This is a genomic window from Adlercreutzia murintestinalis, from assembly GCF_943192905.1.
GTDB lineage: Bacteria > Actinomycetota > Coriobacteriia > Coriobacteriales > Eggerthellaceae > Adlercreutzia_A > Adlercreutzia_A murintestinalis.
The window spans coordinates 1-57,171 of sequence record NZ_CALPCC010000007.1 but is presented as its reverse complement, the minus strand read 5'-3'; the positions used below and the strand labels follow the sequence as shown (position 1 = coordinate 57,171).

Annotated in this window: 52 protein-coding genes and 1 tRNA gene (1 of these 53 only partly in view); 23 read left to right on the top strand and 30 right to left on the bottom strand. The window is 61.7% G+C overall.

From position 1 onward, the window contains the following. The 9 genes from dnaK to NFR19_RS03455 form a co-directional block, all read left to right on the top strand. Window positions 1-398: the 3' portion of a molecular chaperone DnaK gene (dnaK, locus tag NFR19_RS03495; protein WP_251212399.1), read on the top strand. Its footprint begins 1,510 nt before the window's first position; only the last 398 of its 1,908 coding nucleotides appear in the window; its start codon lies off the left edge, out of view; the stop codon is at window positions 396-398. A gap of 2 nt (window positions 399-400) precedes the next feature. Continuing rightward, complete coding sequence (locus tag NFR19_RS03490; RefSeq protein WP_251212398.1) at window positions 401-1,087, top strand: nucleotide exchange factor GrpE; 687 nt, start codon at window positions 401-403, stop codon at window positions 1,085-1,087. 153 nt (window positions 1,088-1,240) lie between these two features. Then, the gene (locus tag NFR19_RS03485; RefSeq protein ID WP_251212397.1) at window positions 1,241-2,221 is read left to right on the top strand and encodes a DnaJ C-terminal domain-containing protein; all 981 of its coding nucleotides are present in this window, start codon (window positions 1,241-1,243) and stop codon (window positions 2,219-2,221) included. Then, a complete protein-coding gene (locus NFR19_RS03480; protein WP_251212396.1) occupies window positions 2,215-2,661 on the top strand; it encodes a heat shock protein transcriptional repressor HspR in 447 nt (148 codons plus the stop codon). Before NFR19_RS03485 ends, NFR19_RS03480 begins: the two co-directional genes overlap by 7 nt. A gap of 50 nt (window positions 2,662-2,711) precedes the next feature. After that, window positions 2,712-5,438: an ATP-dependent Clp protease ATP-binding subunit gene (locus tag NFR19_RS03475; protein WP_251212395.1), complete on the top strand. Its 2,727-nt coding sequence runs from the start codon at window positions 2,712-2,714 to the stop codon at window positions 5,436-5,438. Between the two features lie 177 nt (window positions 5,439-5,615). Continuing rightward, window positions 5,616-7,139 (top strand): TrkH family potassium uptake protein, encoded by a 1,524-nt coding sequence (locus NFR19_RS03470; protein WP_251212394.1) that lies wholly within the window; start codon window positions 5,616-5,618, stop codon window positions 7,137-7,139. Then, window positions 7,136-7,780, top strand: a complete 645-nt coding sequence (locus tag NFR19_RS03465) for a hydrolase (RefSeq protein WP_251212393.1) — start codon at window positions 7,136-7,138, stop codon at window positions 7,778-7,780. The genes NFR19_RS03470 and NFR19_RS03465 overlap by 4 nt, the downstream gene beginning before the upstream one ends. Further along, the gene (gene rsgA, locus NFR19_RS03460) at window positions 7,781-8,755 is read left to right on the top strand and encodes a ribosome small subunit-dependent GTPase A (protein WP_251212392.1); all 975 of its coding nucleotides are present in this window, start codon (window positions 7,781-7,783) and stop codon (window positions 8,753-8,755) included. 155 nt (window positions 8,756-8,910) lie between these two features. Then, window positions 8,911-9,507 (top strand): QueT transporter family protein, encoded by a 597-nt coding sequence (locus NFR19_RS03455; RefSeq protein ID WP_251212391.1) that lies wholly within the window; start codon window positions 8,911-8,913, stop codon window positions 9,505-9,507. 154 nt (window positions 9,508-9,661) lie between these two features. On the opposite strand, the gene NFR19_RS03450 is transcribed toward NFR19_RS03455, so the two are convergent. The 5 genes from NFR19_RS03450 to NFR19_RS03430 all read right to left on the bottom strand — a co-directional run bounded on the left by NFR19_RS03450 (window position 9,662) and on the right by NFR19_RS03430 (window position 15,423). Then, window positions 9,662-10,534, bottom strand: coding sequence for a dimethyl sulfoxide reductase anchor subunit family protein (locus NFR19_RS03450; RefSeq protein WP_251212390.1), 873 nt, complete (start codon window positions 10,532-10,534; stop codon window positions 9,662-9,664). Between the two features lie 139 nt (window positions 10,535-10,673). Further along, window positions 10,674-11,366, bottom strand: coding sequence for a Tat proofreading chaperone DmsD (gene dmsD, locus NFR19_RS03445; protein WP_251212389.1), 693 nt, complete (start codon window positions 11,364-11,366; stop codon window positions 10,674-10,676). Window positions 11,367-11,496: 130 nt separating this feature from the next. Continuing rightward, window positions 11,497-12,372 carry a dimethyl sulfoxide reductase anchor subunit family protein gene (locus NFR19_RS03440; protein ID WP_251212388.1) on the bottom strand — a complete coding sequence of 292 codons (876 nt, stop codon included), beginning with the start codon at window positions 12,370-12,372 and terminating at the stop codon, window positions 11,497-11,499. A 1-nt stretch (window position 12,373) separates the two neighbouring features. Continuing rightward, on the bottom strand, window positions 12,374-12,994 hold the full coding sequence (locus tag NFR19_RS03435) for a DMSO/selenate family reductase complex B subunit (RefSeq protein ID WP_251212387.1): 621 nt from the start codon (window positions 12,992-12,994) through the stop codon (window positions 12,374-12,376). A gap of 26 nt (window positions 12,995-13,020) precedes the next feature. Further along, entirely contained in the window at window positions 13,021-15,423 is a 2,403-nt protein-coding gene (locus tag NFR19_RS03430; RefSeq protein WP_251212386.1) for a DMSO/selenate family reductase complex A subunit, read from the bottom strand. Window positions 15,424-15,784: 361 nt separating this feature from the next. On the opposite strand from NFR19_RS03430, the gene NFR19_RS03425 reads away from it, so the two are divergent. Then, window positions 15,785-17,389: a helix-turn-helix transcriptional regulator gene (locus NFR19_RS03425; protein WP_251212385.1), complete on the top strand. Its 1,605-nt coding sequence runs from the start codon at window positions 15,785-15,787 to the stop codon at window positions 17,387-17,389. A 23-nt stretch (window positions 17,390-17,412) separates the two neighbouring features. On the opposite strand, the gene bfr is transcribed toward NFR19_RS03425, so the two are convergent. Further along, entirely contained in the window at window positions 17,413-17,877 is a 465-nt protein-coding gene (gene bfr / locus NFR19_RS03420) for a bacterioferritin (protein ID WP_251212384.1), read from the bottom strand. Between the two features lie 195 nt (window positions 17,878-18,072). Between bfr and NFR19_RS03415 the strand changes: the two genes are divergently transcribed. The 3 genes from NFR19_RS03415 (at window position 18,073) to NFR19_RS03405 (ending at window position 20,559) form a co-directional block, all read left to right on the top strand. Continuing rightward, window positions 18,073-18,444: a DUF488 domain-containing protein gene (locus tag NFR19_RS03415; protein WP_251212383.1), complete on the top strand. Its 372-nt coding sequence runs from the start codon at window positions 18,073-18,075 to the stop codon at window positions 18,442-18,444. Window positions 18,445-18,547: 103 nt separating this feature from the next. Beyond that, complete coding sequence (locus tag NFR19_RS03410) at window positions 18,548-18,712, top strand: hypothetical protein (RefSeq protein WP_251212382.1); 165 nt, start codon at window positions 18,548-18,550, stop codon at window positions 18,710-18,712. Between the two features lie 209 nt (window positions 18,713-18,921). Next, on the top strand, window positions 18,922-20,559 hold the full coding sequence (locus tag NFR19_RS03405; RefSeq protein ID WP_251212381.1) for a sodium:solute symporter family protein: 1,638 nt from the start codon (window positions 18,922-18,924) through the stop codon (window positions 20,557-20,559). A gap of 189 nt (window positions 20,560-20,748) precedes the next feature. Here the strand turns inward: NFR19_RS03405 and NFR19_RS03400 are convergent, their stop codons facing one another. From NFR19_RS03400 to NFR19_RS03380, 5 genes are read right to left on the bottom strand one after another with little or no spacing between them, the layout of a single operon-like run. Then, complete coding sequence (locus tag NFR19_RS03400) at window positions 20,749-21,990, bottom strand: phenylacetate--CoA ligase family protein (RefSeq protein ID WP_251212380.1); 1,242 nt, start codon at window positions 21,988-21,990, stop codon at window positions 20,749-20,751. Beyond that, window positions 21,974-22,672: a 2-oxoacid:acceptor oxidoreductase family protein gene (locus NFR19_RS03395; protein WP_251212379.1), complete on the bottom strand. Its 699-nt coding sequence runs from the start codon at window positions 22,670-22,672 to the stop codon at window positions 21,974-21,976. The genes NFR19_RS03400 and NFR19_RS03395 overlap by 17 nt, the downstream gene beginning before the upstream one ends. Further along, the gene (locus NFR19_RS03390) at window positions 22,665-25,574 is read right to left on the bottom strand and encodes a thiamine pyrophosphate-dependent enzyme (RefSeq protein WP_251212378.1); all 2,910 of its coding nucleotides are present in this window, start codon (window positions 25,572-25,574) and stop codon (window positions 22,665-22,667) included. Before NFR19_RS03390 ends, NFR19_RS03395 begins: the two co-directional genes overlap by 8 nt. Before the next feature lie 38 nt (window positions 25,575-25,612). Beyond that, entirely contained in the window at window positions 25,613-26,083 is a 471-nt protein-coding gene (gene purE, locus NFR19_RS03385; protein WP_251212377.1) for a 5-(carboxyamino)imidazole ribonucleotide mutase, read from the bottom strand. After that, on the bottom strand, window positions 26,080-28,425 hold the full coding sequence (locus NFR19_RS03380) for a DUF6020 family protein (RefSeq protein WP_251212376.1): 2,346 nt from the start codon (window positions 28,423-28,425) through the stop codon (window positions 26,080-26,082). Before NFR19_RS03380 ends, purE begins: the two co-directional genes overlap by 4 nt. A gap of 378 nt (window positions 28,426-28,803) precedes the next feature. Here NFR19_RS03380 and NFR19_RS03375 point away from each other — a divergent pair, with 378 nt between their 5' ends. Beyond that, window positions 28,804-30,138 carry an ATP-binding protein gene (locus NFR19_RS03375; protein WP_251212375.1) on the top strand — a complete coding sequence of 445 codons (1,335 nt, stop codon included), beginning with the start codon at window positions 28,804-28,806 and terminating at the stop codon, window positions 30,136-30,138. A gap of 127 nt (window positions 30,139-30,265) precedes the next feature. Here the strand turns inward: NFR19_RS03375 and NFR19_RS03370 are convergent, their stop codons facing one another. From NFR19_RS03370 to rpsF, 12 genes are all read right to left on the bottom strand, one after another. Continuing rightward, entirely contained in the window at window positions 30,266-31,741 is a 1,476-nt protein-coding gene (locus tag NFR19_RS03370) for a hypothetical protein (RefSeq protein WP_251212374.1), read from the bottom strand. A gap of 372 nt (window positions 31,742-32,113) precedes the next feature. After that, window positions 32,114-32,189, bottom strand: a tRNA-Phe gene (locus tag NFR19_RS03365). Window positions 32,190-32,251: 62 nt separating this feature from the next. After that, window positions 32,252-32,731, bottom strand: a complete 480-nt coding sequence (locus NFR19_RS03360; protein WP_251212373.1) for a prepilin peptidase — start codon at window positions 32,729-32,731, stop codon at window positions 32,252-32,254. A 22-nt stretch (window positions 32,732-32,753) separates the two neighbouring features. Beyond that, window positions 32,754-34,106 (bottom strand): coproporphyrinogen III oxidase family protein, encoded by a 1,353-nt coding sequence (locus NFR19_RS03355; RefSeq protein WP_251212372.1) that lies wholly within the window; start codon window positions 34,104-34,106, stop codon window positions 32,754-32,756. Window positions 34,107-34,115: 9 nt separating this feature from the next. Beyond that, entirely contained in the window at window positions 34,116-35,405 is a 1,290-nt protein-coding gene (gene purD / locus NFR19_RS03350; protein WP_251212371.1) for a phosphoribosylamine--glycine ligase, read from the bottom strand. A gap of 54 nt (window positions 35,406-35,459) precedes the next feature. Next, a complete protein-coding gene (locus NFR19_RS03345) occupies window positions 35,460-36,800 on the bottom strand; it encodes an adenylosuccinate synthase (protein ID WP_251212370.1) in 1,341 nt (446 codons plus the stop codon). Between the two features lie 28 nt (window positions 36,801-36,828). Beyond that, entirely contained in the window at window positions 36,829-37,263 is a 435-nt protein-coding gene (locus tag NFR19_RS03340) for a hypothetical protein (RefSeq protein WP_251212369.1), read from the bottom strand. Next, window positions 37,260-38,630, bottom strand: coding sequence for a replicative DNA helicase (gene dnaB, locus NFR19_RS03335; protein WP_251212429.1), 1,371 nt, complete (start codon window positions 38,628-38,630; stop codon window positions 37,260-37,262). The genes NFR19_RS03340 and dnaB overlap by 4 nt, the downstream gene beginning before the upstream one ends. Before the next feature lie 42 nt (window positions 38,631-38,672). Continuing rightward, window positions 38,673-39,278, bottom strand: a complete 606-nt coding sequence (gene rplI / locus NFR19_RS03330; protein WP_251212368.1) for a 50S ribosomal protein L9 — start codon at window positions 39,276-39,278, stop codon at window positions 38,673-38,675. 11 nt (window positions 39,279-39,289) lie between these two features. Further along, a complete protein-coding gene (gene rpsR / locus NFR19_RS03325; RefSeq protein ID WP_251212367.1) occupies window positions 39,290-39,553 on the bottom strand; it encodes a 30S ribosomal protein S18 in 264 nt (87 codons plus the stop codon). Between the two features lie 17 nt (window positions 39,554-39,570). Further along, window positions 39,571-40,026, bottom strand: coding sequence for a single-stranded DNA-binding protein (locus tag NFR19_RS03320; RefSeq protein WP_251212366.1), 456 nt, complete (start codon window positions 40,024-40,026; stop codon window positions 39,571-39,573). Window positions 40,027-40,044: 18 nt separating this feature from the next. Beyond that, a complete protein-coding gene (gene rpsF / locus NFR19_RS03315) occupies window positions 40,045-40,338 on the bottom strand; it encodes a 30S ribosomal protein S6 (protein WP_251212365.1) in 294 nt (97 codons plus the stop codon). Window positions 40,339-41,239: 901 nt separating this feature from the next. On the opposite strand from rpsF, the gene relB reads away from it, so the two are divergent. Then, window positions 41,240-41,461, top strand: coding sequence for a type II toxin-antitoxin system RelB family antitoxin (gene relB / locus NFR19_RS03310; protein ID WP_251212364.1), 222 nt, complete (start codon window positions 41,240-41,242; stop codon window positions 41,459-41,461). Further along, entirely contained in the window at window positions 41,451-41,720 is a 270-nt protein-coding gene (locus tag NFR19_RS03305; protein ID WP_251212363.1) for a type II toxin-antitoxin system RelE family toxin, read from the top strand. The genes relB and NFR19_RS03305 overlap by 11 nt, the downstream gene beginning before the upstream one ends. Window positions 41,721-41,849: 129 nt before the next feature. Here the strand turns inward: NFR19_RS03305 and NFR19_RS03300 are convergent, their stop codons facing one another. From NFR19_RS03300 to NFR19_RS03270, 7 genes are all read right to left on the bottom strand, one after another. Beyond that, window positions 41,850-43,547, bottom strand: a complete 1,698-nt coding sequence (locus tag NFR19_RS03300; protein ID WP_251212362.1) for an amidohydrolase — start codon at window positions 43,545-43,547, stop codon at window positions 41,850-41,852. Between the two features lie 270 nt (window positions 43,548-43,817). Continuing rightward, window positions 43,818-44,993 carry an FprA family A-type flavoprotein gene (locus tag NFR19_RS03295; RefSeq protein ID WP_251212361.1) on the bottom strand — a complete coding sequence of 392 codons (1,176 nt, stop codon included), beginning with the start codon at window positions 44,991-44,993 and terminating at the stop codon, window positions 43,818-43,820. Between the two features lie 112 nt (window positions 44,994-45,105). Continuing rightward, entirely contained in the window at window positions 45,106-46,419 is a 1,314-nt protein-coding gene (locus tag NFR19_RS03290) for a serine/threonine protein kinase (protein ID WP_251212360.1), read from the bottom strand. Between the two features lie 74 nt (window positions 46,420-46,493). Continuing rightward, complete coding sequence (locus tag NFR19_RS03285) at window positions 46,494-46,913, bottom strand: XRE family transcriptional regulator (RefSeq protein WP_251212359.1); 420 nt, start codon at window positions 46,911-46,913, stop codon at window positions 46,494-46,496. A gap of 89 nt (window positions 46,914-47,002) precedes the next feature. Next, window positions 47,003-47,845, bottom strand: a complete 843-nt coding sequence (locus tag NFR19_RS03280) for a DUF4352 domain-containing protein (RefSeq protein WP_251212358.1) — start codon at window positions 47,843-47,845, stop codon at window positions 47,003-47,005. 290 nt (window positions 47,846-48,135) lie between these two features. After that, window positions 48,136-49,044 (bottom strand): helix-turn-helix domain-containing protein, encoded by a 909-nt coding sequence (locus NFR19_RS03275; protein ID WP_251212357.1) that lies wholly within the window; start codon window positions 49,042-49,044, stop codon window positions 48,136-48,138. 146 nt (window positions 49,045-49,190) lie between these two features. Continuing rightward, complete coding sequence (locus NFR19_RS03270; RefSeq protein ID WP_251212356.1) at window positions 49,191-50,465, bottom strand: ArsB/NhaD family transporter; 1,275 nt, start codon at window positions 50,463-50,465, stop codon at window positions 49,191-49,193. A gap of 75 nt (window positions 50,466-50,540) precedes the next feature. Between NFR19_RS03270 and NFR19_RS03265 the strand changes: the two genes are divergently transcribed. The 7 genes from NFR19_RS03265 (at window position 50,541) to NFR19_RS03235 (ending at window position 56,980) form a co-directional block, all read left to right on the top strand. Next, a complete protein-coding gene (locus tag NFR19_RS03265) occupies window positions 50,541-53,393 on the top strand; it encodes a MurT ligase domain-containing protein (RefSeq protein WP_251212355.1) in 2,853 nt (950 codons plus the stop codon). Next, the gene (rlmH, locus tag NFR19_RS03260) at window positions 53,393-53,860 is read left to right on the top strand and encodes a 23S rRNA (pseudouridine(1915)-N(3))-methyltransferase RlmH (protein ID WP_251212428.1); all 468 of its coding nucleotides are present in this window, start codon (window positions 53,393-53,395) and stop codon (window positions 53,858-53,860) included. The genes NFR19_RS03265 and rlmH overlap by 1 nt, the downstream gene beginning before the upstream one ends. Before the next feature lie 305 nt (window positions 53,861-54,165). Next, window positions 54,166-54,951: an exodeoxyribonuclease III gene (locus tag NFR19_RS03255; RefSeq protein ID WP_251212354.1), complete on the top strand. Its 786-nt coding sequence runs from the start codon at window positions 54,166-54,168 to the stop codon at window positions 54,949-54,951. A gap of 74 nt (window positions 54,952-55,025) precedes the next feature. Further along, on the top strand, window positions 55,026-55,586 hold the full coding sequence (folE, locus tag NFR19_RS03250; protein WP_251212353.1) for a GTP cyclohydrolase I FolE: 561 nt from the start codon (window positions 55,026-55,028) through the stop codon (window positions 55,584-55,586). A 105-nt stretch (window positions 55,587-55,691) separates the two neighbouring features. Continuing rightward, window positions 55,692-55,967, top strand: a complete 276-nt coding sequence (locus tag NFR19_RS03245; protein ID WP_251212352.1) for an ACT domain-containing protein — start codon at window positions 55,692-55,694, stop codon at window positions 55,965-55,967. Window positions 55,968-56,229: 262 nt separating this feature from the next. Beyond that, window positions 56,230-56,550, top strand: a complete 321-nt coding sequence (locus tag NFR19_RS03240; protein ID WP_251212351.1) for a hypothetical protein — start codon at window positions 56,230-56,232, stop codon at window positions 56,548-56,550. Continuing rightward, a complete protein-coding gene (locus tag NFR19_RS03235) occupies window positions 56,534-56,980 on the top strand; it encodes a PIN domain-containing protein (RefSeq protein ID WP_251212350.1) in 447 nt (148 codons plus the stop codon). The genes NFR19_RS03240 and NFR19_RS03235 overlap by 17 nt, the downstream gene beginning before the upstream one ends. Window positions 56,981-57,171: the final 191 nt, after the last annotated feature.

The following is a 57,171-nucleotide window of genomic DNA, read 5'->3' as shown; positions in this document are numbered from 1 at the left end:
ACGAAGTGGATCGCATGGTGAAAGATGCCGAGCAGCATGCCGAGGAAGACGCCAAGCGCAAGGAAGAGGTCGAGGTGCGCAACAACGCCGAAGCCTTGGTGACCGCTACCCAGCAGACGCTGGACGAGTTGGGCGACAAGGTACCGGCTGACGCGAAGAGCGAGGCCGAGAGCGCCATCGCCGAGACTCAGAGCGCACTGGAAGGCCAGGACATAGATGCCATCCGCGCTGCAACCGAGAAGATGCAGCAGGCGGGCTACAAGCTGGCTGAGGTGGTCTACACCACCGAGGGTGCTGGTGCGGGCGCTGAGGCGGCGGCTGCCGAAACGGCTCCGGTTGACGACACGCTCGAGGCCGACTACGAGGTGGTCGACGACGACGATGCGAAGAAGGAATAGGCATGGTCGAGCAGAACGAAACGAAAGCGGCCCAGGCCGCTGAGGATATGACAGAGGGTGCGCCAACGGGCGCACCCGATGCCGAAACGCCGGAAAGCGCAACGGCAACGGCGGCAGACGCGAACAGCGCCGATGATCTCACCGATGCGGTGCTGGAAGCCGAAGCAGCTGCCATCGTGGACAACGCGATGGACCAAGTGGAAGCCGAAGCAGCCGCAGCGGCGCAGGTGGCCGAATGGAAAGACAAGTACATGCGCCTTCATGCGGAGTGGGACACGTACCGCCGCCGCACGAAGGAGCAGCGCGAAGAAGAGAAGGCTCGCGCAGCTGAGAAGCTCGTGGTAAGCCTGCTTCCCGTGATCGACGACCTTGAGCGCACCATCGACTACGCAGAGAAGAACTCGGACGCTGATGCAAGCAGCGGACTTCTCGACGGCGTCAAAGCAGTGCTCACGAAGTTCGTCGACACCTTGAAGAAGGACGGCGTGGAAGTGCTCGACCCGGTAGGCCAGGCCTTCGACGCGCTGGAAGCGCAGGCGGTCGGTACGGTAGACGACCCGAGCCAGCCCGACGAGACCGTCAACGAGGTGTACCAGAAGGGCTACAAGATGGGCGTGAAGGTGCTTCGCCCCGCCATGGTGACGGTGACGACCGGCGGCCCGAAGCGCGAGAAGCCGGAAGAAGAGTAACCAAGGAACGCTGACAGCACAGTCCACCGCAAGGAGTTCGCATAAGGTGTTCGGGGCATCTTCTCAAAGCGAGTTCCGCAGCGAAGCGAGGATTGTCTGAGCGAGCGAAGGCGCCCCAAACACCTTCGCAGAATAAAGTAAGGAGGTGGAACGTTGGCAGCAACAACCACACCGGATTATTACAAGACGCTGGGCGTTCCACGCACCGCGTCGGCAGACGAGATAAAGAAGGCATTCCGCAAGCTCGCACGCACCCATCACCCCGATGCGGGCGGTGATGAGGCGAAGTTCAAGGAGATCAACGAAGCATACGAGGTGCTCTCGGACGAGAAGAGGCGCGACCTGTACGACCAGTACGGCACGGCCAACGAGAATCAAATACCGTGGGGCGGTCAGGGTGGCGCCGGTTTCAACTACGAGGACATCTTCGGCGGCAATGGAGGCACCTACACCTATACGACCAACGGTGGTGGCGGGTTCGGCGGCAGTTGGGCCGATATCCTGGAGAGCATCCGCTCGGGTGAAGGCGCTTTCGGTACCGACTGGGACTTCGGCGATTTGGGCGGCGGCCGTGCGCGCGCCACGAAGGGTCAGGACATGAACGTGACGCTGGACGTCACCTTCGACGAGGCCTTCAACGGCACCACCAAGCGCGTGACCGTGCGCATCCCGGGCAAATCCGAGGCGGATACGCTTGACGTGAAGGTGCCAGCGGGCGCGCAAGAAGGCGGTCGGCTGCGCTTCAAGAAGAAGGGCGGCCTTAGCCAGAACGGCGGCGAGCCAGGCGATCTACTGATCACCACGCATATCACCGAGCATCCGTATTACCGCCGCGACAAAGCGGACGTGGTCGTTGATATGCCGGTGACCATTGCTGAGGCGGCGTTGGGCGCGAAAGTGGTGGTTCCCACGCCTGATGGCAAGAAGGTGCGCGTGACCGTGCCCGCGGGCACCCAAGACGGCACAGTGCTGACCATCAAGGGCAAGGGCGCCCCCGACATCAAGAAGAAGGGTACGAACGGCAACTTGAAGATCCAAGTGCAGGTGAAGGTGCCCACCGAACTGAACGAAGACCAGAAGAAAGCGCTGGAGGCATTCCAGGCTGCCACCGAAGAAGAGGTGCGGCCATGGTAGGACACGAGGATCGCGACCGGCCGCTCTACATGATAGGCGTGGCGGCCGAGCTTGCTGGCGTGCACCCACAAACGCTGCGCGCCTACGAGCAGAAGGGTCTGTTGAACCCGCAGCGCACATCCGGCGGCACTCGCATGTATTCGCAGGCCGACATCGAGCGGCTCGAGCTCATCAACGAATTGACCGCCGAAGGCATCAATCTTGCGGGCGTGATGCGCATCCTTGATCTGCAGGTGCGCCTTGAGGCGCGCGAGGACGAACTGGTCAACCTGCATAAACGAGTGCAGCGCTTGGCACGGCGCGTCAGCGAGCTTTCGCCCGGAGCGCCGGTGAACGCGCTCATGAGCATCCGCGACCTGCCCCCCGCGTGGCACTGGTTGAACAACCCTTCGGCAACCGTGCATTTCTATTCCAAGGAAGTGCACGGCGGCATCCGGTAAGAGCCGGATGCGCGTTGCAGGGTATCCCTGGTAGAAGATAGGAAGAGATTATGAGACTGGACAAATTGGCTGTGACCGCGCAGGAAGCGGTGCAGGCTGCGCTGGGCGTGGCTGGTGATGCCGATTCCGCCATGGTCGAGCCCATACATCTTTTGAAGGCGCTGATCGATGCCGATGAGAACAACATCGCGGCTATCATCAAGCGCATCGGCGCCGACCCGGTATGGTTGGCGCAAAACATCGAGGACGCCATTGCGAAAATGCCCAAGCAAAGCGGCAGCGCTCTGCCCATGGCTGCTCCGTCGCAGGCGTTCATCAAGACCATCGACAGCGCAGTGAAGATCGCCGAGAAGCTGGGCGATAGTTACGCTACCAGCGAACACATGCTGATCGCGCTATCCGAGGACAAAGGCGAAGCGGGCAAGCTGCTCACCGCTGCGGGCATCACGCGCAAGAACATCGAAGCGGCCTACGAGGCGCTGCGCGGCGACACGCGCGTGACCAGCCAGACCGACAAGACGCAGTTCGAGGCGCTGGAGCAATACGGGCAGAACCTGACCCAGCAGGCGCGCGAGGGCAAGCTCGATCCGGTGATCGGCCGCTCGGAGGAGATCCGCCGCACCATTCAGGTGCTCAGCCGCCGCACCAAGAACAACCCCGTGCTCATCGGCGAGCCGGGCACCGGCAAGACCGCCATCGTAGAGGGCCTGGCCCAGCGCATCGTGGCGGGCGATGTGCCGTCCAGCTTGAAGGACCGCGAGATCATCAGCCTTGATCTGGGCGCCATGATGGCCGGTGCGAAGTATCGCGGCGAGTTCGAGGACCGCTTGAAGGCGGTGCTACGCGAGGTGAAGGAGGCTGGCGGCAACATCATCCTGTTCATCGACGAGCTGCACACCATCGTGGGCGCGGGCGCGGGCGGCGATAGTTCGCTCGATGCGGGCAACATGTTGAAACCGGCACTGGCACGCGGCGAGCTGCACGCCATCGGCGCCACCACGCTGGAGGAATATCGCAAGTATGTAGAGAAGGATGCAGCGCTCGAGCGGCGCTTCCAGCCCGTGATGGTGAACGAACCCACGGTGGAGGACACCATCGCCATCTTGCGCGGCTTGAAGGAGAAGTACGAGATCCACCATGGCGTACGTATCACCGATGGCGCTATCGTGTCGTCGGCCGAGCTTTCCGACCGCTACATCACCGACCGGTTCCTGCCTGACAAGGCCATCGACCTGATGGACGAGGCGGCAAGCCGTCTGCGCATCGAGATCGACTCCATGCCCGAAGAGGTGGATGCGGCCGAGCGGCACTTGACGCAGATGCAGATCGAAGAGCAGGCGCTCATGAAGGAGAGCGACGATGCTTCGGCCGAGCGCTTGGAGAAGCTGCGCCGCGACATCGCGGATGCGCGCGATGCGCTGGATAAGCAGAAGGCCGCCTGGCAAAACGAGAAGGACGTCATCGTCGGTGTGCAGAATTTGAAGGCCGAGCTTGATTCCGCTCAGCTTGAGGAAGAGCGCGCCACTCGTTCGGGTGATCTGGCCCTGGCTTCCGAAATTCGCTATTCGCGCATCCCGCAGCTGCAACAGCAGTTGCATCAGGCTGAGGAATCGCTCAAAGCCAGCCAAGAGGCGGGCGCCATCCTGAAAGAAGAGGTCACCGAGGAAGAGATCGCGCAGGTAGTATCCACCTGGACTGGCATTCCTGTCACCAAGATGATGCAAGGTGAGATGGAGAAGCTGGTTGATCTGGAAGAGGAACTGAAGAAGCGCGTCATCGGCCAGGACGAGGCGGTGAGCGTGGTGGCTGGCGCTATCCGGCGTAACCGCGCGGGCCTCTCTGACCCCGAACAGCCCATCGGCAGCTTCATGTTCTTGGGCCCCACCGGCGTGGGCAAGACCGAGTTGGCGAAGGCGCTGGCCGAGTACTTGTTCGATACCGACAAGGCCATGATCCGCATCGATATGTCGGAATACATGGAGAAGTTCAGCGTGCAACGCCTGATCGGCGCGCCTCCGGGGTATGTGGGTTATGACGAAGGCGGCCAGCTGACCGAGGCCGTGCGGCGTCATCCGTATTCGGTGGTGCTGCTCGACGAGGTGGAAAAGGCGCATCCAGACGTGTTCAACGTGCTGCTGCAGGTGCTCGACGACGGGCGCCTGACCGATGGCCAGGGTCGCGTGGTTAACTTCAAGAACACCATCATCATCATGACGAGCAACATCGGCAGCCAGATCATCCGCGATCATGCGGTCGAGAGCGGCCAATTCGACAAGAACGAGGCGACCGGCGGCGAGACCATGGGCGAGATGCTGGAAGATGTGGTGAACATGACGCCTGAGCAGGCGGCCAAGCGCATGAGCGATTTCGCGAACAAGATCCAGGATGCGCTGCGTGCCACGTTCCGCCCGGAGTTCCTGAACCGCATCGACGACATCGTGACGTTCAACGAGCTGTCCATCTCCACCATCGAGCCGATCGTGGACCTGCAGCTAGAGGATGTGCGCGACCGCCTGGCGAACCGCCGCATCACGCTGGACGTGACGCCAGCCGCTATGGAGCACTTGGCCATCGATGGCTACGACCCGGTATTCGGCGCGCGTCCGCTCAAGCGGCTGATCCAGCGCGAGGTGGTGGACCGCATCGCCCAGAAGGTGATCACCGGCGAGCTGCACGATGGCGCCCATGTGCTGGTGGATATCGACGCCGAGGGCGACTACACCTGCCGCATCGAAGGCCCCCTGAGCTTCGATGTTGCCGACCTGAGCGACCTGTAACGTTTCAAGCGGTACAATACCCGCATGCGAACTTCGCTTGCGGACATACGGTCAAAGGCTATGCCTGCCTTGCGCGGCATGGCCTTGCTCATCCTTGCGCTCGTTACGTTCATCGTGGGACTCTGGGTGCTCATGACCCTGGTGCGCGTGATCCTGCCGGTGGGGTAGTCGCTCGCAATGTGGCAGCGCTTCACATTTTACGACCTTCAAGTCATCGGCCATTATCTGGGCATGTTGGTGCTGTTCTCTGCCGCGCTCATGGTGGTGCCGCTGGTGACCGCCATCGCATTCCAAGAATGGGACCCAGCCTCACGCTACTTGTTCGCCATTGGCATCACGCTGGTCGTTGGTTCGGCGCTGCGGTTTTGCCGCATCACGCCGGGCAAGCTGAACCATCAGCAGGCGCTGGCTGTCGTCGGGCTGGCGTGGGTGGTGCTGGGCTTGTTCGCCTCGCTGCCGCTGTACCTGAGCGGGCACTACACCACCTATCTTGATGCGGTGTTCGACGGCGTATCGGGCCTGACCACCACCGGCGCTGCGCTGATCGTGGATCTCGACCACCTGAGCAACGCCGACAATATGTTCCGCTTCACGTTGCATCTGTTGGGGGGCTTGGGGCTCATCGTGGTGGCGCTCAGCCTGGGCATCTTCGGCAAGCGCACCGGCAGCACGCTTTACACCAGCGAAGGCCGCAACGAGCACGTAGTTCCCAACGTGGTGCAAACCACCCAGTTCATCGCACGCATCACCGCCATCGTGGTGGTGGTGGCGACCGGCATCATCACGGTGCTCATGCTGCTTGACGGCATGGAACCCGCGCGCGCCATCCTGCACGCGCTCTGGACATCGGTCTCCGGCTTCGTCACGGGCGGCTTCACGCCCATGCAGCAATCCATCATGTACTACCATTCGGCGCCCATCGAATTCATCTTGATGGTGCTCATGCTGATGGGCTCGGTCAGCTTCGTCATCTACGCCGACGTGGTGAAAGGCGAGACGAAGAGCTTCTTCCGCGACATCGAGACGCGCACCGCGCTCATCTGGATGGCGGTCATGCTGTGCGTGTTCACGGCGGCGCTGGCGGCCAGCACGTTGTTCAGCAATGTGGCGGCCATGCTGCATCGCGGCACGTTCATGCTGGTGTCGGCCATGACCACCACCGGGTTTTCCATCGTCACGGTGAACCAGCTGCTCTCTGTGTTCACCTCCGGCGCATTCTTGACGCTGGCGCTGGTGATGGCGGTGGGCGCGGGCGCCGGGAGCACCGCGGGCGGCATCAAGTTGTATCGTGTGGGCATCATCGCGAAGTCCATTTTGCAGACCATCAAAGAGACGCTTGCGCCCGACAGCGCGCGCGTGGTGGTGGCGTACAATCATCTGGGGCGGCGCATTTTGACGTCGGATCGGGTGAAGGAAGCCATGACGGTCTTCATTCTGTACGTGATCACATACGTGCTCGGGTCGCTGGTGGGCATCGCGCATGGCTACGATGCGGTGCAGAGCGTGTTCGAGAGCGTTGCCATGACGTCGAATGGCGGCATCATCACCGGCATCGCGTCGCCGGGCATGCCCTGGACGCTCGAGCTCTTCTACATCTTCCAGATGTGGGTGGGCCGTCTTGAGTTCATCGCGCTTCTGGCGCTGCTGGTCCAGGTGGCTATCAGCGTGGTGCCGCGTCACCGACCGAAGGTTGCCGAATGAGGGCGCTTCGTGTCATAGCGCGCGTGCTGCTGCCGGGCGTGCTGATGGGTGCGTTGGCACTGGGATGCGCGGGTGCGCTCGCTGGATGCGCGGGACCGGCGCCAACGGGTGCGGGGGCCAGTGGCACGGCAGGCAATGCAACGCCGGATGCGTCGCCGAATCTGATCGATCCGTCGCAGCTGCCGGACAGTTCGTTCATCTACGATGCCAGCATCATGGACCTGCAAACGGCCGATTCGTACATGGAAGGCCAGACCGTGCAGGTGACCGGCGAGGTCATCGGCGATCTGATCCTCTCCGACTACAGCCCCGACGAATGCTGGATCACCCTGCAAGCCAACGACGGCACCGACGCGGAGATCACGGTGAGCATGCCGCTGTCGCAGTCGAAGCTGATCGACACGTACGGCGCGTATGGCAAGCGCGGCACCACGTTGCAGGTGCGGGGCACCTTCACGCTGGCCTGTGTTGATCATGATGGCTTGACCGACATTCATGCGAACCATGTGGCCATCGTCAGCCGCGGATCGCTGATCGAGACCCCGTTCGACATCATGCGCTTCATTCCGGGCGTGTTGCTCGTGTGCGTGGGGGTGGTGCTGACGCTCGTGTATCGACACCTCAGTGAGCGCAGGCGATAGATGGCCGACGTGCGCGCAGAGGCTCGTATGACGGGCAGGGTGGTGAAGCTCGATCGCGGACTGCCAGAGCTTGCGCTGGAAGATGGCTCCCACTTGCGCTGCGAGCATGCCACCGAGCTGGTGAAGACAGGTGAGCATCGCGCGGTCATTGGTGATATGGCCTGCGTGCGCATACCTGCGTCGCACGAGGTGGGTGTCATCGAGAGGATCTTGCCGCGTCGCACGCAGCTGGTGCGCAAAGACCCCACCGATCGCACCATGGCTCAGGTGCTGGCCGCGAATTTCGACACGGTGATAGTGGCTCAGCCGGTGAGCGAGGTGAACCTGCGTCGCCTGCAGCGCGAGCTGGTGCTGGCCTTCGAGACGGGCGCGCAGGTAGCCGTGGTGTTGACGAAGGGCGACCTGGCAGCCGACGATGCGGTGGCCGAGCGGATGCGCCAGCGCGTGCAGGAGATGGCGGGCGCGCAGGTGGCGGTGGTGGTCATGGCAGCCGACGATGCGGCGTCGGTGGAGGCGGTGCGCCATCTGGTGCCAGCGGGCACCACCGCGGTGCTGATCGGGCGCTCGGGCGTGGGGAAGTCAACGCTGATCAACGTTTTGGTGGGCACCGAGGCGCGGCGTACCGCTCACGTGCGGCAGACGGATGGCAAGGGGCGTCACACCACGGTGAACCGCGCGATCATCTCCATCCCTGGCGGCGGCGATATCGTGGATATGCCGGGCGTGCGGGGCTTGGGGCTGTGGGACGCCGATGCGGGGATCGATGCGGCTTTCGCCGATATCGAGCGCATGGCCGAGCAGTGCCGATTCCGCGACTGCAAGCATCAGCGTGAGCCGGGATGCGCCGTGCGTGCGGCGGTGGAGAGCGGCGAACTTTCCGCCGAGCGTCTTGAAGCGTACCAGCAGCTTCGCCAGGAGACGGCAGCTACCCGTCAGCGCCGCGAACAGGCAGCGTGGAAGAGGCGCCGCCGGTAGTTTCGCAAACTGTTTCACGTGAAATAATTCAGCATCGACGTTGAGGTGCAGGAGGTTTATAATCACCAGCGCGCGTGCACCGATGGGCCCTGTCCGCGCATCTCTATTAGTTGCCCATGACCCTCGGCATCGTGCCGTGTGGAAAGGAAGTCATCATGAATGATTCTGCCACTCTGTCCAAAACACGATCGACCATTGCGGATATGCCGCGCTCGCGCTATGTGGCGCAGGCGGGCATGATCGCTGCGCTCTATGCGGCAGCCACACTGATCTGCATGCTGCTCTTGCAAGGCCTTGCATGGGGTCCGGTGCAGTTCCGCATCTCAGAGGCCATCTGCGTGGTGGCGGTGCTAACACCGGCGGCCATTCCCGGGCTTACCATCGGCTGCATCATCGCTAACCTGGTGAACCTGGTCATCAGCGGCACCGGCGCCTTGGGGCTGCTCGATGTGGTGTTCGGTAGCGCAGCTACCCTGATCGGTTCGCTCTTGTGCTGGCGCCTGCGCGAGCGTCCGGCGCTCGCCATCGGCAGCTTCGTGCTGACCAATGCGCTCATCGTGCCAGCGTATCTGCCGCTGCTGTTGCAAGGGCTCGGATTCTACACTATTCCCTTCACCGACATCGCACTCGATGGCGCGTATCTGCCCATGTATCTGTTCGGTGTCGTCGCTACCGGCATTGGCGAGGCGCTTGTCATCTATGTGCTGGGGCTGCCGCTCTTGAAGGCCATCCAGAAGTTCAACGCACGCTAGGCGCCGCAGCCGAAACTGCTCTTGTCGCGCGATGATGTGCCGGTGTGGGCTTGGGCAGTCGCGCGATGATATGCCGACATGAACTTGGGCGGTCGCGCGATTGACCGCAGCCGCGCCGCCCGACCTTGCCCTCGTCGATCGAAGACGCTCTGCTCTACACGCCCAGGCCCACGGTCATATGCGTCATGTAGAACATGAAGCGCATCAAGAAAATGCCAGCCAGCATGATGCCAGCGGCAGTGATGGGGAGCCACAGCGGTGCCGGGCCATCCCAGGCGGCGCTCTTGGCTCCCAGGATCACGCTCGTTGCGCTGAGCATGGCGAACAGAGCGGTTGTCGGTCCGAACGCCGGAGCCAGATCGGCCGCTGAGGTGAGCGCGTTCTGCAGGGTGGGCAACAGCGCGCCCCACATCGCATACACGATCGCATCTGCGATGACCGCGCAGGCCGCAAGTGCCACCAGGATGCGCCCCCACGTGTGCCCTGGCGTAGAGAAGCGCGCCATGCGAAAGCCCAGAATGGCTAGCAGCGGCCCGCTCGCCAGCGCGTTCAGCCATAGCGATATCGGTGCGACGGGCACGTTCCAAGCAATGATCGTGCTGGCGTTGTACGCAAGCGAGATGGTGCCGATGAACACCAGTCCAAGCAGGGATATGATGGCGGCCATCACGCGCCGGAGCGTCAGATGACGCGCTTCTTCGGCGAACGAGGTGAGCCAGAAAACGCCCGCGCATCCCAGAAACGCCACCCCGCAGACCACTTCATTTGAAAGCGGGCTGCGGCCAAAGCCGGACACCACATACAGCGCATTCGCGGGATTCCCCAGATGCGTGGCCGAGGCCACCAGGCCGACCATCGCCACCACCACCGGCAAGCTCAGGAAGTTGTCGAGCCGACGACGCGCCGCCGCATCCATCGAGGCGCCGCGCATGATGAAGGGCAGTGCCATGAGCACGTAGGCCATCGCACCGGCCGGTGCCAGCGTGGTGAACAGGACGAGCGTGATCTCATTCAGTGCGGTTTCCATAGCAAGGTATTATCTCAAATGACTGTTGTGCCAATGACGGGCGCGCATACCGTCTGAGCGCTCCAAGCTGTCAGATGCGCTTGGCATCTCAGAGGCATCTGACACGTCGTCATCGGTGCATATGCGCAACTCAACTCCTTTAGCGATAAAAATGGGGCACGGCCACTTCCAATCCGCGCGCATCTTGCACTCCCAGCGCAGACGCCCGGGTGAGCAGCGCCAAACCCTCGAAGAACGGATGGGTGGTTTCGCGCTGGACGATCTCCAGGAAATGCGGCGCCCAGGTCAGAAAGTGCTCGGCCAGGTACTCATCGAGCAGTTCCGGACGATTGCGCGCGATCCATGCCATCAGCAGCAGCATGAGCCCGATGTGGTCCTCAGGGCCCCCATCGTGATCGGGGCGAGAGATGCCCTTGCTGCGCATCCACTGGCGCAGTTCAAGGGTGGTCACGCCGAAGACCACGCATTCGCGGTCGGTGTACACCGAGCCCCACGGCGGCGCTGCCTTCTTCGCGGGCCCTACGAACAGCCGCCGGTATTCCCAGAGCAGCGCATCATCGGGATCGTCTACGCCATCAGCGGTGGGCGCCAGCCCCTGCGCGATCAGCTCAAGAGCACGCTGCGCTTCGGTGGCGTCGGCGAAGGGCCATTCGGAAGCGGCCGTGTTCTCAAGGTTGCGCAGCGCGCCATAGATCGGCAGCACTGCGGCCTCGGTCGGTTCGTACAGGAACAGCGGTCCCAGCGTTTCGCCTAGGAACGCCACTGCATCCACCGTTGCATCCAGGGTAGGTTCGCTCGTGCGTTCCTCGGTGTGCTCATTCGTATCGTGCATGTTCTGCTCTCCTTCGGTGGTGCTGCCAGCGGCGAAAACCGCGGGCCGAGCAAAACGCCCCGAGACGTGCGACCCGGGGCGTTCCATTACTCCATCAGACGCGCAGCGCGTCGTTCGATATTCCGGTCGCTCACATGATACTCAGGCCGACGGAAAGCTGCATGGCGTAGAACGCCAATCGCAGCAACAGGATGCCCACGATGGCGAGCACGGCAGCGCCGCAGCTGATGCCCACCAGCGCGCCCTCCTGTGCGCCGCGCACGGCGAAGGCATCGCAGACGCCGGTGCCGACTAGGCAGATGGCGCCGCAGATGATGATCATCAGCGCGCCGCCGACTAGGTCAGCGCCGCTCACCAGCGCGTTGCCCATACCGCTCGTGGCTGCTGCTTGGGCCGCCAAGCCACCAAGGCCCAGCACGATGCCCGCCACGAGCACCACGAGCACCGTCGTTTTCATAGTGCCAGCCTTCAGCGCATCAGCGCTCTTCGCCAGCGTGAGGGTCAGAATGGCAACCGCTGCACCGCCGACCAAGGCGAATCCGACCATCTGGATCGGCCCGGCCAGGGTGTTCCACGACGGGATGGTGTCGATCATGTAAGCCATGCCCGTGAACCAAGCGAACACGACCCCGAGCACAGCGGTGGCCCATGCAAGGCCCTTGCGTGCACCGGCGCTCATGGTGCCGGTCATCGCCCAGATCCAGTACACGAGCATGACCACTGCGAACACGCAGCCAGCCACCAGCTCGTTCGAGAGCGGGGAAGCGCCAATGCCAGCGAACACACCGAAGGCGTTCAGCGGGCTTGCCAGGTGGAAGAACGCCGCGATGAAGCCGACGATCACGAGCGCCACCGGAATGGCGGTCATCTTGTCGATGCGCTTGAGGGCGTCGCCGTCGATCTTCGCGGTGCTGAACAGAACAGCCAAGATGACGAATGCCCCGGCACCCATGGGCGCCAGCGTGCTGAAGAGCGCCAAAGGCAGCTCAGCCATTGCAGTTGCCATGCTACTTCACCTCCAGGGGGTTCGCGACCTTCGCGGATGCGTCACCGGCGGGCTTGGCATCGCGGGAAGGCTTGATGTACAGATTGGGCTTGGTGTAGGACTTCTCCGGCAGCGGAGCCGAATCGGCCTGCTCGCCCAGCTTCGCCATGTCGTCGGCCGTGCCGAAGTCCAGGGCGCGCGCCGGGCATGCCATGACGCAGGACGGTTTTTCGCCCTTCGCCACCAGATCGGCGCAGCCGTCGCACTTGACGGAGTGGCCCTTTTCGCGGTCCACCTTCGGGGCGTTATAGGGACAGGCCATGTGGCAGTAGCCGCAGCCGATGCATTTGTCGGCATCCACGGTGACCAGGCCGGTGTCACCGTCCTTGTGCATGGCGCCGGTGGGGCACACCTTCGCGCATGCGGGGTCGTCGCAGTGGTTGCACGCCACCGAGGTGTAGTAGCTGTAGCACGAGGTGGTGGCGCAGCCGTTGTCGTCCTTGCTGGTTTCGCCGCCGGTCACCTCGTACACCTTGCGATAGGCAACGCCCACGTCCAGGTCGTTCTTATCTTTGCACGCGAACACGCAGGTCTTGCAACCGGTGCAGCGCGTGCCGTCGAAGTAAAAAGCTTGTTGGGTCATAGTATTCCTCCTTTACGCTGCTCCGGTTATGCCTTCTTGACTTCGCAGATGTTGGTATGTTGCGGATTGCCCTTGGCGAAGGGAGAGGGGCGGTGGGTGGTCAGGGTGTTGATGCAGCCACCCTTGTCCACGCGGTCACCTGACATATCGGCGTCGTGCCACGCGCCCTGGGCCATGGCTACGGTGCCCGGGATCACGCGCGGGGTCACCTTCGCCAGCAGCTCCGTTTTACCGAACTCGTTCTCCACGCGCACCTTGTCGCCCGAGGCGATGCCGCGCTTCTCCGCGTCGGCCGGGTTGATCCAGGCCTCCTGCGGGTTGAGCTCCTTCAAGATGTCCACGTCGCCCCACGACGAGTGCAGACGCCCTCGGTAGTGGAAGCCTGAAAGCTGCAACGGGTACTTCTCGTCCTTGGTCTCCACGCCGTACCATTCGGGCGCGTAGATGGGAATGGGAGCGACCTTGTCGTCTTCTTTGAACTCGTGGGTCGCAATGTAGTTCGCCAAGTCTTCGGAGTAGATCTCGATCTTGCCGGACGGCGTGTCCAGCGGATTGGCCACCGGGTCTTCGCGGAACTTGTCCATGACGACCACGGCGCCCTTGGGGTTCTGGCGCGTGTAGACGCCCATTTCCATGGCCTCTTCGTAGGTGGGAAGCTGGGGGTCCTTCGCGCGGGACTGCTCGTAGCAGCTCTTAAGCCAGTCCTCTTGGGACTTGCCCTCGGTGAACTCCTGCTCCTTGCCGAGCGCCTTGGCGATCAGCGCGGCGGCATCATAGGCTGACTTGCGCTCGAACTTGGGCGCGTAGGGTTCAGATCCTGCCAGCATGTAGGCGCCGTCGCCGCCCGTGCCGATCATGGAGGGCTGCTCCAGGCGGAACAGGTCGGGCAGGATGATGTCGGAGTACTTGAGCGAGTCGGTCATCAGGATATCGGAGCCCAGCACGAACTGGCATTTGCTCTCGTCGGACATCACGTCGTGGACCCAGTTGATATCGCTGTTCTGGTTGGTGATGCAGTTGCCCGCGTAGTTGATGACGAACTTGATATCGTGGGGCAGCTGATCGACGCCGGTGACGCCGTCGGCTTTCTCGGTCATCTGGCTGCCGCGGTCGATGGCGTCCACCATGGAGAACACCGAGATCTTGGCCTTCACGGGGTTTTTGCCGTCCGGCAGGCTCGTCAGGTTCACCGAGTACGAACCCTCGCGCAGGCCGTTGCTGGTGCCAGGCAGACCGATGTTGCCCGTGAGGATGGGCAACATGCAGATGGCCCAGCCGGTCATCTCGCCGTTGCTGCGGCGCTGCGGGCCCCAGCCCTGATCGACGAACATGGGCTTGGTGGTGCCGATCTCCTGCGCCAGGCTGCGAATCTTGTCAGCCGAGATGCCGGTGATGGGCGCGGCCCATTCGGGGGTCTTCTCCACCAGGTCATAGCCGGTGCCCATGATGTAGTCATGGTACGACTTGTTCTGTCCGCGCGCCGATTCGGGCAGCGTCTCTTCGTCGTAGCCCACGCAGTAGGTGTGCAGGAAGTCCAGGTCCACCTGGTCGTTCTTGATGAGCTCATGCGCGATGGCGCTGACGAGCGCGGCGTCGGTGCCGGGGTTGATGGGGATCCACTCGTCCGAATGGCCCGACAGCGAATCGTTGAAGCGCGGGTCGATCACGTAGATCTTGCCCTGCGTCTGCTCGCGCATGGCCACGTAGTCGTGATGGGACACCGCGCCGCCCTGGCGCGTTTCCACCGGGCTTGTGCCGAACATCAAGATCAGCTTGGCGTCATTGGCGGCGTTCAGCGACGAGCCAGCGCCCACCTTGCTGCCGTAGATGTAGGGGGTGATCCACATGAGCTGAGCCAGGCTGTAGTTGCCGTAGAACGGCAGATAGCCGCCCGTGGAGTTCAGGAAGCGGAACCACGGGCGCGCGGTGACCCCGTAGTTGCCCGTGCAGTAGTTCATGTAGATGGCCTCGGGGCCGTACTTCTCCATGACTTCCTTGTGATTCTTGGCGATGGTGTCAACAGCTTCTTCCCAGCTGATGCGCTCGTACTTGCCTTCGCCGCGCTTCGTTCCCTCAACGCGCTTCATGGGGTAGTTGATGCGGTCGGGATGGTTCACCCAGGCGCGATAGGCGCGTCCGCGCAGACACGCGCGCGGCTGGATGTCGTTCATGTCCTTGGAATCCAGCGAATAGGTTTCAACGCGGGTGATCTCGTCGTCTTTGACGTGCATCTTGATCGCGCAGCGCCCCGGGCAGTTGATCGCGCAGTGGTTCCAGACGATCTTCTCTTCCGGCTCGGCGTCCGCCACTGTCACGCCCGCCCCGAACAGCGAGTCGGCAGTGACGGCGTCTGTTCCCGCGACGGCCAGGGCACCTAAGGCCCCGCTGGTCTTGAGGAACGTTCGGCGACTCACATTCGTGTCGATCATGCAAATCCTCCTTCTCTTTGATAACGGGCAGAAAGGAGGCGGTCGTTTCGGTTGAGGCGGCGCACCCCACACCGCCAGTCTCCGATCCCTCGTCGGAGCAGCGCCTCTCTTATGCCCGCTTTGCCAACGGTTCCTCTCTACCGTCAGCAAGCTTGTGAAAAACTGTATCGCGGTGGGGTTGCGCGGTGTCACATAAAGTGGGTGATTTTTTCAAGAATGCCCGTTCAGAAGGCTTGTTGAGAGCCGCACGCCTGAAAACAGATGCGCTTTGAGGATGCTGCAGCGCCGCGGTTTGGCTATACTCATGAATATCGTGTCATGCTCCAGAGTGCGTTCGTTCCGAGGTTTTCAGGCAGCTTCCATGAACAGATCTAGCATATCCCGGATGCTCGTTCCCAATGTGGCGTCGCTTGGCTACGCGCTGTTCTTGGCTATCAATGCGGCTGGCGTGTGGGGCGGGGTGTTTCCGTTTTTGCCCATTGAGTTCCAAACGCGCACGATCATTTTCTGGTTCTTCTTGATGCAGTCGCTGGTGTTCTCGGCCAGCTATGCCGCCAGTTGCATCGGCGTGTATTTCATGCCGGGTCCCACGCGCAGTTTTCTGGTGAAGTTGACCAGTTCCTTCTATTTCGTGGGATGGTGCTGTTTGATCGCGGCCATCTACCTTGACGCGGCCGCGCTGGCTCTCGTGTGCGTGGGTGGCGCGCTGCTGGGGCTGGGGTCGGCAGGATTCTATATGCTTTGGCAGCGACTGTTCGCGGGGCAGGACGCCGATGCGGGCAACCGCGATCTTCTGGTGGGCAGCGCATGGGGCGCGGTGATGTATTTCGCGCTGTACCTGATCCCGCATGCTATCACTGCGTATCTGATCCCTTTGGTGTTCCTGCCGCTGTTCGCGCTGTGCATGACGCTGCGCAGCCGTACGATCAATCCCGATCAGCCGATGTTCGCCGACGTGCCGCGCGAGCATCCGCACGTCTACCGGCAAGCGCTCGAGGACCATTGGCGCGGTGCGCTGTGCGTGGGCGCGGTGGGGTTCTGCGCGGGCATCATGCGTTCCATCGCGGTGGCCGATCCGTCGTTGGGCGTGTACGTGAATGCGCTGTCTATGATCGGCATGCTGCTGGCGGCGGTCATCGTTATGTGGCTGTGGCGCTTGAAGGACGTGCGGCTGTCCATCACCGATTCGTATCGGATGGTGTTCCCCTTCTTGATCACCTCGCTGGTAGGGCTGCCGCTGTTGCCAGCCGAGTACGCGCGGTGGCTGGCGGCCATTTTGTATGCCGTTTACAGTGCGGCCATCATGCTGATGATGATGCAGTGCGCGCAGATCTCGCGTGACCGCGGCATCAATCCCGTGTTCATCTACGGGTTCTTCGGCGCCATCGTGTACACGCTGCACAGCGTGGGATTTCTGGCGGGCACCTTCGGCGAGGACGTGCGCATCATGGGGATCGATCCTTTGGCCGTGGTGGCGCTGGCGGCGCTGTGGGCGCTCGGGCTCATGCATTTCATCGGATCGGGCGGTTTTACGTCGGCGCTTGCGAGCACAGTGCAGCCCGAGGCCATTGAGCTGATGGCGCTGCGGCCACCGCAGCCGATGCCGACGGAGGTGCGCAAGGTCATGCAGCAGGTGGCCGCCCCGCTCGCCGAGGGCGATGAGGTGCCGATCGGAGATGATCGCGCTCAACAGAGACGACGCGAACTGGCTACCGGTGAGATGGAAAGCGCTGTTGCGGCTGTTGATCGGATCGCTGTGCAGGCCAAGCGCATCCAAGGGCACTTTCGTCTTTCAGCGCGCGAGGCGGAGGTGATGGAGTTGATGGCGCGCGGGAATTCGGTGGCGCGCATCGCGGAGATGCTCGTGGTATCCGAGAACACCATACGCACGCATTCAAAGCGCATCTACGCCAAGCTTGATATCCATAAGCGCCAGGAACTGGTCGATCTGATCGACCAGTTCTGAGCGGCTTGGTTTCGTATGCTCGACTACACTTGCGTTGACAGGAAGATCTGCAACGTCATCTGGTCGATCTGATCCTGGAGCTCTTCCAGTTCATCCTCGTGACGATCCTCATCCATCAGAATCTGCTTCAAGATGTCGCGCGTGGCGTTGTCGCCCACCTCGCTTGCCAGTTTGATGGCGTCGTTGTAGTCCTTGATCGTCTTCGTTTCCAGGTCGTGGTCGTTGTCAACCTGCTCAGGCACTGTGGACCCGATGGTCATCTTGTCCAGCTTCGAGACGATAGGCGTGCCTTCCAGGAACAAGATGCGCTCCATGAGGCGTTCGGCATGGTGCATTTCGGTGATAGAGCGGTCCTTGAAGTTCTTGGAGAGTTTTCCATAGCCCCAGTCCTCGCACATCTCGGCGTGCAGCATGTACTGGTTGATGGCGGTCAGCTCGCCTTCCAGCAGATAGTTCAGTTTATCGATCAGCTTCTCGTTGCCCTTCATGGCGCAATCCCTTTCTCTCAGCTCCGGCTCAGCACCGGATCGAACCTTCGATGTATGCGATTCTAGGCCGTTTGACGCAGGGAGCCGGAGTGCTGCGCGCGCTGTTACTTTCATGCAACCGGTTCGTTTGCTCGTTCTCATATGCGGGTGCTAGCATGGCTGCAATGGCTGCGGATTAGTGAGGTGGCGACTCTTATGAATGTGCAGATCAAGCGTGTATATGAACCGGCAGAACCGGGCGATGGAATGCGCATCCTGGTGGATCGTCTGTGGCCGCGCGGCATCAAGAAGGTCGATTTGAAGATGGACGATTGGGCGAAAGTGCTCGCGCCGTCCACGGATGCGCGCAAGGAGTTCGGCCACAAAGCCGAGAATTTCGATCGCTTCAAGACACGCTATCTGGCCGAGTTGAACTCCAACCCGGAGGCGATCGCCTATGCGCAGAAGCTGCGCGAAGCGAACCCGCAGACCCTCACGTTGCTCTACGCTGCGCGCGATCCGAAGATCAATCACGCCATCATCTTGAAAGAGTGGCTGGAAAAGCAGATGGAAGCAGGGGAGAGCTGATGCGGGCAGTTGTCAAAACCACGCAGGTTAATAGCCCGCTCATTCACTCAAGGTGAGCAAAGTCTGCCCTGCGCCGCTGCTCCATTGTGGTAAAGTAGCGCCCGTGAATCTTACGGGAAGACATATCGCACTGATCGCCGCGGACGACTGCGCCATCATGACGCAGCATTTCGCGCAGAAGAGCTGCGATACGGCGTGCGCCGTCATGAGCGAGCACTTGGCCGAGTGCTGCGTGGTGGCCATTTCCCAAAAGAAGATCTACCGATAGTAGTGGCACGCGGGTTTTCGCCCCGGGCCATTTTTTATGCCCTGGGGCAAAAGGTCGCGTGCGTCATCGGTGAAAAGGCACGTTGAGCGGGCTTGAGGCAGCAGATGGGCGGCCTTGAGGCAGCGAGCGTGAACCCAGCTGGGACAAACGTCACGGACGGGAAGACATGTTGAGCGGGCCTGGTAGGGGCGCATTCGGAAAGGGTTGAGATGATAGCGAAAATAGTGCTGGTGCTGGTGTTCGTGGCAGTGGCTGTGGGCGTGGGCATCTACTGCAACCGGTCGACCAAGACCGTGGACGGTTTCGTATTGGGCGGGCGCAAAGTGGGCCCCTGGATGAGCGCATTCGCGTACGGTACCAGCTATTTCAGTGCGGTGGTGTTCGTGGGTTACGCCGGGCAATTCGGCTTCAAGTATGGCCTTGCGGCCACCTGGGCTGGCATCGGCAATGCCATTTTGGGCAGTCTGTTGGCATGGTGGGTGCTCGGCCCCCGCACGCGCGAGATCACGCATCGTCTGGGCGCGCAGACGATGCCGGAGTTCTTCGGCAAGCGCTACGACTCGAAGGCGCTGCGCATCGCGGCGGCGGCCATCATCTTCGTGTTTCTGATCCCCTACACCGCCAGCGTCTACAACGGCCTGTCGCGGCTATTCGGCATGGCGTTCGACCTGCCCTACGATGTGTGCGTGATCGGCATGGCGGTCATCACCTGCATCTATGTGGTGGTTGGCGGTTACATGGCCACCGTGATGAACGACTTCATCCAGGGCATCGTGATGCTGCTGGGCATCACGGCGGTCATCGTGGCGGTCCTTATGAGCAACGGCGGCTTCAGCGAAGCCATCGTGGCGCTCTCGCAGATACCAGCCGAGAGCAGCGCCATGCAAGGGCCGTTCGTCAGCTTCTTCGGGCCTGACCTGTTCAATCTGCTCGGCGTGGTGATCCTGACGTCGCTGGGCACGTGGGGCCTGCCGCAAATGGTGCAGAAGTTCTACGCCATCAAGAGCGGCCCGGCGGTGAAACAAGGCGCCATCATCTCTACGCTGTTCGCGTTCGTAGTGGCGGGCGGCAGCTACTTCCTCGGCGGGTTCGGGCGGCTGTACGAAGGCCAGATCGAATACGCCGCGAACGGCACGCCCATCTACGACTCGGTGATCCCCACCATGCTCTCCACGCTGCCCGATATCTTGATCGGCCTGGTCATCGTGCTGGTGCTGTCGGCGAGCATGTCCACGCTGAGCTCACTGGTGCTCACCTCGTCATCCACGCTGACCATCGACCTGATCAAAGGCAACTTCATAAAAGATATGGACGAGAAGAAGCAGCTGGTCAGCATGCGCGCATTGCTGGTGCTGTTCATTGCCATATCGGCGGGTATCGCGCTGTTGCAATACCATTCGTCCATCGTGTTCATCGCGCAGCTGATGGGCTACTCGTGGGGTGCGTTGGCTGGCGCGTTCCTGGGGCCGTTTTTGTGGGGCCTGTACAAGAAGAAGGTGTCGAAGGCGGCCGTGTGGTGCTCGTTCGCCATTGGCGTGGGCCTGACCGCTGTGAACATGATCATGGGTTTCGCGGGCACGCCGCTCATCGCCAGCCCCATCAACTGCGGTGCGCTGTGCATGCTGCTGTCGCTGGCGGTGGTGCCGCTGGTCAGCCTGGTCACGCCCGCGAAGGAGTTCCCGCTCGATCCGCCCTCGCGCCTGTCGGCGGGCGACCGTGCGTTCGAGGCCGAAGTGGCGGCCCAAGAAGCAGCTGGCGAACCGGTGCCGGGCAGCGCTGAGGATGGCGCACGTGAAGGTATCGCACCGGCAGTGCAGGAGGCTATCGACACGGTGAGAAGCTCGTAAAGGGCTCTTCGGAGAAAGCCCCGACTTCATCTTGCGCTGGGCTTCGCGCGTCGAAAAATGCGATGAGATATAGCGCATTTTTCTAGCGCTGCAGAATCGCGCTGCGATGACATCGGGGCTTTTTTGTAGAGCCTTAAGGCGATCAGATTCGTCCAGGGAAATCAGCGAGGACCTCTGAGGTCGGCGGAATTAATAGCGGCTGTCGAAGATGCGCTTCGTCTTCTTCTCGCTGCGCGGTAGCTCGCCTACCGGCACGCCCTTCGCCTCGGGGGTGCAGCCGATCTTCGCCTTGAAGATGGTGGCCAGCTGTTGTTCGGCGGCCTCGCGCGCCTCACCCTCAAGCGGCGTCTCGAACAGCACGGTCATCACGTCGGTGCCGCTGATGTTCTCGATCATCACCTGATACTCGCTTGAGGTGCCGTCGGTGATGGCGATGACCTCCTCCACCTGCGCGGGGAAGATGTTGCAGCCCTTCACTTTGAACATGTCGTCGGTGCGGCCGGTCAGCGTGGCGATGCGCGGATGGTGCTCGCCCAGCCCGCAGGTGCAGCTGCCGGGCAGGATGCGCGTCAGGTCGTGCGTGCGGTAGCGGATCAGCGGCGCGCCTTGCTTGCGCAGCGTGGTGATCACCAGCTCGCCCTCTTCACCGTCGGGCAGCACCGCGCCGGTCTCGGGATCCACGATCTCGATGTAGCAGTAGTCCTCGAAGATGTGCATGCCGTGGTGCGCATCGCAGCTGATGCCGATGCCCGGGCCGTATATCTCGGTCAGGCCGTAGATGTCGTAGATCTCGATGCCCAGTTCGTTCTGGATGCGCTGGCGCATCTTCTCGCCCCAGCGCTCGCTGCCGATCACGCCCTTGCGCAGCGCCAGCTTGTCGCGCATGCCCCGCTTGGTGATCTCTTCGGCCAGCAGCAGCGCGTACGACGACGTGGCGCATAGCACCGTGGACTGCAGGTCGCTCATCATGCGCAATTGCTTCTCGGTGTTGCCTGGACCCATGGGAATGGCCATAGCGCCCAAGCGCTCACAACCTGCCTGGAAGCCGATACCGGCGGTCCACAGGCCGTAGCCCGGGGTGATCTGTATGCGGTCCAGCACGTCTACGCCCGCTATCTCGAAGCACCGCGCAAACTGCACAGCCCAATCCGTCACGTCTTGTGCGGTGTAGGGGATGATGACCGGGGTGCCCGTGGTGCCGCTGGATGAGTGGATGCGCACGATCTCGGCATCACTCACGGCTTGCAGCCCCAGCGGATAGGCGGCGCGCAGGTCGTCCTTCTCGCTGAACGGCAGCCGCTCGAAATCGGCTTGGCTGGCAACGTCGGCCACGTCCAGCCCGTCGAACTTCTTCGCGTAGAATTGCGACCGATCCTTGATGGTGCGCAGCTGCTCGCGGATCAGCTCAAGTTGCTCAGGCTTCATGTGCATAGCGGTCAATCCCTTCGGCCACCTCGTCGATGGCATCGATGTTCATCTGCGCGAACTGCGGCTTGACGCATGCGCGCACCGCACCTTTCAGCTCGTCAATGGAAAGCGGCATGCAGTACTGCGCCACTGCTGCTCCCAAGAGCACGCTGTTCAGCACCTTGCGGTTGTCGCCCAGCGCGTCGGTCACGGCCATGTCGTTCACGGCGATCAGCCGATGATGCGGCGCGGCGTTGCGCCGACTGCGCATACTGGACGTGGCGAAGGTGTCAGAGGTGGAGGCGATGCGCGCCGCCACGTGGTTGTAGAACGTCAGCTTGATGCCCTCGACCAGGTCAGCCGAACGATACGGCGCGGAATCAAGCGCTGCGGAAATGGGCTCTACCACGGTGGTGGCGGTAACCACAGTGCCGCCGGGCGCCAGGTAATCCAGGCACCGCGCAGCCTCACCGGGCTCGAACGCGACGATCAGGTTGGCGGTTCCGTGGGTGACGAGCGGCGCGTGCACATCCTCACCGTTGTTGCCCATGCGCACATGGCTGACCACGCTGCCGCCGCGCTGCGCCATGCCGATGGTCTCAGCGGTGCGCACCTGCCAACCCTTGGCCGCCGCCGCCATGGCAAGCACCTTCGCGGCCAGCACGGTGCCTTGACCGCCCACTCCGGTCAGCAGGATATTAACCATGGACTTCCTCGCTTCCCGTGTCATCTGCGCCTGCTCGCTCGTCGCCGATGTTCAAGGTCAGCGCGCCACCGAACAAGGCCAGCGGATCAAGCTCCACCGAACCCACTTCCTTGGTGCGCACCACGCCCTCGGGCTGGGAAGGAACATCGCTATCAACCGCGTCCTCGGCTTCGGCAGCTTCGTCGGCAGCAGCCCGCTCGGTCGTCACTTCTGCCGCCAGTTCAGCTTCTTCGGGAAGCGGATCGGCCTCATCGGGCGCCGCTGTTGCCACCGCGTCAGCAGCCTCTTCAGGGGCGGCCTCGTTTTCTTCGGGCGGCATGGTATCGCCCACCTCTTCGATGTTCGAGCGCTCATCAGCCAGCAGCTCGGCCGCCGCCTTCTTGCTCGTCAGCGTACGGGCGGTGCCGCTGCCCACGCGCACGCTACCCAGGTCGCGCGCGGCGTAATCGAGCATGTTCGGCACGCTGATGGCGCCGAAGGGGCACACCTGCGTGCACAGACCGCAGCCGTTGCACAGGCTCGGGTCGATCACCGCCTGCCCGCGCAGACCGCTCTTGCGCCCGCGCGCGTCCGGGTTGAAGGCAATGGCCGGACACCCGATGTCGGTGATGCAGCGCTTGCATCCCGTGCATGCCTCAGGGTCAACCTCGGCGGGAATGCCGAACGGTTTCATCCACACGCAGGGGCTCTGGAATATGATCGCCGAAGGCCCCGCGTGTCGCAGCGCGCGCACCGTCATCTCCTCAGCCTGCGCGCGGTTGAGCGGATCGGCGTACAGGATCATGTCCACGCCCATGGCCTCCAGCATGGCGTCGATGCGCACCGGTTCGCGCCGCTCGCCCATCAGCGTGAGGCCTGTGCCGGGGTGCGGCTGGCTGCCGGTCATGGCGGTGGTTGCGTTATCGAGCACGGCGATGGTGATATCGTGCCCGTTGTAGACGGCGTTCACGATGCCGGTCATGCCGCTGGCGAAGAACGTGGAGTCGCCCACGAACGCCACCTGTTTGCGGCCGGGCTCAACGGCGGCGAACCCTTGTGCCATGGTGATGCCCGCCCCCATGCACAAACACGTATCAACGGCGGCAAGCGGCAGGGCATTGCCCAGGGTGTAGCAGCCGATATCGCCGCACAAGATGGCATCGTCGCGGCGCACTCCCATCTTGTCGAGCGCGCCTTTCACTGCGTAGAAAGCCCCGCGATGCGGGCATCCTGCGCAGAGCACTGGTGGGCGGGGAGGTAGAGCCCCCTGGTAGTGCAGCAGAGCATCCGGACCCAACTGCGTATCGACCAGCGATACGAGCGATACGCGCGGCATCGCAGGAGTGGGGGCTGCTTGCGCCTCTGCTGGTGCGGCTTCTTGGGCAGCACTCGCGCCAAGGTCGCCCGTAGCCACCTTCGACGCAGGTGAACGATACCGTGCAGCATGGGCCTGTCGACGTCGCGCGGCGCTCTGTGCCTGGCGGCGGCTTGCCGCGCTTTGAGCGTGCCGCTGCGCAACGCGCTCGGGAGCAGCGGGCTCCGGTTGCTGCGCTTGCAGCTCGGCCGCCACGCCGATCAGCCCGATTCGTCGCTCTGGCTCGGGCGGTTCGTCGCGCACGTGATCGGGAACGCGATGCGCGCCACGCCGCTCATGGCTGGTGGAGCCGCGGCGGCCTTCCTTCGCTTCTGCCGCTCTGGTCGCATCCGCGGTGTCCGCCTGTTCGTCTTCGCGCGGCTCGGACTTGCTCGTAGCCGTAGGCGTAGGCGTAGGAGTCGGGGTCGGCACGGGCGCTTTCGTGTACTCGTCGAAGAAATGCGCGATGGCGTACGCCATGTTCTCGGTGGAGTTCTCGCCCCGCGTGGGAGCCTCTCCGGTCAGCTTGCCGTGAATGTGCGCCGACAGGAACCCGCCTGACGCGGCCACCATCAGGCTTTCCTCCAACGTGGAATCAAGCTCTTCCAGCACGAGCACGTGCGACAGGCCGTTCATGAAGCGCCGTGCAACGCGGTTGTTGAACGGGTAGGCAATGCCCATTTGCATGAAACGATACGGCGGGATCTTCGCGCCCGCCGCCGCACCACCGGCGCGCTCCGCCAGCCGTTCCAGCAGCTCCAGCGCCTCGCGCGCATACTGCGTTGACACGCCGCCGCAGACGATTCCCAGGTACGGCGCTTCGCCCATGACCCCCGGCGCGCTTTCGCCCATCTTCTCGAACGATGGGAAGAACTGCGCGTAATGCGGGTCCAGCGAGAAGATGCGCGTCATGCTGTTCAGTCGGTCGTTGATCTGGCCGTGCGCCTCGAACGAGCGCTTGGGGAAGATGACCCATCGATCCGGGTCGTGCTTGAAGCCGCCGCCGATCAGCGGGCGAGCTGCGGTGGTGTCCTCCACATCGAAGAACGTGGAAGCGTGATTGATGCGCGTGGTCGGTCGCACGATCACCGGTGTGCCGTACTCTTCGGACAGCTCGAAGGCGGTCTTCATCATGGCGAAGCCCTGTTCGGGCGTAGCTGGATCGAACACGGGCACCTTCGCGAAGCTGGCGAAACGCCGCGTGTCCTGTTCGGTTTGCGACGAAATGGGGCCGGGGTCGTCGGCCACGAACAGCACCAGGCCGCCGCGCACGCCCACATAATTCAGACTGAGCAGGGCGTCGCTGGCAACGTTCAAGCCCACTTGCTTGCAGGTGAACAGGGCGCGCGCACCGCTCATGGCTGCCGCGGCGCACACCTCAAGGGCGGCTTTTTCGTTGGTGGACCATTCCACGTGCACGCCCTGTGCCCGCCCGTTTCCTTGCAGACGCGCCACGGTTTCCACCAGCTCTGACGAGGGAGTGCCCGGATAGCCCGCCACCACGCTGACGCCAGCTTCCAGCGCCGCGTGCGCGAAGGCTTCGTTGCCCATGAGCAGCTTCTTCGTCATCCTACGTTCCCTTCAAGCCCTTTCGCTCAGGCTCGCACTCAGGCGTTCGCCATGTGTTCTTTCAGCGCGCGAATCTTGTCGCGCATCGCAGCATCGCCGCAGCCGAGCATCTGCACGGCCAGGATGGCTGCGTTCTTCGCGCCGTTGATGGCAACGCAGGCCACCGGAACGCCGCTGGGCATCTGCACCATGGACAACAGACTGTCCAGGCCGCCCAAGTCGCTGGTTTTCATGGGCACCGCCACCACGGGCAGAGGCGTGTAGGCAGCCACTACGCCGCCCAGATGCGCCGCTTTGCCCGCCGCCGCAACGATCACGCGCATGCCGCGTTCTTCGGCGCTCGCGGCCCACGCATGCACTTCGTCGGGCTTGCGGTGCGCGCTGGCAACTTTCACTTCATACGGGATGCCCAGCTCTTCCAGCTGTGCCATGCAGGGCTCCATGGCTGGCATGTCGCTTTGGGACCCCATGATGATGCCGACAAGCGGCTGTTCTGAAGGCGTGTTCATCGGGTGTTTCTCGTCCAATCCATCGTTGCAGCATACTTGCTATACATTGTAGCGCCAATGGCGCCGAACGCGCAGATCAGAAGCGGCGCAAGATCGAAGATAGGCACGCAATAGCGGGCATCATACACCGGGCTTATCAGAACGAAGCCCAACATGATCAGCGAAGGTACCAGCAGCGTGCCCGCGCGCAGGCGTCGCCGTGCGCAGATGAATATCAGGCAGGCAGGCAGCCAGAACGCATACGTCACGATGAGAAGCGGCAGGTCAACGCCGGGCATTTCGGCCACTGCGGTATAGGCGTCGTCAAGGCCATGGCGCAGCTCGTCCAACTCGGGCGGGTTCCACAGCATGTAGCGGTCGTCGGGGCCCATGTGCGTGTCCACCGTGACCATGCGGATGTTGGCATACGCGGTGGGCGCCACGTAGAACCCGGCCAGCGACGCGAACGCTGCCAGGTAAGAATCGGGGTGCCGCGCGCCCATGGTGGCCCAGGCATGCAGGTAATCCACGAGCTGCTCAGGGGTGGCATCCAAGTTATAGCGATACTTCACGCTGTCGGCGAAGTCGTACTGGTACTGATCGGCCAGCTTGTCGTAGTCCAGCACCGCGGTGATGGCGCGTTTCTCCTGCACGGAGATCTCGTCGCCGTGGTCGCGCAGATAGCGGGCGGTCTGTTGGAACAGCGGTCCCAGCGTCTCCTGGGCGCCGCCCGGCGCGATGTGCGCGAGCGGGAAGATGACGTAGGGAAGCAGCAGCCCCATGACCAGCACGCACGTGAGCGCTTGCGCCAAGCAGGCCACCGCGGCGCTGCGCGGTTTCGTCGGCGGCACCGCGGCCGCGTCGGGGTAGATGCCCGCGAAGTTCGCCGCTGTCATGCCCTTCGGCGGTCGCAGCGTAAGAGCGGCGATCAGCGCCGTGGGCACCACCATGAAGATGCCCATCTTGCGCGTCAGGCAGAGCAGCAGCCCTACGATCACGAACAGCACGATAGCCCGCACGCTGCTCAGGCTTTGACCGCGCGTGCGCACCGCCTCGAACAGCATGATGAAGTACGGCACGCACAGCACACCGAACAGGCTGTCTTTCACCATGCACATGGCCCACGTGCTGATGAACGGCATGATGCAGAAGAATACGTAGGCCAGAAAGCACAGCACGATCGGGCAGCCGCGCTGGCGCAGGTAGGCTATCGCGCAGGTGAACGCCACGATGGTCGCGATGCCTTGCAGTACGCAGAAGGCGGCCACGCCAGCCATCCAATTGCCCGTGAGCTGGTCGGAAACCCAGCCGAACGCGCCGTACAACAGCGTGGTCAGCACCGGATGATGATCGACCAGCCATGCATCGGTCAGCGTTTGGTCGTAGATCTCGGCCCAGGGAATGATGGCGATGGGGTGGTTCTCGGGGTAGATCTGGAAGATCTGATAGTAAGTGTCCCAATAGGTGCCGCCGGGGAAATTGGCGATGAACCACGGCGCCCAGAACAGAGCCATGATCGCGCAGAAGATGATGATGCTGGTCGGGCGCCATGCCGGAGTGATGCGGCCCAGGAAGGTGCGTTTCGGCTGTGGTGCGGCAGCGGCGGCCTGCGCTGCATGTGCCGCATGTGCGGGTGCACCCGCTGTGAAAGCGGGATCGGGCAGGGGAACTGCGGCATCTGCTGCCACAGTGGCGTCGGCGGCCGGAGCGTGCAGCGGTACGGAGTCATCCAACAACGCCGGGTCAACAGGCGCGCCCATTGCCGCATCAAGGGCGTGTGCCATCACCTGCTCGGGCGCAACGCTGAATTGCCGCTGTGCCACATGGTCCAACTCGTAAAGCGGGTAGCGGGCCAGATCGCGAATGGGCCGTCGCTCGGTCTTATCCTTCGGGCCGAAACAGATGACCGACACGCGGGGTGCGCCCGCCGCGTTCGGCTCGTCAGGCTCGGGAAACGGCACCTCTTCGATGGCCTCGATGAAGCCGTGCGCGTCAGCGTCGTCGAACGTCTCTCGCACTGTCACTTCGGTGCCGTGCTCATCCACCACGATGTATTCCGTGAAGAAGTCGGCGGGATAGGGGTAGGGGGCGCCATCAGGCAGGGGAGCTGGCATGCTCTCGGGCGGCAACTCCGCATGGCGCGTGCGAAAGACCCAGGCGAACAGTTTGTCCACCAGGAAGATGACCACGGCGGCTACCACGGTGAAGATGCCGATCAGGATGGCTGTTTCGGTCAGGTCGAACGTGGGCTCGCCTTGGCCGGAAACATACGAGGTGCCCACCACGCCGCACGTGGCCACCACCAGCGCTATCACGATCAGCAGCAGCCAGTCGCTCGCCCGCATCTTGTTCCCAGCATCCACGCTCAGATCAGCCTGCCCCTTCTTGAGATGCCCGTTGCGCGTTGCGGTTCCGCAGCCAGCGGTATGGCGCGAACCAACGCGTAGAATCCGTACCCAGTAGTTTACTTGTTTCGCCGCGCTGCTGTGTGCTCATTGTGCAGAAACCCCATGGGTTACCGCAGTAGGTGAGCGGGCTGAAGCGTAGGGGCACCGTCGGCCAGCGCGAACGAGGATAGATCGGTCACGGTGAACGTGATGCAGCCACTGAGCGAAGAAGGGCAGCGGTCGCATCATTTTCCCGAAATATCACGGAAATATACAAGATTCCGTGATTTCCATCACGGAATCTTGTATATTTCCGTGATATCGTGGTGCCAGCAGCGAGGAAAGGAGCAGCCTATGGAACGGCTCATCTTGGATCGGCTGGCGGATTGGAAACAGGATCCGCACCATAAACCGCTGCTGTTACGGGGCGCGCGTCAGGTGGGGAAGACCTGGGCCTTGATGGAATTCGGCCGTCGGACCTACGAGAACCTAGCCTATTTCAACTTGGACCTGAACACGGAATATCACCAGTTCTTCCAAACTACCAAAGACCCGCGACGCATCATCGAGAACCTGACAGCAGCCAGCGCGCAGCCCATCTTCCCCGGCAAGACGCTCATCGTGTTCGATGAGATCCAGGCGTGCCCGGATTGCATCGCGGCGCTGAAATACTTCTGCGAGGACGCGCCCGAATACGACGTGGCCTGCGCGGGGTCGCTGCTGGGGCTGGCGCTTTCGCACCCCGCGTCGTTTCCGGTCGGGAAGGTGAATGTGCTTGACTTGTACCCGATGTCCTTCGAGGAATTCTTGGATGCGAATGGTGACGGGCATTTGGCGGCCTATCTGCGCGGCGTGGATCGGCTTGAACCGCTGCCGGATGCCTTCTTCAATCCGTTGCTCGAGAAGTTGCGGCTGTACTTCCTGACCGGCGGGATGCCCGAGGCGGTGCTCAGTTGGGTGGAAGCGCGCGATGTGACGGCGCTGCAGAACATCCTGAGCGATCTGCTGAACCTGTACGCGCTGGACTTCCAGAAGCATGCGGCCCACAGCCTGTTCCCGAAGATACAGCTGGTGTGGCAGTCGATGCCGTCGCAGCTGGCGCGGGAGAATAAGAAGTTCCTGTACAGCCTGGTGCGTGAGAGCGCGCGAGCCCGCGAATACGAGGACGCCGTTCAGTGGCTGGTCAATGCCGATCTGCTGGCGAAGGTGAAACGGGCCAGCAAGCCAGGGCTACCGCTTTCAGCCTACGACGAGCCGCAGGCGTTCAAGCTGTACCTGCTAGATGTGGGGCTGCTGCGGCGGTTCTGTGCGCTGGCGCCGTCGGCTATCACGGAGCAGGATCGGCTGTTCACGGAATTCAAGGGGGCGCTGGCGGAGAACTACGTGATGCAAGAGCTGCGGCCGCAGTTGGATGGGGAGCCGCGCTACTGGGCGGTGGACAATCCGCGCTATGAAGTTGATTTCCTGATCCAGCACGAGAACGACATCGTGCCCGTTGAGGTGAAAGCGGGCGAGAACGTGCGTGCCAAGAGCTTGCGTAAGTATCGCGAGAAATTTGGCCCGCAGACGCCGGTTGCTGTGCGCTTCTCCCTGAAGAATCTTTCCTATGACGATGGCCTTCTGAATGTCCCGCTCTTCATGGCCGGTCGCTTGACGCATTTGCTGGACCTGGCCGCAAAGGGAGAGTAAAGCAAGCGGGACTGGAAACGCTCGTTCCCAGTCCCGCTATCAGGGTTCAGCTCGCATGAGGCGAGCCCTTACGGTACCAGCAATGCCTTCGGCGGTGTGCCACTGAGGCATGCCGCCAGGCAGCGCGCTATTTCACGTGCTGGCCTTTCGGCTTGAAGCCGAAGCGGAGAGCCACAACCATGCAGCAGGCGGCTAGGCAAGCGACCAGCGCCAGCACAGCGAAGGGAGCCTCGTCGCCGGTCTGGGTCAGCGTAGCGCCCACATTGGAAGTCTGCTCGGCCTCAGCTTCCGGCAGGCCGCCGTCAGCCAGTGCGAACGAGGACAGGTCGGTCACGGTGAAGGTGACGTAGCCATCTTTCGCCAGTGCGTGCGAGGTGGTGATGGAGCCGTCTTGATGACGGTGGTAAATGATGATGATATGGCCGTTGTACTGGGCATCGATGGGCATGGAGATGGTCAGCGTGCCGAATCCGTCGTGCACCTCTTTGCCGTTCACCAGCAGCGTGATCTCGTACACGTCGCTGATGCGGCTGTCACCCATGGTATCGTTGAGGTCGTCGAAGGCAGCACCGGAGGTGACCACCGAAGTGGCGATCTCGATGTCAGCGTTCTCAGGGATGTTCGGCCCTTGTAGGTCGCCGCTGGCCTTGATGCCGGTGTTGCCGGTCACGGTCAGGTTGTTCGCGGCATCGGAGCCTGCATCGCTCGTTGTATCGTCCTTAACGGGATAGCCCGTATAAATGGTGAACTCTGCGGTGGCTCCGGCACGGCCGGAATTCAGGGGTGCGAACGTGATGGGCGAACCATTAGCGATAAACCGTGCCAAAGTTCCCGTGCTATCGGTGATATACACATAGATGGGGTTAGAAGCGGTCGCGTATGTGGGCTCTTCATAGATGGACTTCCAGCTGATCGGAGTGCGAAGAAGCGTCACTTCAACCTCGTCGAAACCCTTGCCATCGATAGCAGATCCATTAACAAACAGCGTGATGAATGCCCACGTATTGAAGCCGTTCAAGACGTCTGTAACTTCGCTTTCGTCATCGAATCCGCCGTACTCAAGCGTTGCGAATACCGTGGATCCTGCTGGGGCAATGCTCGCATTCAGCTTTGCACGCACCGTCACATCAAGGGATTTCTTTCCATTGGCTAAAGGATAGGAGTAGACGGGGATATCCTGCCATGTGCCCGGGGCGCTCGTTATCGTCTCGGCGCTCGCAGGAAGACTTGGTATCGTCTGAGGATCATCAGCTTTGTCAGCATCGGTCGTCGTGGTATCAGCAGTATCCGCGTCTACGGTTGTATTTGCGGCCTCATCGTCGGCGTCCGCATCGGTATCGGCAGCATCGGTGGACTCGGTGGCGTCCGTGTCCGTGGTCTCAGCATCGGTGTCAGCAGTATCTCCCTCGCTGATCGGCGCGGTCACATCCGGCTGTTCCGTGGTGGGCTCGGTGGTGTCGCTGACCTCTAGGGCTGTGGGCCCTTCTGCTTCGTCAGCGCCAGCGAAAGCGGCACAGGGAAGTGCCACTCCTGCCGTCAGCGCGATCGCGCAGAGGATGGACAGTATCCGTTTTGGCCACTGCGCCGTTCTTCTTGCGTGCATAGTGTTCCTTTCGTCCCCAATTTCTATGGTTGTGGAAGAGGCCCACGCACTATCCTGGCGACAAGGAGGGCATCCGCCACAGTTCGCCAGAAAAGCAAGAATGTAAGAGCATGAGCACAAGCGCATGAATCAAAACAGCCTTGAAAGGCAGATGCCCTCCTGAGCGCTGTTTAAATTCCCGCGCGTGCTCACACGAGCTATTAAGTTCTCTCTCGCATTCCTTCAATGAAGAACGCTTTTCTGGCATGGTGGATTGTAACAGAGTGCAGCGCGCTCGGGTATCCCTGTTGCGCGAAACGGGATCCGGAGGCGCTCGGGTGGTGCTGGCGTGAGAAGCACAAAGGCCCCCGGACGGAGGCCTTTGACTGTTTCTGGTGGTCGGAGGGGGACTTGAACCCTCGGCACGCGGATTTTCAGTCCGCTGCTCTACCAACTGAGCTACCCGACCAAAAGCACGAATATTCTAAACGTTTCACGGATTCCGTGCAAATGCTGCGCGATTCTCGCGTGCTAGGGGATCAGCAGGCAGCCCAGCGTTGCCAGCGCGATGGCGGGGCCGAATGGCATGGCGGCTCGTTCGTCGGCGCGGGCGAAGCGCGTGTGCGGGATGATAGCAGCAAGCAGCACGCCCAGCGCGCAAGCGATCAGCAGGCACAGGGCACCTCGCTCAAGGCCCAGGTACAGCGCGCAGGCGGCCATCAGCTTGATATCGCCGCCGCCCATGGCTTGCTTGCGGGTGATGCGCTCGTAGAGCAGGGTGAACACCAGCAAGCCGCCGCCAATGATCGCCGCGCCCACCAGGCCATCTATCACTGGCTGCCAACCGACGCCTAGGAGCAGGCGCCCTGCCTGCCAGGCAGCCCACACCGCTGCCAGCCCAATGACCACGCCGTTGGGAATGATGCGTTGCCGCAGATCGACCGCGCTTGCAACGATCAGCAGCGCAGTGAGCGCCACCAGGGCAGCCCCATCAAGCAGCGGCAGGTTCATGGTAGCGGTAGCTCCCGGCGCTCTACAGGCAGGAGAACAGCAGTTCGCGCTCTTCGCCGGTCAGCGCCGCGCGCGCCTGATCGCGCAGGTTGTTCACGCCGATGAAGAACTGCCGCATCATGACCACGGTCAGGTAGCGGCCTTTCGGCGTCAAGGTCAGTTCGTCGGCGGTGTCGGTAGCGAACGCACCACTGGCGCGCATGAAAGCCATCTCAACAGGTAGCCCTCGCTCAACGCTCATGCCAAAATCTCGCTTGAACTGGCGCTTGTCAAGGCGCAACCCGAACAGCTGCATCATGAAGCGATAGCGCACGCGGTCACGCAGGCTAAAGCGCGTGGCCCCCATCATGGACATGGAGCCGCCTTCGATGGCATCGTTGTAGTCGTTCACGCTGAACGTGTTCACATACAGGGTGTCGCCCAGATATGTGATGCCGCCCGACCCGATGGCCGGGTACTCTTCGTAGTCCACCACGTACTCGTCGATCATGGCATCGTCACCCGCATCGGCGCCTTTGCGGTTGAACGTCCAGGCGCTGCCGAACGTGAACAGCCCCGCTTCGCCGTGCGGCCCGAGCGCACCGGTGGCAACGCCGGGCAGCGCGCCGGTCAGCAGTTCGCAAATGATCTCGTAGAAGCGCTGCTCGCGCGCGTAGTCCACCGCGCCCACGGTGCTTGCCAGGCTCTTCTGCACGCTGGGGCTTGCCATCAGCGGGTAGAACGTGGTTTGACTGACGCCACTTGCGATGACGCGCTCGATGTCGCTGATCAGGATATCTTCGGTTTGCGCGGGGAAGTTGAAGATCATATCGGCGTTCAAGCTGGTGAAATACGGGCTGGCTTCGGCCAGACGCTCCTGTATTTGGCTGCCGCTGCCGTACTTCTCGTAGCGATCCATCTGGCGCAGCAGCCCGTCATCGAAGCTTTGCACGCCAACGCTGAGCCGCTGCACGCGCCCGTGCAGCTTTTCCAGATAGTCGCGCGTCAGATGGTTCGGGTTCGTTTCGCTTGAAACTTCGCGAATGCTCGGGAAGGTCTCGCGCGCCAGGTCGATGGTGCGGCAGAGCTCGTCGATGAGCACGGTGGGCGTGCCTCCGCCGATGTAGACGCTCTCGAAATCGTAGCCCGCATCAGCCAGCATCAGCATCTCGGTACGCATGTTCTCGAAGTAGCGCCGCGCTTTGCTTTCCTGCAGGGGGAAGCGGTTGAAACTGCAATACGGGCACAGCCGCTCGCAGAAAGGCACGTGCATGTAGAGCATGTAGGGCTGGCCCGGTTTCGGTGCGGGCATGCGCGTGTCGGCCGTTTGCTTGAGCTTCAGATACTGATCGGTGGTCTTCCGCACGACGGTGGTCAACAGCTTTTCAGAGAGCATGGCGGCGCCTTACTCCCAGGATGAGCGGCCGCGCAGGGCTTTCAGGCCAATATCGTGGCGCAGTTGCTTGCCGCGGAAGTTGATCTTCTCGCACGCTTCGTAGGCAAGGTCGCGCGCTTCCTCGAAAGAAGGCCCGGTGCCGACCACGGTGAGCACGCGTCCGCCATTGGTGACCAGTTCACCGTCGGCATTGTGGGTGGTGCCAGCGTGGTAGACGGTGACGCCCGGCATCTCTTCGGCCTCTTCGATGCCAAGGATGACGTCGCCTTTCGGATAGCTGCCCGGGTAGCCCTCGGCTGCCAGCACCACGCCAACGGCCCAGTCGTCAGCCCAGTCAAGGTCGATATCGTCGGCGCGCCCTTCGGCCACCGCCAGCATCACATGCCCCAGGTCGCTCTTGAGGCGCGGTAGCACCACTTGCGTTTCCGGGTCGCCGAAGCGCACGTTGAACTCGACGATCTTCGGGCCATCTTCGGTCAGCATGAAACCGCCGTAGAGCGTGCCGCGGTAGTCGTGCGCTTCACCATCGGCGCCCGTTGCGGCTGCCGCGCGCGCCATGATGTCAACCATGGTGGCCATCTCGTCATCGGTCACGATGGGCACGGGGCTGTACACGCCCATGCCGCCGGTGTTTGGGCCGGTATCGCCATCGTAGGCGCGCTTGTGGTCTTGCGACGGCGCCATAGGGAAGCTGCGGCCGTTGGTGACGAAGCTGAGCATGCTGCATTCTGGGCCGCGCATGCATTCCTCGATGACCACCTTCGCGCCTGCATCGCCGAACGCGCCGTTGAAGCACGCGCGCACCGCCTCTTCGGCATCTTCGAGCGTTTCGGCAACCACGACGCCCTTGCCCGCAGCTAGGCCGTCGGCTTTCACCACGATGGGCGCGCCCTGCTCGCGGATGTATGCCAGCGCCGGTTCGAGCGCCTCGAACGCCGCGTAGGCAGCCGTGGGTATCTGGTTCACTTCCATGAAGCGCTTGGCGAACTCCTTGGAGCCCTCTAGCATGGCGCCTCCCCGATCGGGGCCGAACACGGCGATGCCAGCTTCGCGCAGTTCGTCGGCCACGCCTGCCACCAGCGGCGCTTCCGGCCCGATGACGACCAGCCCCACGTTGTGGTTGCGCGCGAAGTCCAGCACAGCAGCGGCATCTTCCGGATCGAGCGCGATGTTTTCAGCCACCGCGCTGGTGCCGCCGTTGCCGGGTGCCACGAAGAGGGCATCAGCGAGCTCAGACTCGCTCAGCGCCTTCGCGATGGCATGTTCGCGGGCGCCGCTTCCCAAAACCAAAATGTTCATGCTCATATCCTCCAGGACCGTGCGTGATCGCTCTTGCGGTGTTGCTGCTGTGGTCTATCTTGCCATATCCGCTTCGGCCTCGAGCCAATCTTCGCGGATGATCGTTTGGTCGCGGTCGGGCCCCACGCTGATCAGGCTCATGGGCACGCCGCCCAGCTCTTCCAGGTATTCGATGTAGCGCCGCGTGTTCACGGGCAGCTCCATGTAATCGCGCACGCCGCTGAGGTCGTGCCCCTTCCAGCCAGGCAGTTCCTCGTAGACCGGCTTGGCGTGGAACAGCACGCTCTGTTGCATGGGGAAGTAGTCGTATTCCTTGCCGTCGCATTCGTAGGCCACGCATACTTTGATGGTGTCGAAGGCCGAGAGCACGTCCAGCTTGGTCAACGCCACGTGCGTCAGGCCGTTCACCTGGGCGGCGTAGCGCGCGATGACCGCGTCGAACCAGCCGCAGCGGCGCTTGCGTCCCGTGGTCACGCCGTACTCGTGACCTTCTTGGCAGAGCGTTTCGCCGTCAGCGGCGTCTTGGCCGGTGCCGCCGTCTTCGGCGAACTTCAATTCGGTGGGGAAGGGGCCGCCGCCCACGCGCGTGACGTAGGCCTTCTGGATGCCGAGCACGCGGCCGATCTCGCCCGGGCCCACGCCGGCGCCCGTGCAGGCGCCGCCTGCTACGCAGCTGGAAGAGGTCACGTAGGGGTAGGTGCCATGGTCAATGTCGAGCATGGTGCCCTGCGCGCCCTCGAACAGGATGTTCTTACCCTGGCGTAGCGCTTTGCTGAGAAGCTGGGCGGTTTCCCACACGTGGTCGCGCAGGATGCGAGCGTAGGGCAGGTACTCTTCGCAGATCTCTTCCACGGTGTAGGTTTGCAGGCCGTATATCTTCGAGAGGATGGGATTCTTCTGGGCCAGTGCCGTTTCCACTTTGAGGCGGAAGATCTTCTCGTCAAGCAGGTCCTGCATGCGGATGCCGCGCCGGGCCGCCTTGTCTTGATAGCACGGGCCGATGCCGCGTTTGGTGGTGCCGATCTGATTGGTGCCGAGGCGCTTCTCTTCGGCGCCGTCGAGCGCTTTGTGATAGGGCATGATGACGTGCGCGTCGCAGCTGATGCGCAGTTTGTCGCAGCTGATGCCCTCGCCTTCCAGCAGCGCCATTTCCTTCACCAGCACGCCGGGGTCTACCACGACGCCGTTGCCGATGACCGGCACCGCGTCGGGGTGCACCACGCCAGAGGGCATGAGATGAAGGGCGAGCTTGGTGTCGCCGTGGATGACGGTGTGCCCGGCGTTGTTGCCGCCCTGGAACCGCACCACGTAGTCGAAGTCGCGGGAGATGAGGTCGGTGATCTTACCTTTTCCCTCGTCGCCCCATTGCGTGCCTACCAATACTGTGGATGGCATCTGAAGTCCTTTCAGCGGGTTCGTTGCCTTACTTGCTCATTCTAGACCGGAATGGCGGTTTGAACAGAAGAACCAGAACGGCGAGCGCTAGAATCAGGCCGAAGGCCACCATGACCACGCCGAGCGCTGTGTAGGCCAGGCTACCGGTCACGCGGCTTTCCATGAAGACGGGCACGCCGACCAGGAGCAGCAGCGCGCACAGGAAGGTGCACACGGCGATCTTCACGTAGTAATGGACGCGAATAGGCTTGTCGGGGTCGGCCGCTGCGGGCAGGTTCGCCACCGGTTGCTGCGGCTGTGGAAGGCTCTCGGCTGCATGCGGTGTCGGCAGATGTTGAACTGGCGGCTGCTGTGTGGGCAGTTGCTGCGCGGGCGGCCGTTGAGTTTGGCCCGTGCAAGGGTCGGCCGCTGCGGGCGGTTGCGAAGATTCGTGGTGCTCTTGGCGATGACCGTCCACGGTCATACTCGCGATTCGTCGAACCAGTCCCCGAAGCGGGTGAACTCGGGGTTGAAGGACAGCGGGATGTCACGCAGTGCGCCGTTGCGGTGCTTCGCCACTAATAACTCGGCTTTGCCTAGTTCGGGCCGCCCGTTCTCTTCGGCTTCGGTCTCGTCCATGCTGCGGTCGATGAACATGACGATATCGGCGTCCTGTTCGATGGAACCCGATTCGCGCAGGTCGGCGAGCATGGGACGCTTCTTGCCGCGCATCTCCACTGCGCGATTCAGCTGCGAGAGCGCGATCACGGGCATGTCCATCTCTTTCGCCATGATCTTCAAACCGCGCGATATCTCGCCCACCTCCACCGCGCGATTGCCGTCGCGGCGCACTTGCGGCGGCTGCATCAGTTGCAGGTAGTCCACGATGATGAGGCCCTCTTTGTCGGTGCCGATGACGTGGCGCAGTTCGCGGCGCGCCTTCGCGCGCGCTTCCATGATGGAGAGGCCGGGCGTGTCGTCGATGAACATTTCCAGCTTGCTCAGCTTAGCGGAAGCGTCGGCGATCATGCCCCAATCGGCCTCAGACACCTTGCCGCTGCGAATGCGCGACAGGCTGACACGCGCTTCGCTGCCTAGGATACGCTGGGTGAGCTGTCCGGCGCTCATCTCCAAGCTGAAGAAGGCGACGGCGGTTCCCAGTTTTGCCGCGTTGGTTGCCAGATTCAGCGCGAAAGAGGTTTTGCCAACACCGGGTCGTGCCGCGATGATGGCCAGATCTCCGCCGCGCAGCCCGTGGAAAAGCTCGTCAACATCGCGGAAGCCCGTTGGCACGCCCACGATGCTGTTGCCCTGTTGCGAGAGACGGCTGAGTTCCTCGAAGGCCTCGCCTACGAGAGCATCCATGCGGGTGAAGCTGGACGATACGCGCTTCTCGGTAACGTTGAAGAGGGCATGCTCGGCTTCCTCGACCACTTCGTTGAGGTCTTCGGGTGCGTCGTAGGCAAGGGCGTTGATCTCGGCGGCTGCACGAATGAGCTCGCGCTGAATAGCTGTGCGCTTCACGATGTGCACGTGGCGCTGCCAGTTAGTCAAGGCGAACGTGTTCGCGTTCAGATCGGCCAGGTACATGCGGCCGCCCGCAGCATCAAGCTGGCCTTTGGCATTCAGTTTGTCTGCGAGCGAGATGGGGTCAGGTTGTTGACCGTCGCGCACCATCTCGAAGATGGATTCGAAGATGATACGATGTGAAGTGCGGAAGAAGTTCTCCGCTTTCAGAGCGATGGCGATCTCGTCGGCCACGTCTGCATTGAGGATGCAGGCAGCCAATACCGACTGCTCTGCTTCTATATCGCTGGGGAGCTGTGCGTGCTTACCAGGCGACTCCACCATGGGAATCGCCTGGTAGCTCGTGTTGTCTGCGTTCGCGGGCACCTACTCAGCGGTCTCTTCAGCGACCACTTCGTCAGCGACGTCCGCTACGGCCTCGGCAGCAACAACCTCTTCGGCAGCCTCGACTGCTTCTTCGGTTGCTTCCTCAACCGTTTCCGCCACAGCTTCGCCTTCCTGCTCGGTCAGAGCGGCACGGCTCGCAGCGTCGCCTTCCACTACCACGTTGAGGGTAGCCTTGATGGCGCGGTAGATGTTCACAGGCACCGGATAGCTGCCAGTTGCTTTGATGGGCTTGCCCAGCTCGATGCGGCGGCGGTCCACCTCGATGCCCAGCTGATCCTTGATGGCATCAGCGATCATGGGAGCGGTGACCGAACCGAACAGCTGGCCCTCTTCGCCCAGCTGCACTTCCACGCGCACCGTGGCGCCGTCCATCTTCTCCACGAGTGCGTTAGCGTCGGCGACGCGCACTTCCTCGCGCTTCTCGATGTTCTTGCGGCGCTCTTCCAGCTGCTTCAAATTGCCAGGCGTGGCCTTGACGGCATAGCCCTGGCGCAGCAGATAGTTGTTCGCGAAACCGCGGGAGACGTCGATGACGTCGCCTTCGCCGCCGCGGCCGCGCACTTCTTTAAGAAGGATAACCTGCATGTGAATGCCCCCTATCTGTTGCGGCGACGATCGCCACGCCCGCTGACCGCAGGCACCGAATAGGGAATGAGCGCCATGGTGCGTGCGCGCTTGATGGCTTGCGCCAGATCGCGCTGGTGCTGGTTGCACGCGCCCGTGACGCGACGCGGCTTGATCTTGCCGCGGTCGGTCGTGTATTTGCGCAGCATCTGAGTATCTTTGTAGTCGATAAACTCCACGTCTTCTTTGCAGAATTGGCACTGCTTGCGACGAGGCTGCTTAGCGTAATCGGCCATGTTAACCTCTCAACTTTCTAAAATGGGATGTCTTCGTCGTAAACCGAAGCATTGGTGTCGACAGCGGGCATCGCCGGGGCGCTGTATGCGGAGGGATCGTGAGAAGCGTAGCTCCCCTGACCGCCCTGGCCGCCTTGGCCACCGTTGGCGCGGCTCATGAATTCCAGGTCGTCCACGATCACTTCGATCTTGGACCGCTTTTGACCGTCGCGCTCCCACTGGCTCCAGCGCAGCTTGCCTTCGATGGTCACTTTGGTGCCCTTCGTCAGATACTGTGCCACGTTGGCTGCGCGCGTACCGAACATCGTGCAATCAATGAAGTTGGCGTAATCTTCCCATTCGCCGGTCTGATTGTTCTTGCGGCGATCGTTCACGGCTACGCCCATCGAGAGAATGGATGTGCCCGATGCGGTGGTGCGCACTTCGGGGTCGCGGGTCAGGTTCCCAGATATCACAACACGGTTGATGCTCATTGTCTCCTCTTTCCTTCGCTAATCGCGGTCAGGGCGGTTCACGATCATGTGACGCTCTACCGCATCGTTAATGCGCAGCACGCGATCAAGCTCTGCGATGCTTTGCGGGTCAGCGTGGAAATCGATGAGGGTGTAGTCGGCCTCGGCCAGACCATTCACCTCATAAGCTAGTTTGCGCTTGCCCCAATCGTCAATGTTGTCGATGGTGCCTTTGCCATCGGCGATAGCGGTCTCGATGCGCTTCATGGCGCCAGCGCGAGCCTCTTCGTCAATGGTCGGAGCGACAAAGAACAGCAGTTCATAAGCCTTCATCAGCTCACCTCCTTTGGTCTAAACGGCCCCGGATAGGTGTCAGATGTTCCCGGGGCAGGACAACTTGCCCATTGTAGCAGAGTTGTCAGCCGATGGAAGCGCTTTTCCGCTCCGTATCCACAATGCCGTTCGTAGTGCGTTGACGCATCGTTTGATGCTGCCATAGTGCGTTATCGCGTCGCTGAGCGCGGAAGGCAAGCCGGAGGTCGGGGAGAAGGACGGCTTGCCTTCTTCGCGTTGCTGCAAGGTTAGGATCGTGCGGCGCCCGAGCGGTCAGGCTGTGGGGCGCCGCCATCTCCGAACCTGATGCCACTATAGCCATGCCACCTGGCGTCTCGGTATCACGCTGGTGGTATCTAAAATGCGTGCATTTTGAGGAATTTCCTCTGTTTGAGCATAGTCGATCAAATTCCATTCGGGCTGTTTTGCTCATTGATTCTGTATAGATTCTGGCATCAGCTTAGTTCAGGTTTAGCTCAATTCTGACCCGATTCTGATTTAGTTCTGAATCACTCCGTAGCAGAAACGAGCCTTGACGGTATCCCAAAAAAGGGACATGGAAAAAAGAGATTCGATCTATGATCGAGCTGGTGCTTCGGTACGATGATGCGGTAGGGTGAAACGGCACTGCAATAAAAAAAGCCCCGCAGGGCTCTTGAAGAGTCAAATTGCCGCCTACGCGGCGCTTGCGAACAAGCATTTGTGGCTATGCCGTATTTTGACTCGCAGTGACATCCCGACTGGTTATCCAACATTCGACTTGTTGTTTACGTAAGTCGAATCAAGAAGCCGCCCACTGAAGGATCTGCACATCGCCGCTTGCGCAACGATCGGCATCTAGCGATGCCTGATTGGTGTTATAATGAATACATAGAATATGTGTATTCAGGAGGCGAGGTATATGCCAACCACCATCAGACTCGAACCAGAATTGGAAGCAAGGTATCGGAAGCTTGCAGAGGATACCGGACGGTCTCAGGCGTACTACTTCAGGCAAGCACTTGAGAACGAGATAGACGATCTTGAATGGACTTACCATATTCTGCGCACCGCTGAAGAGGTCAGATCCGGCAAGCAGAAGACTTACTCTCTTGCAGAGGTGCGTGAGGAACTTGGGCTATAGCGTCAGGATCGCCGATAGTGCAAAGAAGGATCTTGAGAAGCTGTCACATGAAGCTGCGGGGCGCATCATGGATGCCCTGGATGATCTTGATGGCACCGAAGACCCTAGGAGCAAGGGAAAGGCCCTCACAGGCCCTCTTAGAGGCTTCTGGCGCTATCGTGTGGGCGACTATCGAATCGTATGCGAGCTCAATGACAACGAACTTCTTGTGCTTGTTATCACGGTTGGTCACAGAAGCACGATCTATCGAAATAAATAGATGAAAGGTGCTGAAGCGTGGCACCTTTCGTCTAGGCGTTTTGGAGCAGTGACAAACCGACTGGTTATTCGACCTTGACGCACGGTCACCCACCGAGGCGTCTCGGTATTGGTTTTGCATCTTCGGGCGTTAGCGCACCTGCTCACCGGCAACGTATACGGCGGCAATGGGAATGGCGGGAATATCCTCTGGGTCGATCGTGAGCGGATCGGCTTCTAACACGGTTATATCGGCGAACATGCCCGGTCGCAGACTCCCCAGTTCGTGCTGGCGTCCAGCGGCTGCGGCGCTGCCTTGCGTAGCGGCGCGCAGGGCCTCCGCCACAGTGATGCGTTCGTGAGGTAGCCAGCCACCTTCTGGCTCGCGTGTTTGCGCGTCTTTGCGCATGACAGCAGCATAAATGACGGCCAGAGGATCAATGTCGGTCACAGGCGAATCGGTGCCGAATGCCAATGAAGCGCCCGCATCCAGCAGCGAGCGAAACGGCCACATGAATCGAACGCGCTCTGCGCCAAGGTCGCGCTCGGGGCCGCCAGGGTCCAGCGTGATATGGCGCGGCTGCACCGACGCGATCACGCCTAACTGCGCCATGCGCGCGATATCGTCAGGCTGGAAGTTCTCCAGATGCTCGAGCGCCACCGCAGGTGGTACGTCGCGGATCTCAGCGTCCGCCTCACCCTTCGCCTTCGCCGCCGCCCTTAGCGCAGCGTCAGCCCCCGCCTTCGCCTCAGCAAGCGCCCGCTCGTAGATATCAAGCGCCTGATGGATAGCTTCATCGCCAATAGCATGGATGCGCACACCGTCACCTGCGACCACCGCCGCGCGTACCATCGCGTCCAGAGCGGCAGGCTCCACCGTGGGTCGTCCGCAATCGTCTGCAAAGCGCGCGTTCGCGTACGGCTCGCGCACCCATGCGGTGTGCTGGCTGGATACGCCATCGAAGAACTGCTTGTACCCGCGTGCTTGCAGCAAGGGACCGCGCAGCCGCTCTTGTAGCTGCTTCAAGCGCTGCGTGTCGGGCAACAGAGTGGGGAACAGGTGCGTGCGCAGCGTCAACTCGCCGTCGTTCAGCAGCTGCTCGAACAGGTCGTCGCGCACGAAATCCAGCCCGGGCGTAGCCGTCAGCGCCGTGTCGCACACCGCTGTTACCCCATGCGCGTTCAGGTGCGCCTGAAAGCTGCGGTAGGCATCTAAAAGCTCGGCGTCAGAGAAGGCAGCGGTTATGCGCGGCATCAGCTCCATGGCTGCCGCTTCGCGCACGATACCGGTCAGCTTGCCATCAGCATCCCGCTCGTATTCGCCACCAGCAGGTGGCTGCGCCGCGCGCGTCAACCCCAGTTCGGCCAGCGCGCGCGAGTTCAGCCACAGCGTATGCGCATCGCCCGAATATAGCGCTACAGGCTGGTTGGGGTACACCGCATCCAGCGATGCCTTCGACGGCATGCGCGGTACGTCCCATACGGCCTCGCGCCACCCTTGCGCGAGCAGCCATGAGCCGGTCGGCCGCCGCGCGGCAAGAGGCGCCAAACGCCGCACGCAATCCGCCTCGCTCGTGCCGACGAAGCGGGCCGCCAAAGGAGACGCATACAGCGCTGAATGGAAGAAATGCAGGTGCGCATCGTGGAAGCCGGGCATGATGAACGCATCGCCCAGATTCCGCACCTCGGCCCCATCGCGCACGGGCGCCACACTGCTACCCACGCGGCCAGCAGGCTCCACCCATGTGATGCGGTCGCCGCTGATGCCCACCGCGAGCGCTGCCGCCGCATCGGCCAGCCCGGTGAATACCTTGTGCGAAACCAGTACCTTTTCCGCTTCGATCATCATGTGTCCATCATAGCAATCGGGTATGCTGTGACTGTAATCTCTCGCAGCTTGATGACCCGATCGGCCAGCTACGGGCGTTCACTGAAGACGTGATAGGTGATGCCTTCCCCATTGAGCAATAAGGGCGTAGGTCAGTCAACTGACGCTGCTTCGCTGCTTTTCTGAGCCGCTGATTCAGCTCGGTCCCGGTCATTCAAAGAGAAAGAAATTCCTCGGTGACGCTTCGGGGCATAACGAGCGCGAGGGATGCATGCCAAGCCTCGTTTTGCCCTACCGCACCAGGTCGGTGATCGCCTGGAACAGCGCGGGCTCGTCGGTAGTGCTCTCGTCCCAATCGCTCGTTTGCGGCTCGAGCGGCAACTGGAAGCCAGCGCCTGCCATCACGTCGGCTATCTCCTTGGGCGCCGCTGCCATCCAGCCATATGACCCGAACGCCACCCCGGTGCGACCCTTCGGCGTAAGGCCCTTCAAGTACGTCAGGAATTGCCCCAGAGGCGGCAGCACCGTGCCGTTATGCGTTGCCGATCCCACCGCTACGTATTCCGCATCCATGACCTGCGTCATGATGTCGGAGATATCGCTCACCTGCACGTCGTACAGGCGCACGCTCACGCCTGCCGCCATGAACGCCTCGGCAATGGTCTGCGCCATGCGCGCGGTTGACCCGTACATGGTGGCATACACGACCACAGCCGAACCGTTTGGTCGCAGCGTGCACCACTGCTCGTACGCCTCGAGGATGCGCTCGGTATCCGGGCCGCGCCAGGTCAAGCCGTGCGCGGGCGCGATCATTCGCAGGTCTAGCTGCCGCACCGCCGTGACCGCCTTCGCCGTTTGCTTGGCGAACGGCATGATGATGTTCGCGAAATACTTCTTGGCGCACGCCATCAGCGTGCCCGTGTCCACCTCGTCGGCGAACCGCTGCGAAGTGGCGAAGAACTGTCCGAAGGCATCGTTGGAGAACAAGATGCGGTCCAGCTCGGAGTACGTGACCATGTTGTCGGGCCAGTGCACCATGGGCGTATGAATGAACCGCAGCGTGCGGCTGCCGATGCAGAGGTCCTCGCCGTTTTTCATAGGTAGGAACGTGCGATCCTCACCCACGTACGTTTTCAGGATAGCCAGCCCCTTCGGATCGCTGGTGACGATCTTGGCGTTCGGCGCTGCCTCCAACACGCGCGCAAGACCGCCAGCGTGGTCCTTTTCGCTGTGATTTGAGATGATGATGTCGATCTTCGCCGGGTCCACCACATCGGCCACGCGCTCAAGCAGTTCGTCCTCGAAACCTGGCATGCAGGTGTCGATCAGTGTGATCTGCTCGTCCATGATCAGGTATGCGTTGGTGGTAGAGCCGTAGGGCATGCTGAAGCCGTGGATGTAGCGCTCGTTCCATTCGATGGCGCCGACCCAATAGATATCCGGGCTGATCTGGAATGCTTTGAACATGATGGTCTGCTCCTTATTGCGTTTTTGATGTGCCGATTCTAGCGAATCTGGCGCAGCAGGTGGCGTGCGTGCGGCTAAACGTTATGCGTCCGTACCCTAAAGGAGCGCCGCCTCAAAGGGACAGCGTGGCGATACCGTACGCAACGAACGGAAAGACGAGCGCGAAACCAAGACAGAGCACTCGAGAACGCGTTGTTCGCAGCGTGGGGACGCGGGGGAAGCGCCGCTGGATGTCGCGCTTGTCCATGAGAAGGTAGGCGAGCGCACCGGGGGAAACGCTGCCGGTGGCATAGCCGAACAGTACGCGGCCCCACGGAGCGAAATCAGCCAGGGAGTCGGTCGGCTCGAGCACGAGCGACGTCGTAGCAGCAGTGAAGAGCAGCCAGGTGGCAACAAGGAGCACGTTCCAGATGAGCCCTGCCCAGCGTGGAATGCGGGTGCGTAGGGCCCGGGGCGCCTCTGCCGCGGTGAGCACGCGGAACAGCGCGGGTTGCTTGACCGGGTTGCTGCGGCCCTGTGCGGGCTGACCAGCTGGGACTTTGAGGGCTAGTGCGGGCTGACCAGCGCCAGCATCGCCCGCATCGCGCGGTGGCGCCTGAGACGCACACGCTGTCTGCTCCAGAGCGCAGGTGAATGCTTCCTGCAGCTCGCGCGCGCTGGAAAACCGGTCGCTCGGATCGAATGCCGTCGCCTTCGCCAGCACGGGTCGCAACGCCTCGGGCACCTGCGCATCAACAAATCCGCTGCGAACCAAAGCGGCATCGGCGGTCTGCTCGGTCAAGCAGTAGAACAGAATCATGCCCAGCGCGTACACGTCGCTGCGCTCATCGGTTTGCCCGTACCCGAACTGCTCAGGCGGCGCGTAGCTACGTGTGCCGAAACGGTGCGTGTCGCTCAGCGCGTCATCGCGGTACTCGCGCGCGATCCCGAAATCGATGATGGTCACATTCCCACCGGGCGACACCATGATGTTCGACGGCTTCAGATCCCGGTGGATCATAGGCGGATCGAAGCGCTCATGCAGCTCCCTCACGGCACGGCACAAAGGCTCGAACAGCCGCTGCGCTAGTTCGAGCGACGGATCGAGCCGCCACACCGCATCGGCCAGCGTCTCGCCTTCTACGAACTCCATGATGACCGTGAACGCATCTCCGGTGGAATAACAATCGACGATGCGCGGCACGTGCAAGAATCGCTGCCCTGCGCGCTGCGCCTCCCAGAGCCGCATGTAGGCCGACCCCATTCCGCAATCGACGTCCAGACGCTTGCGGATCAGCGGGCCATGCTCGGCCCCGTTCGACCCCACGAAGAAGACGCGCTCGGTCGTCTCGTGCGGACTTGCTTTCAGCACCGCATCCACGCGATAGCAATCGTCGCGGGCCAGCGCGTCCAAGTATTCTTCCAGTTGCTCATGCATAGATGGCATAGTAGCAAACGCCGAATCCAGTGACGGGCAAACGCCGAGCCCGGCGATGGCGCGGCGGCCGTGCGATCGGCGGGTCAGCAGAGCGTCTCTTCGCCGAATCGGTACAGCTCTTCGTTGGCCTCTTGGAGGCTTGCTCCATGCGTCAGACAGAAGATGATGATGGCATCGCGGCGGCATTTGCAGTACAGCTCGTTGTTGCCCGATGCCTGCAACAGGCGGTTCGCTTCTTTCAGGCTCAGCTTCATGGCGAAGGCAAGCTGGATGGCCTTGTTGCGCCCGGCACCGCGCTCGCCCATGAAGATCTGGTAGCCGAACGTTTCGTTGATATTCGCCTCGCGAATGACCGCTGCACGCTTCAAACCGCGCTCATCGAGCAGCTGCTGCAAGTAGCCGGAAAGCGTGCGTTCCTTCAGCTTGTGGGCGCTGGTGAAAGCGTGCGGGTTGGGAGCATCCAGCAGCTCTTGCAGCAACTCGTCTGTCAGAGGCTCTTTCACCCGCCGCTTCCTCCTTTTGTGCGTTTTCTTGACACTGGTCATTGTAAGGCCGAATGCTCGGCGCGCCCTGCCGATCGAAGATCAAAAGATCAGGCGAGCGTCCACGAAATAACCTCATCATCGAAGGAGATGAGCTGCTCGTAGACAGCCTTCGAGATGGCGCCGTCGAAGTAGACGTTGCCGGTCACCGAGCCGCCAGCGGCCAGACTGCCCGAGTTCAGCTCGTTCTCAGCTTCCGAATAGTACGTAGTGGAGCGCTGTGCGCCCTGCGCGTCTTCGCCCTTCCAGTCGTAGACGTTGAACGACTGGCTGGAGGTGCCGTTGTTGGTGTAGGTGACGGTGATGCCGGTCACTTCGGCGCCGTTGTAGTTCGCAAGGCCCGGCTGCACGGCGTCAACCTGCACCGTCATGCCGTTGTCCAGTTCCACGGCTGTTCCAAGGGCAAGGTTCTCGAAGCTCTCGGGGGCGTTCGCGCTCTCATCGTTCGCGCTGCTCGCCTGCGACTCCGAGGATGAACTGGCGATCGAGGTGGGGCTGTTCGTTGACAGAGCATCGTCGAGCGCGGCGGAGAACAACGCCTGCGTGCCCAGCACAACGATGAACGCGATCACGTTGACGATGATGCCCGCGATGCTGATGCCCTTGCCGCTGCGTTTGCCGCGCGTGACCTGCACCAGACCGATGATGGCGAGGACCAGACCAAGGAGGGCCAAAAGCGCGGCCAGATTGTTGATGATGGGCAAAAACGAGGTGAGCAACGCGATGATGCCGAGCACCAAACCCGTGATGCCCAGTGCAGAGGTTGATGTGCTGGTCGGTGGCGTTGCGGGTTGCGGGCTTTGGTCTGGCGGCACCTGCTGCGGGTTGGTGGGTTGCTGGCTAGGCGTCGGCTGCGGCGCGTTGGCGGGTTGTTGGTAAGGCTGCTGGTCCATGGTTTCCCTTTCGGTTGCGGAGAACGCAGCAGATCGGGCTGCGTTCCTGAATACGCATGCCATAGTAGGGAAGCTGATATGCCATTTCATTAGCTGGCAGCTAAGGTAGCGCGAGCTCGCAGCGTGCAGATACGGTCCGGTCAGACCAGGTGGGCTGCTGCTCTATCGCCGAAAGGCGCTAGCGCGCACAGCGCGCACGTACAAGGCCAGAGCCGCACACATGGGCCGTACGCTCTGGCCGCACGCGCGGGCGCATGCACGGGCTGCGCGCGGGGTCGGCAGGTGTTTCCTTATTCAGCGCAATGGCGTTTGCGCTTGCGGGCGTGCGATGCCCATGCGGTCAGCGCGCACGCGAGCGGAATGGTCAGTAGCGCCACCCAAGCGGGATGTGGCTGGTTCAGTGCGAATGCCATATAGCAGAACCATGCTAAAGCTCCCACCGAATACAGACCTCCGACCAAGGCGCCCACGCTGTGCGTGCCCACGAAGGTGCCGATCACGTAATACAACGGGATGGCGAAGATGAGCAGGAGACCTTCCAGCCACTGCCCGAATGCCAATCCTACGATCAAGTAGGCGAGCAGCGCCACAGCGGGAAAGGGGAAGCGCATCCACGCGCGCCACCGGCGGAGACGTTCCGGCTTTATATCGTTATGCCTGCAGTGCGGGAATTCTTCATGGAGATCGTGGATGCTGTCGAAGGAGCGGTCGTTCACGCGCACGCCATCCCAACCGACATGCACGGTGTCACCCCGTTTGCCGTCAACCACATGCACGTCATCGCGCCAGTTGATGCGCACGTGGTCCTTGCCATCTTGGGCGAAAAAACCATCAGGGCCGATGTGCACTTTCTCATGAGGATCGTTGGGGTGCTGCCATCCGAAGCCAGCGCTCTCAGCTGAATCGGCGGCGGAACCTGCATCGCTTTCGGCTTGAGGATCACGTTCGTTCGAATCGCGTGCGGTTTCGTCGGAGAGGGGGTCCGTCTGATCTGCAGGCTCCGCATAGAGAAGATCATCAAGCGATACGCCATACAGGTTTGCTAGGGCGATCAGATTGTCGGTATCGGGCGACGACTCTGATCGTTCCCACTTCGAGACCGCCTGACGGCTGACGCCCAGCCGCTCAGCCAGCGCTTCTTGCGAAAGCCCTGCGCGGCGTCGGCGCTTTGCCAATCGTTCCGCCATATCGACATTCATGTTCGTACCTTTCTGCTCGGTCTTCGCCTTGGCAGATTACGACAAGCATGCCGGTTGCGCGACCGTCTTTAGTTGGAATCTGGCCGCAATTATAGGTTGCGGCGGGCGGCTGAACAGGCGCTTGGGGGAATCCTGCGCGAAAACCTTTACGCGGGCGGGAAGCGCAAGACCAGATACACCGCCGCGATGCACACCGTCATCAACATCAGCGGAAATCCGGTTTTGAAGTACTGCGCGAAGGTGATGGTGTGACCATTCTTGCGCGAAATGTCGCTAAGCACCACGTTCGCGCTCGCGCCGATGAGCGTGCCGTTGCCACCCAGGCAGGCGCCCAGCGACACCGCCCACCACAGCGGCGTGACGTCCATCCCATCGGCGCCCAGTGCTAGCAGAATGGGGATCATGGTGGCCACGAACGGGATGTTATCCAGGAATGCCGAGATGATGGCCGATCCGAACAGCAACACCAGCATGGTCAGGAACACATTGCCGCCTGTTACGTTCACGAGCCAATCGGCCAGCATGTCGATGACGCCGGTTGCCGTCATGGCGCCCACGATGATGAACAGCCCGGCGAAGAACACCAGCGTGGTCCATTCCACCTGTGCCAGCGCCTGGTCGATGGGCGCACGCGAGATCAGCAAGATCAGCGCGGCGGCACCCAGCGCGATCACGCACGATTCCCACCCCAGCGCCCCATGGAACATGAAGCCAGCGGCCACGACGGCCACCATGCCGATGGATATGCTCATGAGGCGCCGATCCTTCACGTAATCGGCTGGGCGTAGCGTCAGCACTTCGCTCACATCCTGCGGCGCCACGGTCATGGTGCGGCCGTACATCAGATAGAACGCGGCCAGCATGACTACCAAGATGATGGCGACCGCAGGTGCGTCAACAGCGATGAAGTCCACGAACGTGTAGCCCGCTGCCGAGCCGATCATGATGTTGGGCGGGTCGCCGATGAGCGTGGCGGTGCCGCCGATGTTCGATGCCATGATCTCGGTCATGAAGAACGGCACAGGGTTCACTTTCAGCATCTTGCAGATGTTGAGTGTCATGGGGCCGATCAGCAGCACGGTGGTCACGTTGTCCAAAAATGCCGAGAGCAGGGCGGTCAACAGCACGAACAGCAGCATGATGCGCCATGGGTCGCCCTTCGCCAGATGCGCGCATTCTACCGCCAAAAACTCGAACAATCCCGACAGCTTCACCACGCCGATGAACAACATCATGCCGAACAGTACGCCCAGCGTGTTGAAGTCAACATGGGTGAGCGCCTCGTCGAAGGGCATGAGGCCCAGCATGAGCACGAGCGCGGCACCGGTCAGGGCTACCACGGCGCGGTGCACCTTCTCAGAGATGATGACGGCCAGCGCTATCAGGAAGATGGCGACTGAGGTGATCTGGGCAACGTCCATGCGGCGTCCGATCTTTGGGTGGGCGGTCAGCAGGTTGCTTGGATTATAAATGTTCGCAGTGCCCGGTTATACTTATTGTCACGAAAGCATTTCCAGCGGCGGCTGCCTGGTGCGGACGTGTCTGGCGGGCATGTGCGCGAGGGCGGTACGGCGCTGCGGTACGGCGAAGACGGGAGCGGCATGAGTGTGCGGTTCGGCATAGCGAAGGCGACGGCGCGCGGACTCCATTGGGGGCTGACGCATGTGGCGCGGCGCCCGGGTGCGAACCTGCCGGGCAAAGTGGCGTTGAAGCTGGACCCGCAGGCGATCGCAGAGGCGCGTGGCGTGTTGCGGCGGGGCGCGATCATGGTGACCGGCACCAACGGCAAGACCACGGTGAACAATCTGCTCGCCGATTGCATGCAGCGATCCGGCGCGTCGGTGTGCTGCAATCGTACGGGCGCGAATTTGGCATATGGGGTGGCAAGCGCGCTTCTGGAATGCCGTGGCGCCGATTGGGGCGTTATCGAAAGCGATGAGCTGTGGCTGGGCAAGAGCCTGCCAGCGCTGCAGCCCCGCTTTTTGGTGCTGTTGAACTTGTTTCGCGACCAGCTGGACCGCTGTGGCGAGATCGACCACATTCAAGATGTCATCGTGGAGGCGTTGGGGAAAAGCCCCGATACGGTGCTGATCTTCAATGCGGACGATCCGCTGTGTGCCATGGTGGCCGAGCGGGCGGCGGCGCTTCCCGGGCGCGAGGGTACACGGTCGGTGGCGTTCGGCACGGCCGAGCCGATGCATCTTGAGCAGAACGCGGTCAGCGATACCACCATGTGCCAGCGGTGCAGCAGCATGTTGCAGTACGAGTTTCGCCAGTATGGCCAGTTGGGCGCGTATCGGTGTCCGCAGTGCGGGTTTGCGCGCCCCGCGCTGGATTTCGCCGCCACGAACATTCGCTTCACCGCAACCGACTTGACCTTCGATGTTTCACGTGAAACATGCGAGACCCACGCAGATGAAACGGGAGAACAGCGTTTGCATACAGCAGAAAATGTTTCACGTGAAACATCTGCGGTGGTGTTCCCCGTGCATACGCACCTTGCGGGCAGCTACATGGTGTACAACATGCTGGCGGTGGCTGCTGCGGCCACCTGCATGGGGTGCTCGCCTGCCGATATTCAGGCTGCGATCGATGCGTTTGACCCGCATAACGGGCGGCTGCAAGAGTTCTCGGTGGGCAGTCATCGCACGCTGTTGAATCTGGCGAAGAATCCGACCGGCTTCAACCAGAATCTGCGCATCGTGGTGCAGCAGGCGCTTGCTGTACCTGCGATGGATGCGCCTGCGTCCGACACGACTGCGTCTAATGTGGTTGCGGTTGATGCGCCTACGTCTGGTGCGCCTGCGCCTAGCGCGCCTACGTCCGGTACGATTGCGCCCAGTGCGATCGTACCGGACGCGGCTGCAACGGGTGCGAGCGAGTCGCCCGCCTGTGCCATCGCGTTCTTCATCAACGATCGCGATGTGGACGGGCATGACATCTCGTGGATCTGGGATATCGACTTTGAAGAGTTAGGCCGGTTGCCGCACGCACGCGTGTTCGCGGGGGGCGAGCGCAAGCACGATTTGCAGGTGCGCCTGAAATATGCAGGCGTGCAGGCCGAGCTGATAGAGACCATGGAAGATGTGTTCGCGGCCATCGAGAATACTGCGCAGCGTGGGGCCGTTCGCGTGGACGAGAGAACCCGCATGGCCGACGGAGTGAACGGCGAGGACATGCTAGGCCGAACGGCCGGTGGCGGTGCGAACGCAGCTGCCACTTCAAGCTGCATGCCGACCGACGCCGATGTGTATGCGATCGCCAACTACACTGCGCTGGCGCCCGTGCGCGCCGAACTTGAGCGTTTGCAGAAAGAGCGCCCAGCTGTTCAATTCAATGCTGCCCAATCGAGTGTTTCACGTGAAACATCAACTGAGGTGAATTACAGCACAGTAGACGAACTATTACATAATAAGAATGCTGAACATGTTTCACGTGAAACATTAGGGACGTGCGAAGGCGCAAGGGGAGCACGCGAGCGTGAACCGGTGGTCATCGCGCACCTATTCCCCGACCTGCTGAACCTGTATGGCGATGGCGGCAACGTGCGCATTCTGGAACAGCGGCTCCGCTGGCGCGGCATTCCGGTAGAGGTGCGGCGCGTGGAGCACGGCCAGACCATCAATTTCGACGAGGTTGACCTGCTGTTCTTGGGGGGCGGTCCCGACCGCGAGCAAACGCTGGCAGCCGAACAGCTGATGGGCATGCGCGAGGGCATCGCGCGCTATGTGGAAGAGGGCGGCCCGGTGCTCGCCATTTGCGGCGGCTATCAGATCCTGGGCCATACATGGTTGTCTCCCGACGGCGAAGCGCCTGGCTTGGGCGTGCTCGATATCGAAACGCGCCGCGCGGGCACCTCCACTGATCGCCTGATCGACAACATTGCGCTGGCATCGCCGACCGCCGAGCACCCGGTCATCGGCTACGAGAACCATGCGAGCCGCACTTATTTGGGCGCAGGCGTGCAGCCGTTCGGCCGCGTGATCAGCCGCACGGGTCATGGCAACAACGACGCCGACCACGCTGACGGCGCGCTCTATCGCAACGTACTGGGCACCTATCTACATGGCACGTTGTTGGCGAAAAACCCGGAGGTTGCCGACTGGCTGCTGGAACGCGCGCTCTCGCACAATGCTCTGCGTACCGGCGCCCCCACGCCCATCATCGAGCCGCTTGATGACGCGGTCGAGCTAGCCGCGAACGCCGCTTTAGCCGCCAAGCTGATTCCTAAAGGTACTGAGATGGGCGTGCAGAGAAAGCTCAAGCGCGTCGAGCAAGAGCTCGGTGCGTCTGAGCGTAGAATCGAGCGCAAGATCGAGCAGGAGATCGCAAAGGGACCCGGCCGATGATGCGCATCAACATCGTGGCGGTCGGCAAGCTGAAAGAGCGCTTCTGGGCGCAAGCGTGCGACGAGTACCTCAAGCGCTTGAGCGCATATGCCGAGGTGGCGGTGGTTGAAATCCCCGACGTGGATCCTTCGCATTGCGGCGTTGCACAGGCGCTCGATCGCGAGGCCGACGCCATTCTGCGCGCCGTTCCCTCCGATGCGTTCACCATTTTGCTCGCCATTCGCGCGAAGGAGTTCTCAAGCGAGCAGCTGGCCGCCAAGTTGGACGACCTAGCGCTTTCGGGTCGCAGCACCATCGCGTTCATCATCGGCGGCAGTCACGGAGTGGCGCGCACGGTGGAAGCCCGAGCCGACATGCGCGTGTCCTTCGGTCCTATCACGCTGCCGCACAACCTTGCGCGCGTCGTGCTGCTCGAACAACTCTACCGCGCCTTCAAGATCAATCGCGGCGAACCGTACCACAAATGAAGATGGCGAAGAGCGGTGAAAGGCGGCAAAGCGGCGCGCTTCACGTTCAGGCACGCTGAGATGAGGCGGCAAAGCGGCGCGTTCCACATGTGGCCACGGCAGAATGAAGCCAGCGAAAGCCAACGCGCTTCACGCGCGGCCGCGTTCGCTGCGTGTAGAATGTTTCACGTGAAGCATTCTTTTGGCTGCGAAACCATGAAGAAGGCGAAATGGTCGCGAACGACGAGAACGGTTGAGACGTCAAGACAGCTCAGCGACCACGAGGCGAACGCAGTCAAAACGGAGAGGCGTCCAAGGAGGCGTGCATGCGGTTCATATCGTGGAACGTAAACGGCATTCGAGCGGTGCTGGGCAAGGGCTTCATGGAAACATTCGACCAGTTCGGTGCCGATGTGTTCGCACTGCAAGAGACGAAATGTCAGGCGGGCCAAGTGGAACTTGACCTGCCTGGCTACCACCAATATTGGAGCTACGCCGAAAAGAAGGGCTATTCCGGCACGGCGGTGTTCTGCCGCGAAGAGCCGCTGCGCGTGCTGCACGGCCTGGGCATCCCGCACTTCGATTGCGAAGGCCGCATCGTGGCGTGCGAATTCGACCACTTCTGGTTCGTGGATTGCTATACGCCCAATTCGCAGAACGAGTTGGCGCGCATCGACTATCGCATGGAATGGGACGACGCCTTCCGCGACTTCTGCAAGGGCCTGGAGGCAGGTACGCTGCCCGATGGCACGCACACGGTGGGCAAGCCGGTGGTCATGTGCGGCGATTTCAATGTGGCGCACAACGATATCGACCTGAAGAATCCCGGCCCCAACCGCGGCAAGTCGGGTTTCAGCGATGAAGAGCGCGGCAAGATGACCGAGCTGCAATCAGCCGGTTTCGTGGACACGTTCCGCCGCGTACATCCTGACGCGACCGGCCGCTATACGTGGTGGAGCTACCTGCGCAAAGCGCGGCGCACGAATGCGGGCTGGCGCATCGACTACTTCCTCGTAAGCGAGAGCCTTGCGCCCCGCATCGCGGATGCGAGCATCTACGACGAGGTGTATGGCAGCGATCATTGCCCAGTTGGGCTGGAATTGGAACTGTGACGGGCGGCAATGTTGAACGCGCGTGCGTGCCGGGCCGCCGCTCGGGTGCGCTCATGAAGAGAAGAGGAACTCACATGGATACACGCAAGATCGAAGAGGGTGTGCGGCTGATTCTGGAAGGGGTAGGCGAAGACCCCGACCGCGAAGGACTGCGCGAGACCCCGGCGCGGGTAGCGCGCATGTATGAAGAGGTGTTTGCAGGGCTGGCCGAGGACCCCACCAACCATTTCCTGAAAACGTTCGATGAGGGGCACGAAGAGATGGTGCTCGTGCGCAGCATTCCATTCTATAGCATGTGCGAGCATCACCTAGTACCCTTCTTTGGGCATGCGCACATCGCGTACATCCCTGGGTCGAGCGGCCGCATCTGTGGACTGTCGAAGTTGGCGCGCCTGGTGGATGCGTTCGCGAAGCGTCCGCAGGTGCAAGAACGGCTGACTACGCAGGTCGCCGACACGCTGATGGAGCAGCTGACGCCGCGCGGGGTCATCGTGGTAATGGAAGCGGAGCATCTGTGCATGAGCATGCGTGGCGTGAAGAAGCCGGGTGCGCTGACCACGACCAGTGCGGTGCGCGGGGCGTTCGCCACTCATTCGGACACGCGCGCCGAAGCGCTGTCGCTGTTGCGCGGTTAGGTTGTTGCGCGGCTCGGTTGCTGCATGCGTGCCGCAAGGTCAGACCGTGGCGCCGCGCGTCCATCGTATAATGGGACGATGCGAAACCAACCGAAAGGCTGAATCATGAAATGCGTCATCTCTGTGCTGGGCAAGGACCGCACCGGCATCGTGGCGGCCGTGGCCACCGTGTTGACTGAATGCGGTGCCAACATCGACGATATCAACCAGACCATTTTGGGTGAGGATGAAATATTCAGCATGACCATGTTGGTGACGTTGGTACCCGAAGCAGCCGATTTCAACACGGTGCAGGAGCGCCTGAACGCTGCCGGGCGCGAACTGGGTACGCAGATCACCATTCAGCGCGAAGACGTGTTCCGCTTCATGCACGAGATCTAACGGTTATTCGCTCGACCGTTAGATCGGCCAGCCAGCCGATCGGTTTTCAGCCATTTGCCTGGTCGCTCATTTGGTGAACCGCTCGGTCGCCTGTTAGCCGCCTAACTGCCCGTTCGTCCATTCATTCGAACGGATAGCCGCTTGATCGCTCCTATAGGTCGATCAGGGCGTAATCGTCCCTGTCTTGCACCCTCGATAGTGGTAGATCGGAAATCCCAAATTTCTGATATAATGTGTCATACGTCATACAAAGGAGATCGGTATGAGCAAGATGGTGTCGGCACGCGTCTCGGATGCGCTCTACGAACGCGGTAGCGCGCAGCTGGAAGCGCTGGGCGCCACGGTTAGCGAGCTGATAACCTCAGCATTTGAATACGTGCTCAAAGAGCAAACGCTCCCTTGTGCAGCCTCGGGCGCCAACGCAGTCGACGCAAACGCGCGCACTCTCTCGAAAGAGAAGGCTGACTTCCTGAAAGGTTTCCTTCACGATTGCACGCTGAACGTGAGCATTCCCGCAGATGTCTCGTATGACAAGCAAGCTATCTGCGCCGCTCGAGAGAGCCGCCATGAAACTGCTGCTTGATACTAATATTCTCATAGATTTGGTTGCTGATCGGGCGCCTTATGCCGAGGATGTTCGCAAGTTGTGCATTGCGGCAGTGTTCGGGGATGTTCAGCTGTGGGTCAGCGCTCAGTCGTACGCAGACGCCTTTTGTGTGCTCAGGAAAGAGGCATCCAAGCGGGCGGTCAAGAACGCCCTGCTGGCTACGCTCGACATGCTTTTGCCCTGCGGAACGTATGCATCTGATCTGCGTGCGGCCCTCGAATCAGATTGGCCTGATGTGGAGGATTATCTGATCGCCGCTTCAACCAAGCATATTGGTGCTGACATCATAGTCACGCGCGATTCTGAAATGATGCAGCGAGGGCCTGTGCCTACCATGACGGCGGAAGCTGTTCTGTTGAAGCTGCAAGATGAGCGTGGCCTCGTGTACGACGATATTGCGTTGTAAATCGAAAAACACTAACGCGTACGAGTTGTCATACGGGGTGCTATCGCAAAAAGCGTGCTCGCAGAAAATGCTCTCTCAAAAGATATTGTCATGGGGATGGTGCTTTGAAAATCGGGGTTAATTCTCAAAAAGTGTGTCCGGAATGGCCAACAATTCCCAGATCACGATGGGAAAACCATGGCTAAAAGTTG

What these genes read in the sequence shown, in the direction of transcription:
- NFR19_RS03450 (WP_251212390.1), bottom strand. Translation starts at nt 10,534, where the DNA reads ATGGAAACCGCACTGAATGAGATCACGCTCGTCCTGTTCACCACGCTG.
- NFR19_RS03390 (WP_251212378.1), bottom strand. Translation starts at nt 25,574, where the DNA reads ATGACGAAGAAGCTGCTCATGGGCAACGAAGCCTTCGCGCACGCGGCG.
- NFR19_RS03245 (WP_251212352.1), top strand. Translation starts at nt 55,692, where the DNA reads ATGAAATGCGTCATCTCTGTGCTGGGCAAGGACCGCACCGGCATCGTG.
- NFR19_RS03405 (WP_251212381.1), top strand. Translation starts at nt 18,922, where the DNA reads ATGATAGCGAAAATAGTGCTGGTGCTGGTGTTCGTGGCAGTGGCTGTG.
- rpsR (WP_251212367.1), bottom strand. Translation starts at nt 39,553, where the DNA reads ATGGCCGATTACGCTAAGCAGCCTCGTCGCAAGCAGTGCCAATTCTGC.
- rlmH (WP_251212428.1), top strand. Translation starts at nt 53,393, where the DNA reads ATGCGCATCAACATCGTGGCGGTCGGCAAGCTGAAAGAGCGCTTCTGG.
- relB (WP_251212364.1), top strand. Translation starts at nt 41,240, where the DNA reads ATGCCAACCACCATCAGACTCGAACCAGAATTGGAAGCAAGGTATCGG.
- NFR19_RS03255 (WP_251212354.1), top strand. Translation starts at nt 54,166, where the DNA reads ATGCGGTTCATATCGTGGAACGTAAACGGCATTCGAGCGGTGCTGGGC.
- NFR19_RS03300 (WP_251212362.1), bottom strand. Translation starts at nt 43,547, where the DNA reads ATGATGATCGAAGCGGAAAAGGTACTGGTTTCGCACAAGGTATTCACC.
- rsgA (WP_251212392.1), top strand. Translation starts at nt 7,781, where the DNA reads ATGGCCGACGTGCGCGCAGAGGCTCGTATGACGGGCAGGGTGGTGAAG.
- NFR19_RS03475 (WP_251212395.1), top strand. Translation starts at nt 2,712, where the DNA reads ATGAGACTGGACAAATTGGCTGTGACCGCGCAGGAAGCGGTGCAGGCT.
- NFR19_RS03355 (WP_251212372.1), bottom strand. Translation starts at nt 34,106, where the DNA reads ATGCTCTCTGAAAAGCTGTTGACCACCGTCGTGCGGAAGACCACCGAT.
- NFR19_RS03235 (WP_251212350.1), top strand. Translation starts at nt 56,534, where the DNA reads ATGAAACTGCTGCTTGATACTAATATTCTCATAGATTTGGTTGCTGAT.
- NFR19_RS03455 (WP_251212391.1), top strand. Translation starts at nt 8,911, where the DNA reads ATGAATGATTCTGCCACTCTGTCCAAAACACGATCGACCATTGCGGAT.
- NFR19_RS03240 (WP_251212351.1), top strand. Translation starts at nt 56,230, where the DNA reads ATGAGCAAGATGGTGTCGGCACGCGTCTCGGATGCGCTCTACGAACGC.
- NFR19_RS03345 (WP_251212370.1), bottom strand. Translation starts at nt 36,800, where the DNA reads ATGCCATCCACAGTATTGGTAGGCACGCAATGGGGCGACGAGGGAAAA.
- NFR19_RS03270 (WP_251212356.1), bottom strand. Translation starts at nt 50,465, where the DNA reads ATGGACGTTGCCCAGATCACCTCAGTCGCCATCTTCCTGATAGCGCTG.
- NFR19_RS03400 (WP_251212380.1), bottom strand. Translation starts at nt 21,990, where the DNA reads ATGCACATGAAGCCTGAGCAACTTGAGCTGATCCGCGAGCAGCTGCGC.
- NFR19_RS03435 (WP_251212387.1), bottom strand. Translation starts at nt 12,994, where the DNA reads ATGACCCAACAAGCTTTTTACTTCGACGGCACGCGCTGCACCGGTTGC.
- NFR19_RS03480 (WP_251212396.1), top strand. Translation starts at nt 2,215, where the DNA reads ATGGTAGGACACGAGGATCGCGACCGGCCGCTCTACATGATAGGCGTG.
- NFR19_RS03430 (WP_251212386.1), bottom strand. Translation starts at nt 15,423, where the DNA reads ATGATCGACACGAATGTGAGTCGCCGAACGTTCCTCAAGACCAGCGGG.
- NFR19_RS03375 (WP_251212375.1), top strand. Translation starts at nt 28,804, where the DNA reads ATGGAACGGCTCATCTTGGATCGGCTGGCGGATTGGAAACAGGATCCG.
- purD (WP_251212371.1), bottom strand. Translation starts at nt 35,405, where the DNA reads ATGAACATTTTGGTTTTGGGAAGCGGCGCCCGCGAACATGCCATCGCG.
- NFR19_RS03440 (WP_251212388.1), bottom strand. Translation starts at nt 12,372, where the DNA reads ATGGCAACTGCAATGGCTGAGCTGCCTTTGGCGCTCTTCAGCACGCTG.
- NFR19_RS03320 (WP_251212366.1), bottom strand. Translation starts at nt 40,026, where the DNA reads ATGAGCATCAACCGTGTTGTGATATCTGGGAACCTGACCCGCGACCCC.
- NFR19_RS03470 (WP_251212394.1), top strand. Translation starts at nt 5,616, where the DNA reads ATGTGGCAGCGCTTCACATTTTACGACCTTCAAGTCATCGGCCATTAT.
- folE (WP_251212353.1), top strand. Translation starts at nt 55,026, where the DNA reads ATGGATACACGCAAGATCGAAGAGGGTGTGCGGCTGATTCTGGAAGGG.
- NFR19_RS03465 (WP_251212393.1), top strand. Translation starts at nt 7,136, where the DNA reads ATGAGGGCGCTTCGTGTCATAGCGCGCGTGCTGCTGCCGGGCGTGCTG.
- rpsF (WP_251212365.1), bottom strand. Translation starts at nt 40,338, where the DNA reads ATGAAGGCTTATGAACTGCTGTTCTTTGTCGCTCCGACCATTGACGAA.
- dmsD (WP_251212389.1), bottom strand. Translation starts at nt 11,366, where the DNA reads ATGCACGATACGAATGAGCACACCGAGGAACGCACGAGCGAACCTACC.
- NFR19_RS03490 (WP_251212398.1), top strand. Translation starts at nt 401, where the DNA reads ATGGTCGAGCAGAACGAAACGAAAGCGGCCCAGGCCGCTGAGGATATG.
- NFR19_RS03395 (WP_251212379.1), bottom strand. Translation starts at nt 22,672, where the DNA reads ATGGTTAATATCCTGCTGACCGGAGTGGGCGGTCAAGGCACCGTGCTG.
- purE (WP_251212377.1), bottom strand. Translation starts at nt 26,083, where the DNA reads ATGAACACGCCTTCAGAACAGCCGCTTGTCGGCATCATCATGGGGTCC.
- NFR19_RS03370 (WP_251212374.1), bottom strand. Translation starts at nt 31,741, where the DNA reads ATGCACGCAAGAAGAACGGCGCAGTGGCCAAAACGGATACTGTCCATC.
- NFR19_RS03280 (WP_251212358.1), bottom strand. Translation starts at nt 47,845, where the DNA reads ATGGACCAGCAGCCTTACCAACAACCCGCCAACGCGCCGCAGCCGACG.
- NFR19_RS03340 (WP_251212369.1), bottom strand. Translation starts at nt 37,263, where the DNA reads ATGACCGTGGACGGTCATCGCCAAGAGCACCACGAATCTTCGCAACCG.
- bfr (WP_251212384.1), bottom strand. Translation starts at nt 17,877, where the DNA reads ATGAAGGGCAACGAGAAGCTGATCGATAAACTGAACTATCTGCTGGAA.
- NFR19_RS03415 (WP_251212383.1), top strand. Translation starts at nt 18,073, where the DNA reads ATGAATGTGCAGATCAAGCGTGTATATGAACCGGCAGAACCGGGCGAT.
- dnaB (WP_251212429.1), bottom strand. Translation starts at nt 38,630, where the DNA reads ATGGTGGAGTCGCCTGGTAAGCACGCACAGCTCCCCAGCGATATAGAA.
- NFR19_RS03295 (WP_251212361.1), bottom strand. Translation starts at nt 44,993, where the DNA reads ATGTTCAAAGCATTCCAGATCAGCCCGGATATCTATTGGGTCGGCGCC.
- NFR19_RS03360 (WP_251212373.1), bottom strand. Translation starts at nt 32,731, where the DNA reads ATGAACCTGCCGCTGCTTGATGGGGCTGCCCTGGTGGCGCTCACTGCG.
- NFR19_RS03290 (WP_251212360.1), bottom strand. Translation starts at nt 46,419, where the DNA reads ATGCCATCTATGCATGAGCAACTGGAAGAATACTTGGACGCGCTGGCC.
- rplI (WP_251212368.1), bottom strand. Translation starts at nt 39,278, where the DNA reads ATGCAGGTTATCCTTCTTAAAGAAGTGCGCGGCCGCGGCGGCGAAGGC.
- NFR19_RS03425 (WP_251212385.1), top strand. Translation starts at nt 15,785, where the DNA reads ATGAACAGATCTAGCATATCCCGGATGCTCGTTCCCAATGTGGCGTCG.
- NFR19_RS03275 (WP_251212357.1), bottom strand. Translation starts at nt 49,044, where the DNA reads ATGAATGTCGATATGGCGGAACGATTGGCAAAGCGCCGACGCCGCGCA.